The organism is Rhizobium chutanense (assembly GCF_002531935.1).
GTDB classification, from domain to species: Bacteria; Pseudomonadota; Alphaproteobacteria; order Rhizobiales; family Rhizobiaceae; genus Rhizobium; species Rhizobium chutanense.
In genome coordinates this window covers 1-56,668 of record NZ_NWSV01000017.1, presented here as the reverse complement: position 1 = coordinate 56,668, position 56,668 = coordinate 1, and the positions used below count along the sequence as shown (strand labels likewise).

Annotated in this window: 56 protein-coding genes and 3 pseudogenes (1 of these 59 cut by a window edge); 30 read left to right on the top strand and 29 right to left on the bottom strand. The window is 59.0% G+C overall.

Going from position 1 to position 56,668, the window contains the following annotated elements:
- Together CO666_RS22210 and CO666_RS22205 are read left to right on the top strand one after the other, a co-directional pair.
- Window positions 1–248, top strand: partial view of a methyl-accepting chemotaxis protein gene (locus CO666_RS22210; RefSeq protein WP_097614353.1) — the end only. 1,546 nt of this gene lie to the left of the window's left edge; the window shows 248 of its 1,794 coding nt (coding positions 1,547–1,794); its start codon lies beyond the left edge, outside the window; it ends in the stop codon at window positions 246–248.
- Complete coding sequence (locus tag CO666_RS22205) at window positions 248–727, top strand: chemotaxis protein CheW (RefSeq protein WP_097614352.1); 480 nt, start codon at window positions 248–250, stop codon at window positions 725–727. The genes CO666_RS22210 and CO666_RS22205 overlap by 1 nt, the downstream gene beginning before the upstream one ends.
- 270 nt (window positions 728–997) lie before the next feature.
- Here CO666_RS22205 and CO666_RS22200 read toward each other — a convergent pair whose 3' ends face one another.
- From CO666_RS22200 to CO666_RS22180, 6 genes are all read right to left on the bottom strand, one after another.
- The gene (locus CO666_RS22200; protein WP_097614351.1) at window positions 998–1,246 is read right to left on the bottom strand and encodes a hypothetical protein; all 249 of its coding nucleotides are present in this window, start codon (window positions 1,244–1,246) and stop codon (window positions 998–1,000) included.
- 100 nt (window positions 1,247–1,346) lie between these two features.
- A complete protein-coding gene (locus CO666_RS22195) occupies window positions 1,347–2,054 on the bottom strand; it encodes a TfuA-like protein (protein ID WP_097614350.1) in 708 nt (235 codons plus the stop codon).
- Complete coding sequence (locus CO666_RS22190; protein ID WP_097614349.1) at window positions 2,051–3,244, bottom strand: YcaO-like family protein; 1,194 nt, start codon at window positions 3,242–3,244, stop codon at window positions 2,051–2,053. The genes CO666_RS22195 and CO666_RS22190 overlap by 4 nt, the downstream gene beginning before the upstream one ends.
- A gap of 137 nt (window positions 3,245–3,381) precedes the next feature.
- Window positions 3,382–3,549 (bottom strand): hypothetical protein, encoded by a 168-nt coding sequence (locus CO666_RS34235; RefSeq protein WP_179869742.1) that lies wholly within the window; start codon window positions 3,547–3,549, stop codon window positions 3,382–3,384.
- A complete protein-coding gene (locus CO666_RS22185; protein WP_097614348.1) occupies window positions 3,546–3,971 on the bottom strand; it encodes a helix-turn-helix domain-containing protein in 426 nt (141 codons plus the stop codon). The genes CO666_RS34235 and CO666_RS22185 overlap by 4 nt, the downstream gene beginning before the upstream one ends.
- A 220-nt stretch (window positions 3,972–4,191) precedes the next feature.
- Window positions 4,192–4,824, bottom strand: a complete 633-nt coding sequence (locus CO666_RS22180) for a class I SAM-dependent methyltransferase (protein ID WP_097614347.1) — start codon at window positions 4,822–4,824, stop codon at window positions 4,192–4,194.
- A 331-nt stretch (window positions 4,825–5,155) separates the two neighbouring features.
- Here CO666_RS22180 and CO666_RS22175 point away from each other — a divergent pair, with 331 nt between their 5' ends.
- Entirely contained in the window at window positions 5,156–6,061 is a 906-nt protein-coding gene (locus CO666_RS22175; protein ID WP_097614346.1) for a DUF6030 family protein, read from the top strand.
- 117 nt (window positions 6,062–6,178) lie between these two features.
- Here the strand turns inward: CO666_RS22175 and CO666_RS22170 are convergent, their stop codons facing one another.
- Window positions 6,179–6,553 (bottom strand): hypothetical protein, encoded by a 375-nt coding sequence (locus CO666_RS22170; protein WP_245436836.1) that lies wholly within the window; start codon window positions 6,551–6,553, stop codon window positions 6,179–6,181.
- A 205-nt stretch (window positions 6,554–6,758) separates the two neighbouring features.
- Between CO666_RS22170 and CO666_RS22165 the strand changes: the two genes are divergently transcribed.
- From CO666_RS22165 to CO666_RS22110, 12 genes are all read left to right on the top strand, one after another.
- Window positions 6,759–7,832: an endo-1,4-beta-xylanase gene (locus CO666_RS22165; RefSeq protein WP_097614344.1), complete on the top strand. Its 1,074-nt coding sequence runs from the start codon at window positions 6,759–6,761 to the stop codon at window positions 7,830–7,832.
- A gap of 34 nt (window positions 7,833–7,866) precedes the next feature.
- Window positions 7,867–9,018, top strand: coding sequence for a glycosyltransferase (locus CO666_RS22160; protein WP_097614343.1), 1,152 nt, complete (start codon window positions 7,867–7,869; stop codon window positions 9,016–9,018).
- Window positions 9,018–9,524 (top strand): acyltransferase, encoded by a 507-nt coding sequence (locus tag CO666_RS22155; protein WP_097614342.1) that lies wholly within the window; start codon window positions 9,018–9,020, stop codon window positions 9,522–9,524. Before CO666_RS22160 ends, CO666_RS22155 begins: the two co-directional genes overlap by 1 nt.
- Entirely contained in the window at window positions 9,521–10,423 is a 903-nt protein-coding gene (gene pssM, locus CO666_RS22150) for an exopolysaccharide glucosyl ketal-pyruvate-transferase (protein WP_097614341.1), read from the top strand. Before CO666_RS22155 ends, pssM begins: the two co-directional genes overlap by 4 nt.
- A gap of 150 nt (window positions 10,424–10,573) precedes the next feature.
- Entirely contained in the window at window positions 10,574–12,076 is a 1,503-nt protein-coding gene (locus CO666_RS22145) for a lipopolysaccharide biosynthesis protein (protein WP_097614340.1), read from the top strand.
- A gap of 30 nt (window positions 12,077–12,106) precedes the next feature.
- On the top strand, window positions 12,107–13,126 hold the full coding sequence (locus CO666_RS22140; protein ID WP_097614339.1) for a polysaccharide pyruvyl transferase family protein: 1,020 nt from the start codon (window positions 12,107–12,109) through the stop codon (window positions 13,124–13,126).
- A gap of 12 nt (window positions 13,127–13,138) precedes the next feature.
- On the top strand, window positions 13,139–13,960 hold the full coding sequence (locus tag CO666_RS22135; RefSeq protein WP_097614338.1) for a galactosyl transferase: 822 nt from the start codon (window positions 13,139–13,141) through the stop codon (window positions 13,958–13,960).
- Between the two features lie 81 nt (window positions 13,961–14,041).
- Window positions 14,042–14,986 (top strand): glycosyltransferase family 2 protein, encoded by a 945-nt coding sequence (locus tag CO666_RS22130; protein ID WP_097614337.1) that lies wholly within the window; start codon window positions 14,042–14,044, stop codon window positions 14,984–14,986.
- Window positions 14,987–15,082: 96 nt separating this feature from the next.
- The gene (locus CO666_RS22125; RefSeq protein ID WP_097614336.1) at window positions 15,083–15,967 is read left to right on the top strand and encodes a glycosyltransferase family 2 protein; all 885 of its coding nucleotides are present in this window, start codon (window positions 15,083–15,085) and stop codon (window positions 15,965–15,967) included.
- On the top strand, window positions 15,964–16,944 hold the full coding sequence (locus CO666_RS22120; protein ID WP_097614335.1) for a glycosyltransferase family 2 protein: 981 nt from the start codon (window positions 15,964–15,966) through the stop codon (window positions 16,942–16,944). Before CO666_RS22125 ends, CO666_RS22120 begins: the two co-directional genes overlap by 4 nt.
- 205 nt (window positions 16,945–17,149) lie before the next feature.
- Window positions 17,150–17,608 (top strand): glycosyltransferase family protein, encoded by a 459-nt coding sequence (locus CO666_RS22115; RefSeq protein WP_085738073.1) that lies wholly within the window; start codon window positions 17,150–17,152, stop codon window positions 17,606–17,608.
- The gene (locus tag CO666_RS22110) at window positions 17,605–18,081 is read left to right on the top strand and encodes a glycosyltransferase (RefSeq protein WP_097614334.1); all 477 of its coding nucleotides are present in this window, start codon (window positions 17,605–17,607) and stop codon (window positions 18,079–18,081) included. Before CO666_RS22115 ends, CO666_RS22110 begins: the two co-directional genes overlap by 4 nt.
- A gap of 21 nt (window positions 18,082–18,102) precedes the next feature.
- On the opposite strand, the gene CO666_RS22105 is transcribed toward CO666_RS22110, so the two are convergent.
- A complete protein-coding gene (locus tag CO666_RS22105) occupies window positions 18,103–18,798 on the bottom strand; it encodes an SGNH/GDSL hydrolase family protein (protein ID WP_097614333.1) in 696 nt (231 codons plus the stop codon).
- A gap of 9 nt (window positions 18,799–18,807) precedes the next feature.
- On the opposite strand from CO666_RS22105, the gene CO666_RS33750 reads away from it, so the two are divergent.
- On the top strand, window positions 18,808–19,062 hold the full coding sequence (locus CO666_RS33750; protein ID WP_143540352.1) for a hypothetical protein: 255 nt from the start codon (window positions 18,808–18,810) through the stop codon (window positions 19,060–19,062).
- Here CO666_RS33750 and CO666_RS22100 read toward each other — a convergent pair.
- The 3 genes from CO666_RS22100 to CO666_RS22090 all read right to left on the bottom strand — a co-directional run bounded on the left by CO666_RS22100 (window position 19,032) and on the right by CO666_RS22090 (window position 24,274).
- The gene (locus CO666_RS22100; RefSeq protein WP_097614332.1) at window positions 19,032–20,339 is read right to left on the bottom strand and encodes an HlyD family type I secretion periplasmic adaptor subunit; all 1,308 of its coding nucleotides are present in this window, start codon (window positions 20,337–20,339) and stop codon (window positions 19,032–19,034) included. The genes CO666_RS33750 and CO666_RS22100 overlap by 31 nt on opposite strands.
- A gap of 15 nt (window positions 20,340–20,354) precedes the next feature.
- Complete coding sequence (locus tag CO666_RS22095; protein WP_097614394.1) at window positions 20,355–22,127, bottom strand: type I secretion system permease/ATPase; 1,773 nt, start codon at window positions 22,125–22,127, stop codon at window positions 20,355–20,357.
- 590 nt (window positions 22,128–22,717) lie between these two features.
- Entirely contained in the window at window positions 22,718–24,274 is a 1,557-nt protein-coding gene (locus CO666_RS22090; protein ID WP_097614331.1) for a right-handed parallel beta-helix repeat-containing protein, read from the bottom strand.
- 672 nt (window positions 24,275–24,946) lie between these two features.
- On the opposite strand from CO666_RS22090, the gene rapA2 reads away from it, so the two are divergent.
- Window positions 24,947–25,675 (top strand): calcium-binding lectin RapA2, encoded by a 729-nt coding sequence (gene rapA2 / locus CO666_RS22080; protein ID WP_280951820.1) that lies wholly within the window; start codon window positions 24,947–24,949, stop codon window positions 25,673–25,675.
- Between the two features lie 137 nt (window positions 25,676–25,812).
- Here the strand turns inward: rapA2 and CO666_RS22075 are convergent, their stop codons facing one another.
- The 5 genes from CO666_RS22075 to CO666_RS22055 form a co-directional block, all read right to left on the bottom strand.
- A complete protein-coding gene (locus CO666_RS22075; RefSeq protein ID WP_097614328.1) occupies window positions 25,813–26,517 on the bottom strand; it encodes a hypothetical protein in 705 nt (234 codons plus the stop codon).
- A complete protein-coding gene (locus CO666_RS22070) occupies window positions 26,517–28,793 on the bottom strand; it encodes a polysaccharide biosynthesis tyrosine autokinase (RefSeq protein ID WP_097614327.1) in 2,277 nt (758 codons plus the stop codon). The genes CO666_RS22075 and CO666_RS22070 overlap by 1 nt, the downstream gene beginning before the upstream one ends.
- Window positions 28,794–28,844: 51 nt before the next feature.
- Window positions 28,845–29,549, bottom strand: coding sequence for a sugar transporter (locus tag CO666_RS22065; RefSeq protein ID WP_097614326.1), 705 nt, complete (start codon window positions 29,547–29,549; stop codon window positions 28,845–28,847).
- Between the two features lie 75 nt (window positions 29,550–29,624).
- Window positions 29,625–30,836 (bottom strand): polysaccharide biosynthesis/export family protein, encoded by a 1,212-nt coding sequence (locus tag CO666_RS22060; protein WP_097614325.1) that lies wholly within the window; start codon window positions 30,834–30,836, stop codon window positions 29,625–29,627.
- A 286-nt stretch (window positions 30,837–31,122) separates the two neighbouring features.
- Window positions 31,123–32,547 (bottom strand): O-antigen ligase family protein, encoded by a 1,425-nt coding sequence (locus CO666_RS22055; protein WP_097614324.1) that lies wholly within the window; start codon window positions 32,545–32,547, stop codon window positions 31,123–31,125.
- Window positions 32,548–32,854: 307 nt separating this feature from the next.
- On the opposite strand from CO666_RS22055, the gene CO666_RS22050 reads away from it, so the two are divergent.
- Together CO666_RS22050 and CO666_RS22045 are read left to right on the top strand one after the other, a co-directional pair.
- Window positions 32,855–33,454 carry a transglutaminase-like cysteine peptidase gene (locus CO666_RS22050; protein WP_097614323.1) on the top strand — a complete coding sequence of 200 codons (600 nt, stop codon included), beginning with the start codon at window positions 32,855–32,857 and terminating at the stop codon, window positions 33,452–33,454.
- 258 nt (window positions 33,455–33,712) lie between these two features.
- Window positions 33,713–35,041 carry a UDP-glucose dehydrogenase family protein gene (locus CO666_RS22045; RefSeq protein ID WP_097614322.1) on the top strand — a complete coding sequence of 443 codons (1,329 nt, stop codon included), beginning with the start codon at window positions 33,713–33,715 and terminating at the stop codon, window positions 35,039–35,041.
- A 113-nt stretch (window positions 35,042–35,154) separates the two neighbouring features.
- On the opposite strand, the gene CO666_RS22040 is transcribed toward CO666_RS22045, so the two are convergent.
- On the bottom strand, window positions 35,155–35,946 hold the full coding sequence (locus CO666_RS22040) for a metallophosphoesterase (protein WP_097614321.1): 792 nt from the start codon (window positions 35,944–35,946) through the stop codon (window positions 35,155–35,157).
- Window positions 35,947–36,588: 642 nt separating this feature from the next.
- Here CO666_RS22040 and CO666_RS22035 point away from each other — a divergent pair.
- A complete protein-coding gene (locus CO666_RS22035) occupies window positions 36,589–36,840 on the top strand; it encodes a KTSC domain-containing protein (RefSeq protein ID WP_097614320.1) in 252 nt (83 codons plus the stop codon).
- A gap of 100 nt (window positions 36,841–36,940) precedes the next feature.
- Here CO666_RS22035 and CO666_RS22030 read toward each other — a convergent pair whose 3' ends face one another.
- The 3 genes from CO666_RS22030 to ung form a co-directional block, all read right to left on the bottom strand.
- Window positions 36,941–37,546 carry an alpha/beta hydrolase gene (locus tag CO666_RS22030; RefSeq protein ID WP_097614319.1) on the bottom strand — a complete coding sequence of 202 codons (606 nt, stop codon included), beginning with the start codon at window positions 37,544–37,546 and terminating at the stop codon, window positions 36,941–36,943.
- Window positions 37,547–37,557: 11 nt separating this feature from the next.
- A complete protein-coding gene (locus tag CO666_RS22025) occupies window positions 37,558–38,490 on the bottom strand; it encodes a VOC family protein (protein WP_097614318.1) in 933 nt (310 codons plus the stop codon).
- 135 nt (window positions 38,491–38,625) lie between these two features.
- The gene (gene ung / locus CO666_RS22020) at window positions 38,626–39,327 is read right to left on the bottom strand and encodes a uracil-DNA glycosylase (protein WP_097614317.1); all 702 of its coding nucleotides are present in this window, start codon (window positions 39,325–39,327) and stop codon (window positions 38,626–38,628) included.
- Window positions 39,328–39,558: 231 nt separating this feature from the next.
- Here ung and CO666_RS34230 point away from each other — a divergent pair.
- From CO666_RS34230 to CO666_RS22010, 3 genes and pseudogenes are all read left to right on the top strand, one after another.
- A pseudogene (locus tag CO666_RS34230) lies at window positions 39,559–40,980 on the top strand (phosphomannomutase); the annotation flags it as partial.
- 39 nt (window positions 40,981–41,019) lie between these two features.
- The gene (locus tag CO666_RS34225; protein ID WP_179869745.1) at window positions 41,020–42,447 is read left to right on the top strand and encodes a mannose-1-phosphate guanylyltransferase/mannose-6-phosphate isomerase; all 1,428 of its coding nucleotides are present in this window, start codon (window positions 41,020–41,022) and stop codon (window positions 42,445–42,447) included.
- A 135-nt stretch (window positions 42,448–42,582) separates the two neighbouring features.
- On the top strand, window positions 42,583–42,888 hold the full coding sequence (locus tag CO666_RS22010; RefSeq protein WP_097614393.1) for a hypothetical protein: 306 nt from the start codon (window positions 42,583–42,585) through the stop codon (window positions 42,886–42,888).
- Window positions 42,889–42,931: 43 nt separating this feature from the next.
- Here CO666_RS22010 and CO666_RS22005 read toward each other — a convergent pair whose 3' ends face one another.
- Window positions 42,932–43,888: an endonuclease/exonuclease/phosphatase family protein gene (locus CO666_RS22005; RefSeq protein WP_097614315.1), complete on the bottom strand. Its 957-nt coding sequence runs from the start codon at window positions 43,886–43,888 to the stop codon at window positions 42,932–42,934.
- Window positions 43,889–44,170: 282 nt separating this feature from the next.
- On the opposite strand from CO666_RS22005, the gene CO666_RS22000 reads away from it, so the two are divergent.
- A complete protein-coding gene (locus tag CO666_RS22000; protein WP_097614314.1) occupies window positions 44,171–45,187 on the top strand; it encodes an NAD-dependent epimerase/dehydratase family protein in 1,017 nt (338 codons plus the stop codon).
- A 37-nt stretch (window positions 45,188–45,224) separates the two neighbouring features.
- On the opposite strand, the gene CO666_RS21995 is transcribed toward CO666_RS22000, so the two are convergent.
- The 3 genes and pseudogenes from CO666_RS21995 to CO666_RS21985 form a co-directional block, all read right to left on the bottom strand.
- Window positions 45,225–45,626 (bottom strand): hypothetical protein, encoded by a 402-nt coding sequence (locus CO666_RS21995; protein WP_245436835.1) that lies wholly within the window; start codon window positions 45,624–45,626, stop codon window positions 45,225–45,227.
- 173 nt (window positions 45,627–45,799) lie between these two features.
- Window positions 45,800–46,057, bottom strand: a complete 258-nt coding sequence (locus CO666_RS21990) for a hypothetical protein (RefSeq protein ID WP_143540350.1) — start codon at window positions 46,055–46,057, stop codon at window positions 45,800–45,802.
- A 111-nt stretch (window positions 46,058–46,168) separates the two neighbouring features.
- A pseudogene (locus CO666_RS21985) lies at window positions 46,169–46,540 on the bottom strand (transposase family protein); the annotation flags it as partial.
- Between the two features lie 142 nt (window positions 46,541–46,682).
- Here CO666_RS21985 and CO666_RS21980 point away from each other — a divergent pair.
- From CO666_RS21980 to CO666_RS21955, 6 genes are all read left to right on the top strand, one after another.
- Window positions 46,683–47,387, top strand: coding sequence for a CerR family C-terminal domain-containing protein (locus CO666_RS21980; RefSeq protein WP_097614312.1), 705 nt, complete (start codon window positions 46,683–46,685; stop codon window positions 47,385–47,387).
- Window positions 47,384–48,397 (top strand): secretion protein HlyD, encoded by a 1,014-nt coding sequence (gene hlyD, locus CO666_RS21975; RefSeq protein WP_097614311.1) that lies wholly within the window; start codon window positions 47,384–47,386, stop codon window positions 48,395–48,397. The genes CO666_RS21980 and hlyD overlap by 4 nt, the downstream gene beginning before the upstream one ends.
- A complete protein-coding gene (locus tag CO666_RS21970; RefSeq protein ID WP_097614310.1) occupies window positions 48,394–50,139 on the top strand; it encodes an ATP-binding cassette domain-containing protein in 1,746 nt (581 codons plus the stop codon). Before hlyD ends, CO666_RS21970 begins: the two co-directional genes overlap by 4 nt.
- Entirely contained in the window at window positions 50,136–51,263 is a 1,128-nt protein-coding gene (locus CO666_RS21965; RefSeq protein ID WP_097614309.1) for an ABC transporter permease, read from the top strand. Before CO666_RS21970 ends, CO666_RS21965 begins: the two co-directional genes overlap by 4 nt.
- A 1-nt stretch (window position 51,264) precedes the next feature.
- The gene (locus CO666_RS21960; protein ID WP_097614308.1) at window positions 51,265–52,377 is read left to right on the top strand and encodes an ABC transporter permease; all 1,113 of its coding nucleotides are present in this window, start codon (window positions 51,265–51,267) and stop codon (window positions 52,375–52,377) included.
- A gap of 130 nt (window positions 52,378–52,507) precedes the next feature.
- A complete protein-coding gene (locus CO666_RS21955) occupies window positions 52,508–52,903 on the top strand; it encodes a DUF1236 domain-containing protein (RefSeq protein WP_097614307.1) in 396 nt (131 codons plus the stop codon).
- A gap of 32 nt (window positions 52,904–52,935) precedes the next feature.
- Here CO666_RS21955 and CO666_RS21950 read toward each other — a convergent pair whose 3' ends face one another.
- The 5 genes and pseudogenes from CO666_RS21950 to CO666_RS21930 all read right to left on the bottom strand — a co-directional run.
- Window positions 52,936–53,115, bottom strand: coding sequence for a hypothetical protein (locus CO666_RS21950; protein WP_245436834.1), 180 nt, complete (start codon window positions 53,113–53,115; stop codon window positions 52,936–52,938).
- Between the two features lie 99 nt (window positions 53,116–53,214).
- Complete coding sequence (locus CO666_RS21945) at window positions 53,215–54,750, bottom strand: winged helix-turn-helix domain-containing tetratricopeptide repeat protein (RefSeq protein ID WP_097614306.1); 1,536 nt, start codon at window positions 54,748–54,750, stop codon at window positions 53,215–53,217.
- A 130-nt stretch (window positions 54,751–54,880) separates the two neighbouring features.
- Window positions 54,881–55,318 carry an EamA family transporter gene (locus CO666_RS21940; RefSeq protein WP_097614305.1) on the bottom strand — a complete coding sequence of 146 codons (438 nt, stop codon included), beginning with the start codon at window positions 55,316–55,318 and terminating at the stop codon, window positions 54,881–54,883.
- Window positions 55,319–55,399: 81 nt separating this feature from the next.
- Window positions 55,400–56,443, bottom strand: coding sequence for a Gfo/Idh/MocA family protein (locus CO666_RS21935; RefSeq protein WP_097614304.1), 1,044 nt, complete (start codon window positions 56,441–56,443; stop codon window positions 55,400–55,402).
- Between the two features lie 9 nt (window positions 56,444–56,452).
- A pseudogene (locus CO666_RS21930) lies at window positions 56,453–56,668 on the bottom strand (ThuA domain-containing protein); the annotation flags it as partial.

The following is a 56,668-nucleotide window of genomic DNA, read 5'->3' as shown; positions in this document are numbered from 1 at the left end:
AGAACGCCGCCATGGTCGAGGAGTCCACGGCCGCTGCTCACAATCTTGCGAAAGAAGCTGAGGCGCTGTTTGAACTGCTCGGTCAGTTCAATATCGGAAGCAGCCTGGGGTTACGGCAAGCGCGGCTTGCTCCCGCAACTGTCACCTCGAAGCCGGTCGCGTCCCCGGCGCGGGCAATGGCAAACAAAGTGGCGGCTGCATTCCACGGCAATGCCGCAGTCGCAAGCGACGGCTGGGAGTCATTCTGATGGCCTTGCCAAGCTCAGCGATCAGCGTCGGAAGCGATACCCTCGAAATCATCGCCTTTGGCCTCCATGGACAGGAGTTCTGCGTCACGACCACCACCATCCGCGAAATTCGCGGATGGTCCCCGTCCACCCCGGTTCCTCATGCGCCCTCCGAGATTTTGGGAGTCATCAACCTGCGCGGATCGGTCATTCCAATCATTGACCTCGCCCTCAAACTCGGCATGGCGGCAACTGCGCCCAATGAACACAGCGCCATTGTGGTCGCCGACGTTCACGGAATGGTGCTCGGTCTGTTAGTCGATCAGGTGTCGGACATTCTCAGCGTTCGCGGCGACCAGATCCAGCCCATACCTGAAATCGCCACGTCCTTCGACCACGGTTTTTCCGATGGCGTTATCACCCATGAGAGCGGCATGATCTGCTTCCTCAATCTCTCACGGATGTTCCCGCCGAGCGAGATGCACAATTTTGCTGCATGAAGATCGGCGAGGTTCCGGGTTGCGCGCTAGAGATAGGTATCAGCCGTTTCCGGCTGATATTCGGATACGACTGCGATTTCGTCGCTCGTCAGCCCCTTGCCTGAAAGGTCAGGCAACGCGATTCACCTTCCGAGAGCGTGCGTAGCAGTTCCGAGAGAGTGAAATGCGTCGGATAAGGCCGCGCAAAGCTGTGCGTGGCCCTACAATGCGACTTGCGTAAAATACGGATTTAAAGCGCCGGCAGAGAGACCTGAAAGATTGCAACGCGCTTCAGTGTCTCCTGACGCTCACTTGCGGCACCGGAGAACTCAATTCGCCCAGCTCCCTGGTCAAACTCTCCCCCACCTGCTGGGTCACGGCCTCGAGCGCCAGATCGAGGCAATTCGTCGCGACCTCCAGTTTGACATCTTGAGCGACATGCCGCGCATAGGCGATCATGCGCGCCAGTGCGATGAGTTCGTCCCGACCGTCTTCCGCCCCGCAGTCTGAATCTATCTTGGCAATCAATGTCACGCCCATACCCATTTCTCCCTCAATGGAAGGAATGATACGCGCGTAGACGTGATCGAGCCCGTGAAAAAAGCGTGACACAACTCCCGGTGACATTGCCGTCATCGATTCAAAGCGTAGGTCGCGCCCGGAACGAGGTTTCATGCAGTTTCCAGGGCAGGTCGGCGCTCGAGCGGATGTCGCGGGCTTCCTGCACGGCTTTCAGCAATTCCAGCGCATCAAGGCGTTTTTGATCGACGGAATGCGAGACAAGTGCCGCCAGCAGCTGCGGACGAGCCGGCTCTTCTACCCCTGCGCATTGCTCGACGATCGCCCGCCATGTCCTCTTCTTGAAGAACATCGCGTTTGCCGCATCTTCAAGCGCCTGGCGCAACCCCTTTGCCAGCAGCCCGCGATCCTCCATCGCATCGAGCGTGGCGTTGACATTGACGAGTGGTATCGTCAACGGCTTGCTGCCGAGTGCCGTCGGCGCATGCATGAGTGCGACGGCAGCATCGTCGACCAGCCGGCCGGTGCGATAGTCCTCGAAAATGCGGCCGATTCCGACCATCCCGAACGGGTGGCATTCCGCAGCCCGCAGGGCGCCCATGCTGGCTGCCCCGAAAACAGCGACACCAAGCGAGAGAGCATGGAGAATTTCCTTATGCCAGACGGGCGCGGCATATTCGAAACCACCGTCGATCAAGCCGATGACATTGGCGCCCTGCTCCAGCTGAGCCAGGACATCGCCTTGCATGGCGGGCGGCAGGACACGGATCGCCCCGCCGGCAAGCAGCGCCGCATCGGGAAGGCTGGGACCTGCGAAGATGACCTTCAAAACCCCATCCCCTTGGCCAGCGCCCTTGCTCCAAATCGCCGGGCGCGCTCTCCTTCCGGATTTTCGAGCTCGGGGATGATGACTTTGACGACGCTGAAGGGAAGCGTGTCCTCGCTGAGGCGCACCGCGATGACCGAAGCGATCCCTTTGTCGCGCAGGGCGTCAAGCACATGTTGCAGCAGCTGCGCCAGATCCTGATGCCGATATGCTGCCGCGCCGCCCCGGCAAAGGTCGGCGGCAGGCGGTGCGGCAACCGCATCGAAGGCCCGGCGCATCAGCGGCGGCAGGGATCGTAAGAAAGTTGCGGGCGAAATATCGTCCCTGGCGCCGCTGATATAGGTTAGCCGGGATTGCACGGCTTCCGTCACCGCCCGAATGGCCGCACGCACGGGAACCGGATGCGCCCCGCTGCCGCCGGTCACCTCGACGAGGCGAATATCCTTCTCACCGTGAAGTTCCCTGGCGCTGGGAACAGCCTCCCCCGGCCCCAGCATGGCGGTGAAACAGGGAATACCGATGTCGCTGGTGATATCGAACAGCCTGAGCGCCAACCCCGATCTTTCGATCTTGTCGATCAACCCGGTGAGGGCGCTGTCCTCGAAGCCGCGGGGATCGACACAGCCGGTATAAAGATCGGCTTGCCGGCCCACCTGCCACAACACATGGGCATCACGCTCGATCCGCTCCAGAACGCCATGAAAAATCGCCTCCTCGACACTGTTTCCAGAAGCCAGGCCATCCGACGACATCCAGTATCGCGCGTCACGCGTCCGGTCGAGCAACACCGCTTCAAAGGGAATGTGGATCTCGTCACCGCTGAGGATATTGACGCCGGCAACCCATTCGGTTTCCTCATCCGGCCCGAGATCGAGTTTATGGACGGCGGTGAGACAGCTCAACCTGTCGACCGCGTAGCCCATCGTCTGCAGCCCGGACGAGGAATCGTGGACGCGTTTGACGGAGGGCTCGCCGGCAACCGCCCGTTCGAGGGCTTCCATGACAGTGGAGATCTTGGCGTCCAGATCGGTCAGGCCCTTTCCCTGGGCGATCACGATCGACCGCGAATTCGGAGCATAAGCACACCAGACAGGGATTCCGATGTCGTCCAGTCCGGTATGTCGCGCCACCCTGGTAATGCCGAACCGCGCCAGAAAGGGTTCGACGCGGGAAAGAGTTTCCCCCGGCGACATGATCCTGTCGGAATATGGAGCGTGGTGGGTCAGATGACGGCCCTCGCCAAGGAATGCCCCTATTGTTCAAGAGCCGGCCTTCAATAGGCCTTCCGTTTAAAGTCTTTATACAATATTCCGGCCGGGACCGGTGGCGATCACTGCCCGGCGTCAAACATCGGGCCGGCGTCAAACATCGGGCCGGCATCGAACATCGGGTTTGCCGCTTTCGGCATGTTGCCGACAGAGCGTTTCCGCCGCCCGCCCTTCGTCTCGATCAACCGCAGATCGTCGAATGTTTGCGGATGAAGAAAATCCGTCCTCATGCGCCGATAACCGGATCCTGCAACTCACCATCGATCTCCGACAATCCCGTGACCGCCAGACTTTTGGCCAAGGCTACCAGTTTTTGCCTGATATTCGGATCCTCGATGGCGATAAATGCCTTGTTGAGCGCCAGCCCCTCCTTCGAGGACAAAAACTTGTTCAATTCGCTGGTCTCGCCTTCGATCGGTCCGGAACCGCCGTTCTCGAAGAAAAAACCGATGGGCACGCGCAGAATCTCGGATATCTTCTGCAGACGGCTGGCGCCTATTCGGTTCGTTCCTTTTTCATATTTCTGGATCTGCTGGAAGGTAATGCCCAGAAGTTCGGCCAGACCGTGCTGGGTCATCCCGAGCGTCTTTCGCCGAACTCTCACACGGTTGCCGACATAGACGTCGATCGAATTCGGGGATTTAGCCTTCATGTGAACAAGTCTCCCACTTTATCAGCATGCTCAGCCGTATAATGGAGAGTTTAAGCAAGAATGCAACTAAAAGTAAATATTTCGTAAGGAATTTTTTCAGCGTTACGCGGAGTAAAAGACAACCTGTGGATTATTTCCTTGGATGCCCCCGAAGGGATGCGCACCACCTTCCCTCGCCCGGCGGAACTCTGCCGAAACCCGCGCCGCTCCTACGCAGTCTCTAAAGAGGCTTTCGAGCGACGGCGATCATCGACTTGGCCAAAACCGGGATCCGCCCGACATATTCAAAACGCAGATTGCCGAAGCCGGCTTCGAGCAACAGGGTGCTCAGTGTGCTCTTCGACCAGAACTTGATATGTCCATGATCCTTCAACGGCATGAAGTGATCATCCATTTTTCCCATCGCAGCCAGCACAAGGTTCTTCAGATAACCGTGATAGGGCGTCGACATCACGGCGACGCCGCCCGGCTTGACGAGATCGTACATCGTCGAGGTGAATGCCCTGGGATCGTAGACATGCTCGATCACTTCAAGGCTGATGACAACGTTGAATGTCCCGTACTCCCGGGAAAGATCGTCATAGGCCGAGCCGACGTTCAGCGGCAGTTCGGGATAACTGATATTGGCCTTGGCGATACCATCGCTGGAAGGATCGACACCGACGACGTAATAACCCCTGGCCGCAAGAGCGGCGGCTGCTCCGCCGGTGCCACATCCCAAATCAAAGACGTCGCGTTCCGCAAAACCGTCGAAATGACTCTCCAGCACATCGAGCACTGCAGGCAGGATGTAGGAATGCGCGGTTGTCGGTTTGGCGTGAACATAGGTCGTTGCATCAAGCTCGACGGACATTTCCCCTCTCCCTCGGCGATTGCGCGGCAAACCTATCAAAAAATACGTCGAAAATTTGGTTGGATGCACCGAATTGCAATGACGCTAGAAATATAAATCTTTGATTTTATTATAAATAAATAAAACCGACACACGAAAAACCATGCAGCGCGAGCAATTTCCGATGGAGGTGGCATGCAGCGCCTCCGGCGAAATCTATCGTCCCCGTCCGGATTGCAGGCACAAAGGTGCCCAATTGCCGACATGAAGCCAAAGATATTTAACGGATAGATGTATACTGCTGGATTCAGACAGCCCGATCGAAACCCTTCTCGCACCGGAGAAGACAAGCTTGCCCGAGAATTCATCGTCCGCAAATGCCAAACAGCCGGTGGGAAAACCGAAGATTCCCGTGGTCTTCTGGTTGCTGCTGACGATCTCCCTCTCGCTGATCATGGGGACGGTGCTTCTTTCCAACGATATGAAACACTTGAAGACGGTCGGCCATTATTTTGGCTTCGATCTCTTTCCCCCTGAAGTCAAGCCGCCGCCGCCCAAAGCCCCTCCCCGCCCGACGCCTCCGGCCGCCTTCACGCTTCCTGTGCACATTATCGAGCCACCGATGGCACAGACCGCGTCGACTTTTCTCAGGACATGGCGGATATCCGGGCCGGCAATGTGTGCGGCGCTGCGCGCTGCCGGCATTCAAACCAGCGATTGGGCGCCGGCGAGCTTTAACGCCGATACGTTCGAATGCTTTTTCGAGCATAGCGGCAAGCGGGAGAAGGATCAGCTTCCGAACTCCGTCTTCGTCATCGTTCGCGGCGACGCCGCCGGCACGATCAACAATATGCGGGTGAAAATCATCAACCCCGAGACGGATCAGAATGGCCAACTCGATCCAGCTATTCTGCGAATTTTCGAAACCATGCTGCGGCAACCGCAATGGCTCGATTTTCACGAGACGCTGAATGCGATTAAAAATCTCAGGGACGTCAAGGAAGACGGCTTCGGAGCCAGCATCAGCTTCACCCATGAGGTGCTCAACGCCGGCCGCTATAATTTCACGCTGTCGCTGGATGCGGCCTCGGGACCGCAGAAAAGAACGAGAAATTATTTCGCCAGCAGAATATGGCTACCATCGCCGGACCCGACGGCCGAGACCGGCATCCCGCAGCCGGAATCTATGCAGCCGAAATCAATATCGACGCCCGCCGATGCCGAGGCCCCAGCAGAACACCCGCAATCTCGGCATTGATGCCTGTCGCCGGTCGTGCGCAGCAGCTCCGGGACAACGGGGAGCTAAAGCGGGCTGCATGAAGCAAGTCGATGCGACGCGCTCTCGGTTTCCGGCCGCGCGACATGCGCCGGCTTATCACGCCATAGAACTTGCATCGTCGTGATGTCTCGCCAAAATCTTGTAAAGCTCTTGCAGGCTGTCCGCGCTCGGCCGTTCGGTGCTGTCTCCGCCCGCCAGGCGCCAGACACGTTCGACATTGAGATCCTGCGTGGCCTGCGCAAGATCGTCGTTCAGCGACCGGATGACGATCTCCGATCGGCGCAACCGCCAGGACGTTCTGACGAGCGCGGCAGTCAGGAGGACAATGATGGCGATGACGCCGAGAACGAGGGCTGCGAACTGCCAATCAGCGAGAAAAGCCAGGTCGTTTCGAACCGCCGCCATAAAAAAAACGGCATTTTGCAGTGCAATATGAAAACAGCTTATCAGGTAGCCAGTCCACTCTTCCATCCCGGGCGCCCTCCAAAAACGATTCATATCTTGGAGCAGGCCGGCAAGTCTAGCAGAGACTGACAATATCCCCCATGGCGAAACTATATTCGAGGTTGCATTACTCTGCCGAATTGAACGCGTACTCCGCGATCGACCGTTTGACGAGCCCGGTCCTTTAAAATTCCGCCGCAGACATGAAAAAAGCCAACAGTTGAGAGATAGAATGAAGAGAAGACGTTTCCTCGCCTCGGTTCCGCTCGCCCTGTTGTATGTCCGCGCAGGCCAGGCCCTGGCACAGATGCCTCCGGAAAAAGGGCTGCGCGCGCTTGCCGACAGCAAGGCGTTCCGATTCGGATCGGCAATCGATCTGCAGAACATCAACGATCCGATCGCTTCCGAAATCTACATCGGCAACGTCAATTCGATAACGCCGCGAAACGAGCTGAAATGGACTGCGACGGAAAAGAGGCCGGGTGTTTTCAGCTTCGCAAGCGCCGACCGGATGGTTGCATTTGCACGAAAAAACAACATGAAGGTTTATGGCCATACGTTGATCTGGTATCGCGTCCCGGAGTGGGTGTCTGATATCACCGACGCGAAGACCATTCAGGCGACGATGAACCGTCATATAAAACAGGTTGTCACTCGCTATAAGAACTCGATCGACGCTTGGGATGTGGTGAACGAGCCGTTGGAATATGATGCGCCGGATCTGCGGGATTGTGTTTTCCGCCGCCTTCTTGGCGACGATTATATCCGTATGAGTTTCGACATGGCACATCAGGCCAATCCCGGTGCGACGCTGGTGCTCAACGAAACGCATCTGGAGAAAAAATCCGACGTGTTCGAACAGAAGCGGGGGCGCATCCTGAAAATCGTCGGGGATCTCGTCGCCCGGAAAACGCCGATCAACGCGGTGGGGCTGCAGGCGCATTTCCGTCCCGGTCTCGACCGGATCGACCCGGAAGGAATGGGGCGGTTCTGCGCGGCCCTGAAGGATATGGGGGTCGGCATCTTCATCACCGAACTGGATGCGTCCTGCCACTTCCTGAACCGCGACAAAGGCTTTTCGCCGGCGTCATACGCCGATATTTTCGGTGATGTGATCGCTGTGGCCGCCGAGCGTGGCGACTTGAAAGGCGTGACGGTATGGGGCATGTCGGAAAGATACGGCGAGCCCGATGAGAAGGGCGCCGATCGGGATGCGGCGTGCACGAAGCGCGTTAATCTTTACGACGCAAACAATACGCCGAGAAGTGCGGTTGATGGCATCCGACGGGCAATAGAGGCGATGTGATGCGCAAGACGACAACGGAGATGTCCACAGATTCATGAGAAAAGCCGTTATTTACGTGGAAAAATTTTTGCCTGCCAGCCAGGCCTTTGTTCTGAACCAGGCGGTGGCATTTCGTTCGTTCGAAGCTGAAATTCTTGCCGGCTCACGAATTTCTTCTGCCCATACCAAAAAGTCCACCGTTCCGGTTCATGACATCCGTCGGTCTCCCGTTGCGCGGGCCGGCGAACTGCTTCTGAAAATCCCGCAGATCGGCCTGCCCTCCCTCTTTCCGGCGATCGGCAATGCCGATCTCGTTCACGCCCATTTCGGCAAAAACGGTTATGTCATCGGGCCCTTGGCACGCGCCGCCGGCAAACCGCTGGTCACGACCTTCCACGGTTTCGACGCTACCTATGGCGGCGACCCGAAAAAGCCCGGCGGCTTCAATCAGGTGCGCTTCTTCGCCAAAGGCCGCAGCGAGATGGCCGGCTGGAACAGCTGGAACATCGCCGTTTCCGACTTCATCCGCGACCGGCTGCTGGCGCTCGGCTTTCGCGCCGACCGGGTCTTTCGCCATCATATCGGCATCGATCTCGATCTCTTCAAAATGGAGCCCCGGCCCCGAAAAAAAGGATTGGTGGTTTCAATTGCCCGATTCGTCGACTACAAGGGCCATCGATTCATGATCGACGCGCTGTCCCGCGTGGCGGCTGCGGGCACTCCGGTCGAATTTGTCATGGTCGGCCAGGGTCCGTTGAAAGAGGAAATCGAGGCACTGGCGCGTCGTTCCTTGCCAAGCGTCACGATCCATGAAAATCTGTCGCAGACTGAGATAAGGGATCTGCTAGCCAGTGCTGAGCTTTATCTCCATGGAAGCGTGACCCTCGACAATGGTCACGCGGAAGCTTTCGGCCTCGCCAATCTGGAGGCGGAAGCCGTCGGGACTCCGGTCGTCGCATTTCGCTCGGGAGGCGTGGGCGAGGCGATCGAAGAGGGGAAAACTGGTTATCTCGTGGAGGAGCGGGATGTCGCAGGAATGGCGGAAGCGGTCGGAAGACTGCTCAACGACCAGGCTCTGTGGACAGCCTTCAGCGCGCGGGCACCGCTTCTGGTGGCCGAGCGCTTCGACTTACGTCGTCAGACGGGGATGCTCGAGGACTATTACAGTTCCGTGCTAGACGAATTTTCCAGCCGGGGTCGGACTTGATGGTGCAGACAGGAAAAAAGCCGAAGTGGGGACTGAACGTATTTCGGCCGCTGCGGAACGGAATTGTGACCGCCAAATGGCTCTATTATACGAAGTTCTGGGGAATGGACATCGATCCGACCGCCAGCTTTTCGCTGAGCGTGCGGTTCGACAAGACCAACCCGAGAGGCGTGCATATCGGTGCGGAAACCTATGTCGCCTTTGAGGCGGCGATCCTCACGCACGACCTCACGCGCGGGCTCTACCTTCATACGAGAATCGGCAAACGCTGCTTCATCGGCGCCCGCAGCATCATTCTGCCCGGTGTCGAGATCGGTGACGAATGCGTCATCGGCTCGGGCTCGGTGGTGACCAAGAGCGTTCCGCCGCGTTCGCTCGTGGCCGGCAATCCGGCAAAGATCATCCGCAGCGACATCAAGATCATTTCACGTTACGGACGCATGGCCCGCGAGGACGAAACGGTCACGCCGATCGTGACGCACTTGCCGACTGGAGAAGCACGATGAAGATGTTTGCCTATCGTGGGAAACACGAGAATTTTGGCGACGAACTGAACCATTGGCTCTGGGAGCGCCTGCTGCCCGGCTTCTTCGACGATGACGAAGGCCAGCTTTTCCTCGGCATCGGTTCGATTCTCTACGACAATTTCGACCCGAACATGCAGAAGATCGTCTTCGGCTCGGGTTATGGCGGCTACACCAACCCGCCGAAGGTCGACGGCAACTGGACCTTCTATTTCGTGCGCGGAAAGAAGACCGCCGAGGTCCTCGGCATCGATCCGAACTACGCCATCGGCGATTCCGGCATCCTGACGCGCAGTTGCTGGGATGCGTCGAAAATCGAGAAGCGCTACCCCGTCTCCTTCATGCCGCACTATGAAAGCGCCATGTACGGCAGCTGGGACAAGGTCTGCGAGCTCGCCGGCATCCACTATATTGATCCGCGCTGGTCGGTGGAAAAGGTTCTGACCGAAATCAGCACATCACATAAAGTCGTCTCCGAGGCGATGCATGGCTGCATCATATCGGACGCGTTGCGCGTGCCGTGGCGGGCGATCCGGCCGATCGCGCCGGGCAACCGCGCCAAGTGGTACGATTGGGCGAGTGCGCTCGATCTGGAAATCGATTTCGATCCGATCGGCCCGTCGAACCTGGTCGAGGTCGGAGCGTCGCTGGTGCGGAAAAACACCACCCTGTTGAAGAACATCACGTTCCGTCACCGCCGGATCCGCCAACTCACGGGCAACTATGTCTTGGGATCGACGGTCAAGACGTTGCAGCGGGTGGCAGAAAAGCCGGGCCAGCTCAGCACCGATGAGGCTATCGCAAGAGCGCACGAGAAAATGCTGGTCGAGCTCGATCGGCTGAAGCAAGATTTTTCCAAGAAAACGGCAAGCGCCCTTTAAGGTCGCAATCGGTTTCGTGACGAGGCAACAAAGCATGATGCTTTCCAACTCCATCAATCCCCTCTGCGCCCGCCCGGGGCAGAGGCATTTTGGATCGGTATGCGGCCCGCTTAAATGGTCGATGTCCCAGACCTCAGGAGCGGTTCGCCCATGAGCAGCGTCACCGACCGACTGATCCAGGGCAGCATGTGGCTGAGCCTGTCGCGCGCCATCGTCAACGGGCTTTCGGCACTCAGCACCTTTGTGCTCGCCTGGTATCTCGTACCGGCGGATTTCGGTCTCGTCGCCATTGCGACGACGATCCAGGTCATCTTGAGTTCAGTCACCGAACTCTCGCTCAATCAGGCGCTCATCCGCCACGAATCTCCCAGCGAAACCCACTTCAGCGCGGTCTGGACATTGAGCGTGACAAGAAGCGCCATTTTGGCGCTGCTATTTGCCGCCGCGTCTTATCCGATCGCCGAATTTTACAACGAGCCGCGGCTGACCAGCGTCATGCTCGCTCTGAGTTTCAGCCTGCTCCTGAGTGGTCTCGCCAATCCACGCCGCGTCATGCTCCAGCGCGATCTGATCTTCTGGCAGGAGTTCGTGCTCAACGTCTCGCAAAAGCTGGTCGGTTTTGTCGTGACGGTAGCAATTGCCGCCATCTATCAGAGTTATTGGGCGCTCGTGATCGGCACGCTCGCCTATCAGGTGACCAATATCATCGTATCCTACACCGTCTTGCCATTCTGGCCGCGCATAACCTTCCGCCATGCCCGGGAATTGTTTTCCTTCTCGGTGTGGCTGACGGCCGGACAGATCGTCAACACGCTGAACTGGCGGATCGAGTATCTGCTGATCGGCAAGATGCTGGGCGCCACGCAGCTTGGCCACTATACCGTCGGCAACACCCTGTCGACGCTGCCGACGCGCGAGGCGACGGCGCCATTGAACCAGACGATTTATCCGGGCTTTTCAAAAGTCCGCAACGATCCGGTCCGGCTTGTCGCAGCCTATCAGCGCGCGCAGGCGCTGCTGGCGGCGGTCGCACTTCCGGCCGGCATCGGCATGGCGGTGGTTGCCGATCCGATGATGCGGCTTGCCCTGGGAGAAAAGTGGGTTCCGGCTATCTTCATCGTCCAGGCGCTGGCATCGGTGTTTGCCTTGCAGACCCTCGGTTCGCTTGTCCAGCCGCTGGGCATGGCAAAGGGCCATACAAAGCTGCTGTTCATCCGCGATACGCAGATGCTGGTGGTTCGTGTTCCCATCATCATCGCCGGCCTGATGATGGCCGGGCTGCCGGGCGTCGTCTATGCCCGCGTATTGACGGGCCTGATTTCCACCGCGGTCAATATGCTTCTCGTCAAGCGTTTGATCAATCTGCCATTCTTCCAGCAACTCGCAGCCAATTTCCGCGCGCTTGCCAGCGTCGCCTTGATGGCCGCCGGCGTCTGGGGATTGTCGCATCTTATCAGCATGCCCACCGATAAGCTGCACTTGGCCGTTTATCTCGCCTTCCTCGTCATCACGGGCGGCATCATCTATCTCGGATCGAGCCTTGTCCTTTGGCTCGCGATGAAGAAGCCAGATGGCCCGGAAACCGAAGTTCAGCGTATCTTTGTCAAGTTCCTGTCAAAAGCCAAACGTATTGCCGTACCCAAGTCGGCCTGAAGCGAAACGAACATCAACAAGAGAGGCAGAATGACCAGCCAATCCAGATCTGAGCTGATCGCAAAACTCAACGGCATGATCCATGATTGCCTGAAAGACTATGTCTCGCGCGAGGAACCGCTCGCCATTCTGGACTTTCCGGACATCCGCAACTGCGGCGACTCGGCGATCTGGCTGGGTGAGATGGCCTATCTCAAGGATCGCTTCGGCAAGCGCCCGGACTATGTTTCCAGGCTGTACGACTTCTCCGCCGACGAACTGAAACGGCGGGTTCCCACCGGCCCGATCTTCATCCACGGCGGCGGCAATTTCGGCGATATCTGGGTAGCCCACCAGGATTTCCGCGAAATGATCATGGAGCGTTTCCCGGATCGGCAGATCATCCAGTTCCCGCAGTCGATCCACTACAGTTCGCCGGAGCGCATCGAGCAGTCCAAACGGGCAATCGGGCGTCACAAGAATTTCGTTCTGCTCGTGCGCGACGAAGAATCGAAGGAATTTTCCGAGAAGCACTTCGACTGCACCGTGCGGCTATGCCCCGATATGGCTTTCGCTATCGGCCCGCTTGCGGAAAGGGCGACGCAGATTCCCGTCCTCGCCATGTTGCGTGAAGATGCGGAACGGGTTGGCGGCACCGATCGCAATATTCCTTCCGACATCCCGGTGGAGGACTGGATCACCGAGTCGAAACGGAAGGTGAATATCGCCAAGAAGCTGGGCGTCGCTTCGGCCTATCTTGCCTTTAAGCCGAGCGAAATTGCCTTGCGCAGGCTGGATGCCGCAGCCCACAACCGCTTCGAACGCGGCATCAGCCAGATTTCGCGGGCCCGCGCCATCGTCACCGATCGCCTGCACGTCCATATCTGCTCGCTGCTGCTCGGCCGTCCGCATGCCGTGCTTGATAATAGCTATGGAAAGATCCGCCGTTTCATGAATGCTTTCTCCGGCGGAACGGATCTTTCGTACAAGGCAACCTCGCTCGAAGACGGGATCGAGTGGGCGCGTCACCAGGCGCTCAATGGTAAAGAAGCCGTGGGCTTGCGGGCTTAAGGGGGTTATTCGATGCCACTCGTTACCTTCATCATCCCGGTCCGACATCAGGACAATGCCCGCGATTGGAGCAGGCTGAAGGCAAATCTCACCCAGACCGTGGCCTCCATTTCCAACCAGACCAATGGCGACTGGCGCGGAATCATCGTGGCCAACGAAGGGGCCGATCTGCCTGATCTGCCGGAAAAGTTTTCCGCCGTGCGCGTGACTTTTCCGCCGAACGACCTGCATGAACTCGGCAAGGGCAGCAAGGAAGACTTCCTTGACGCCTTCCGCGCCGACAAGGGCCGGCGTGTTCTGAGCGGCATGTTGACCGCCGCCGACAGCCGCTTTTTCATGATTGTCGACGACGATGACTTCGTCAGTTCCCGGATCGTGCAACACGCATCCGAAAATCGAGACGCCAACGGCTGGACGATCGACCACGGCTACATCTGGGACGATGGCGGCAATTTCCTCTTCGGCCATGATGACTTCAGCCATCTCTGCGGCACATCCTTGATCATCCGTGCCGATCTCTACGATCTGCCGAACCGATTTGAGGATGCCTCGCTCGACTGGATCAAGTCGATGCTGGGCAGCCATGTCCGTATCGCGAAGATTCTGGCACAACGCGGGGCGCCGCTTGCAAAACTCCCCTTTCGCGGGGCAGTCTATCGGGTCGCCCATGGCGGATCGCACAGTCAGGCACCGAGCCTGCTGCGGCAGTATTTCCTGAACCGCGGCGTGCTCACCAAACCGCGGCGCTGGTTAGGCAACCTTCGTAAGCTGAGAGTGCTCGGCGAAACGCATCGGCGCGAATTCTTCGGCAAGACGCGGTCGAATCCAGCGTAAAAACCGTTTGCTCGAACATCGCACAGGCAGTCAAAATATGAGGCTTTTCTCTTTCGACTTCACCAAGAGGGTTGGTCACTGATGTCGGATCTATTCGTCAGCGTGCTCTTTGCATCTTATAATGGCGCCAGCCGACGGATGCGCCATATGTTGGATTCCTTGGTGCGCCAGGAACTTCCCCATGATCGATGGGAACTGATTGCTGTCGACAACAACAGCAATGACGGCACGTTCGATCTTTTGAAGTCCTACAGCGACAAGCTTCCGATCACCATCCTGCAGCAGCGCACGCCGGGAAAGTCCGGTGCGTTGAACATCGGCTTGGATCGGGTAAAGGGAGATCTCGTTGTCCTGACCGACGACGACATTCGCGCCGAACCGAATTGGCTGACGGCAATCGTCGACTGCGCCGCTGCCCATCCCAGCTATGGCGTCTTCGGCGGCAGAATCGTCCCCGATTGGGAAAAGGAGCCGAAGGATCGCTTTATCGACTGGATTCCTATGGGGTCGACATTTGCGATCGTTGACGAGACACAAAGCGGACCGTGCGACCCGACAAAGGTTTGGGGGCCGAACACGATCGTTCGGCGTGAGTTGCTGGGGGCGAGCGTCCGCTATCGGGAAGACATCGGCCCTCTTCCGGGACCGATGTTCGCAATGGGCGAGGATGCTGAAATCATCATCCGCCTGGCAGCCAGCGGCGCCAAATCCTATCGATGCGCCGAGGCCGTGGTTCACCACTGGATCCCGGCATCAAGCGTCACCGAGCACTGGGTCCAGAAGCGCGGCGAACGGCTTGGTTATGGCATGCCGGCACTGTTCCCCGACGAAGTGCCTGGAGGGGTAAGGCTAAGCGGAGTTCCGCTTCCGACCTGGATCGAAAGCGCGCAATGGGCATTGCGGGCGGCCGGCCTTTACCTCCTGCCGCAATCGAAGAAGCGTTTCTGGGCAATCTGGAAATATTACTACATGCGTGGCTATCGCGCCGGAATTCGCCGATACGCGCCCCAGACGCTGGGGCGATGATCGATTGGCCTACTGCAGCACTTATGCAGCCATTCAAAATGTTACAGCGTCCTGTGCGCGTCTGAAAAGCCGCGCGGCGCTGTAGGAGGCGGGAATTTGAAACTTTCGGTGCTCATCAACAATTTCAATTATGGGCAATATTTGCGCCCATGCATCGACAGTGTTCTGTCGCAGGCCTATCCCGACTTTGAAGTGATCGTGGTCGACGACGGCTCGACGGATGATTCCAGGCAGATTCTCGCCTCCTATGGCGAGAAGATCCTGCCGGTGTTGAAGGAAAACGGCGGCCAGGCCTCGAGCTTCAATGCGGGTTTTGCGGCCGCGAGCGGTGATATCCTCTTTCTCCTCGATGCCGATGATGCGTTTCTCCCCGGTAAACTCGCTGGGATCGCCGAGATCTACGATCGCAACGAGATCGACTGGTGTTTCGATCGGGTGACGACCGATGAAGGCGACCAGCCTCCGGCGCAACTGCAGGTGACGCTCTTCGACAAGCGAGATACGCTTCGCAACGGCGGCTTTCCCTCGCTTCCGGTTCCGACATCGGGCCTGAGTTTCCGCCGCAGCCTGCTGTCGCAGATCCTGCCGATGTCGGTGGCGACAGACGTCGTCCTTAGCGACAACTATATCAAGTTCGCCGCAGCCTATCTCGGCCGCGGCGCCATCGTCGAAACTCCGCTGACCTTCCAGCGCATTCATGCGTCGAACCGCTATACCGGCACGAGCAGGGCAAAGACATTGCGCCCACGCATCATGATTGCGACGGGACTGGAGCTGGCGCGCCGTTATGATGGGCTGCAGGCGCTCGGCAAAAGCCTGGTGGCCGGCGGCATTGCCGAAACGACCTCGCTGCTGAAGCTGCGGAGCGAAGCGCGCAATACGGTCGCCGGCGGTCCGTTCGGCGATGCTGCCGCAACCGAAGTGGCCCTCATGGCCGCGCGCAAGCGTTTGGGAAATATGCTGCGGAGAGGACAGGCATGAACCAGCAAGAAACTCTTCCGCATTCATCCGCCGATACTGCAGCGGCCACCGCGCCGTTGAAGATCGCCGTCGGCGTGCTGACCTATCGGCGTCTGGACGGCATCGCCAAGCTGCTCGACGTCATGACCCGCCAGATCAGGCACCCCGCCCGCCCCTACCATCTCACCATGGTGATCGTCGACAATGATGCGGCCGGCAGCGCCAAGGCAACGGTGGAGGGTTTTGGCCAGACGGGCGCCTACGATCTGATCTACGTCGTCGAACAGAACCAGGGCATACCTTTTGCGCGCAACCGCGCGCTGGATTCGGCACCTCCCGGCACCGATCTCTTCTGCTTTCTCGACGACGACGAATGGCCGGTCGACGGCTGGCTGGATGCAATGCTTGAGACCCGCGCGAAAAACCGCGCCGATTGTGTCTACGGCCCCGTTCAGCCGGTCTATCCCGAAAACCCGCCGGAATATTTCATCAAGGCCAGGGTATTCGAGCGCAAGAAGAACATGGATGGCCAGCGTATCGGTTATGCGGCTTCGAACAATGTCATGTTCGACTATCCCCTGATCCGCTCATGGAACCTTCGTTTCGAGGAAAAGATGCGCTTCACCGGCGGCACGGACTATCTTTTCTTCAATCAGGCCGTCCGCCGCGGCATGCAGATTTTCTGGGCTGACAAGGCGCTTGTCTATGACATCGTTCCTGCGAACCGGATGACCTGGAAATGGGTGTTGCAAAGACAGTACCGACTCGGCAATACCTTCGCGGTCAGCGAGGTTCTGCATGGCAATCTCAAGCGCCGGATTTATCGCGCCGCTTATGGCGCCACGCGAGTCCTGCTTGGACTGGCCATGCTGCCGGCGATCTTGATTTCACCCTACTGGGGCATGCGTGCCCTCACCCATGTTCTGCGCGGCGCCGGCATGGTCAATGGCATTCTCGGACATGCATACCAGGAATACAGACCGAATGCCGCTCTTTGAGACTGTTTGGAGCCTATTCAGATGAGCTTTGGCGCCTATCTTCCCACCGAACACATCCTGCGTGATTGGCCGTCCATGAACTTCAAGGCTTCAACCAATCCGGCCAAAAATGGTACAGTTCCACGGAACTATCTTGACACGACCGCTGTTCGAACGGAACCGTTCTACGCCCCTGTCATCGGTCAAATATAGGAGATGCCTGTCTATGGCTGAGAAGAAATTAAAGGTTCTCGCTGCCTCGTCAGGAGGCGGCCATTGGGAGCAGCTGATGGCCATGCGCGGCGCATTCGAGGGCTGCGATATCGTCTTTGCAACGACCATTCCGGGTCTGCTTGCCAAATATGACATTCGCGACGGTCTGGTGCTTCCCGATTGCAGCCGCGACTCCATTACCATGTCGATCCGCTGCTTTTTCAGCGCCTTCTCCATCGTCATCAGACACAGGCCTGATGTCATCATCTCCACCGGCGCGGCGCCCGGACTTTTTTGCCTGCTTGCCGGCAAATTGACGGGCAAGCGGACGATCTGGATCGACAGTGTCGCCAATGTCGAGAAGCTGTCCCTGTCGGGAAAATTGGCTGGCCGTATCGCGACGCTCTGGCTGACGCAATGGCAACATTTGTCACGGCCGGATGGTCCCCACTACGCAGGAGCTGTGCTTTGATCCTTGTCACCGTCGGAACGCAGCTGCCGTTCGATCGCCTCGTCAAGGCTGTCGACACTTTTGCAAAGGATCTGTCCAAGCCGGTTCTGGCGCAGATCGGCAAGGGCACCTACACGCCCCAGAACATGAAATGGATCAAGAATATCGAGCCCGCTGACTTCGATAGGGTCTTTTTCGATGCAAGCGTTATCGTTTCTCATGCGGGAATAGGCACCGTGCTGACCGCGAAACGTTTTGGAAAACCGATCATTCTCGTTCCCCGGCAGGCGTCTCTTGGAGAACATCGAAACGATCATCAGCTTGCCACGGTAGGCCAGCTCGCCGGCCGGCCCGGCATCTATGTCGCCCATACCGACGAGGATCTCAAAAACTATCTTCTGGACGATCTGGACAGTCCCTCTCACGAGGACCCGTCTGAGGTTGGGCGGACTTCGCTGGTCAAATACCTCAAAGGCTACCTCGCGGCGGTCTGAACCCGAGCCCTGCGCGATCCGTCATTCTTTGCAATTGCCGCCGGCAATCTGTTTGACAAGTTCCGGTACGATGATTTTGGAAGCAATTTCAGGCAGCGGATGAGCGCCATCGGGAATTGCCGAGGCCAGATCCCCCGGCGTCAGACGCTGCCAATTGGGCTGGTGGTCGACAAACTCCAGGCCCCGTTCCTCAGCCTCCGCCTGATGGGCCGCGATGTAACTTCCGACAAAGGGACGGATCAGGCCACGCATTCCCGAAAACGGGTTCATCGCCATGACGATGATCCGCGCTCGTGGCAGGCGCTGCCGAAGCCGGTCGAGAATGTCGCCGATGTTCTTTCGGCTTTGCGCAAGTGACACGAACCGCTGCAAGGCTGCATCGTTGGCGTAAAGCTCGATCAGAACGATATCCGGCTGCCCGGCAACGACGCGATCAAGCTGGGTGAGAGCCCACAGCGTCGTCTCGCCGCTCTTTGCAACGCTCTCGACTTTGACAGGCCGTTGCAGGCAGGCTGCAAGCTCCGTCTCGAGCGACGGCTGCCACCCTCCGCGGGCCGTCAAGGATGTGCCGAAAGCCACTATTTTCAATGGCGGAAGGCCCTCGGCATTGCTATTCCCAGTCACCGAAAACATCGCGAACCAGGCAAAAAGCAAAAGCAGCCCATAAGCCGGTCGTCTCACCATTGGCATCGCTCGCCAAAGCTGTAAACCGATCATGAGGAGACCTTGCAGCAGGCCTGGGACATCTCGCGAAATGGCGGCGCATCGCTGTTCGATCGTGACAAATCGTTCACCACAGAACCGCGCTTCCTTTCAGGAGCCCAAAGGATGCTGGAACGCTTTGAATCACTACATATTTCTCAATCGGTTCCGATTTCAGAAATTATGCAGAAGAGCGAGATCGATGACAACGGCTTCGCTGAAGCGTTGGCGGCGTGGTACACCGCCAATCACTCCTCACGAAATACGTGCTGCATCTGATCGGTCAGCGGCTTGGTAAGATAAGAGATAACGTTCCTGTCGCCGATCTTGATAAAGACCTCCGCCGGCATGCCCGGATAGAGCTTTATTGACTTCAGCTTGGCGATGCTTGCAGCCTCCGGCTTGACGCGAAGGGGGTAATAGCTGATGCCCGTCCGCTCATCCTTGACGATGTCGGGCGCAATCGAGGTGATCTCGCCGCGCACATCAGGCGTCGTACGCTGATCGAAGGCACTGAAACGCACATCGACGGACTGGCCGACATGGACCTGGTCGATGTCGCGGGTGGCGACCTTTGCCTCAACCGTCAGGTCTTCGTTCTCGGGAACGACGAGCATCAGCGTCTCGCCTGGATTGATGACGCCATTGACCGTGTGAATAGAGAGCTCGTGAACGCGCCCACTGAGCGGCGCGGTAATGTCGAGGCGGCGAAGCTGATCGATCGCGGTTCCGCGGCGTTCTTCATTTTCGGCAATCTTCGCCTCGACGTCGGTCAGTTCCTTCGCGATCTCCGAACGACGGTCCTCGTCCAGCTGGATTGTCTGGCGATCGAGCTCGATTGACTTGCCCTCAGCCTCTGCCTTTGCCGCGATTTCCTGGCCGCTATTACCCTGGAGTTCGGCGCGGGCGCGCTTCAGCGAATTCAAACGCTGGAGCGTCACCAGCCCCTTCTTGTAAAGCGTATCGACGCCCTCGAGTTCCTGTTCGATCAGGCCGAGCGAGTCATTGGTCGCATTGATCTGAACGACCAACCCCTTGATCTGCTCGGCCAGCTGATCCTTGCGCGACGCCAACTGGCTCTTCATGCCGATAAGTGCCGATCTGCGGCTGTCGAACAATTTCGTCTCGCCGTCCAGCAGATCCCGCGCCGCGCTGCTGGATGTCAGATCGCTGATGTTTTCCTCGACATTGAATGACTCGGCGTCGATCCGTTCGGCCTTCAGCCGGGCGCGGCGCGCATAGAGCTGGGCGAGCGTGCTCTCGACGATCGAGAGCTGGGCTTTTGTTGTTGTGCCATCGAGCTGTATCAAGACCTGTCCAGCCGTCACATGGTCATTTTCCGAGACCAGCAGTTTTGACACGATGCCGCCGGTCAGGTGCTGGATCTTCTTCACATCGCCATTGACGACAACCACACCTTCGCCGATGACGGCGCTCGAAAGCTCCGTTGTTGCCGCCCAACCGCCAATGCCGCACACGAGAGCGATCGACAACGCGCCGACAATTGCGACATGACGATTGAGGGAGCGTTTCGATTCGCTGATGACTTTACTCACAATCTTCTCCTCGGCCTATTCGGCCGCATTCATGCCGTCGACGACGACTTTGAGCTGAGCGACGCGATCAGCAATCGGCGTCCGTGCCGCCGCCGCTTCCGGCCGGCTGACCCGCGCCAGAACTTCTTCCTTGGGACCGAATGCGATCATCCGGCCGTCCTGCATCATCAGCACGAAGTCGCACGCGGCCAGAACCCCGGATCGATGGGCGATGACGACGACGATGCCGCCGCGTGCGCGAACGCTCATGATCGCAGCACTGAGCGCCCGCTCGCCTTCTTCATCGAGATTGGAGTTCGGTTCGTCGAGCACCACGAGGAAGGGCTCGCCATAAAGCGCTCTTGCAAGCGCGATGCGTTGTCTCTGGCCGGCCGAAAGCGCGGCCCCGCCTTCGCCGATTTCGGTTTCGTAACCGTTCGGCAGACGAAGAATGAGATCGTGAACACGCGCTGCTCTCGCCGCGGCAACCACCGCCTCAGGCGACATTTCCTTGGCGAAACGGCAGATATTCTGCGCGACGGTTCCCGAGAAAAGCTCCACGTCCTGCGGGAGATAACCGATATGCCGGCCCAGTGCGTCGCCATCCCACTGGTCGAGTGCTGCGCCGTCAAGGCGAATGGATCCTCTGACGGTCGGCCAGATACCCATCATCGCGCGCGCCAGCGACGACTTGCCCGAGGCACTGTAACCGATGACCCCGAGGGCGCTTCCTGCCCTCAAGCCGAAGCTGACATCGGAAATGACCAGACGCTGGCCCGCCGGCGGTCCGCTTGCCAGCCCCTCGACCGTCACCTGTTTGGAGGGCGGCGCAAGCGCGAGCGGAGCCGGAATTTCCGGAATGGTTTTCAACAGATTTGCCAGCCGCGCCCAGCTTTGCTGAGCGGAAACGAAACCGCGCCAATTTCCGATCGCCGCTTCCACAGGCGCCAGGGCGCGGGACGTCAGAATCGAGCCGGCGATGATAATGCCCGAGGAGGCCTGGCCTTGAATGACCAGGATCGCACCGGTCGCCAGCGTTCCGGACTGCAGGGCGATCCGGAAAATCTTCGACAGCGTCGCATATCCGTTCCCGACATCCGATGCTTGCCGGGTGATGTTCCGGTATTCGCCGTTCTTGCGGTCCCAGATTTCAGCCATGGTGCCCGCCATGCCCATGGCGTGAATGACTTCGGAGTTGCGGATCGAGGTCTGCGCAAAGGCATTGCGCATATTGCCGGCTTCGGATTGCCGTTTTGACAGCGTACGTGTTCCCTGGTTGGTCAGGAACGTCAGAATGGCGAGAACCAGCGATCCACCGATCGCGATATATCCGATCGCCGGATGAAACAGGAAACAGATCACGACATAGAAGGGAAGCCAGGGCAGATCGAACATCGCCGTCGGGCCCATGCCGGACAGGAAGGTTCTGATCTGGTCGAAGTCGCGCAGCGGCTGCAGCCCGTCCCCTCCGATCTTGACCTTCAACGGCGCCTTGATGAGCGCCCGGAACACGCGTCCGTTCACCATCTCGTCCAGCGAACCAGCAACGCGCACGAGCATTCGGCTCCTGAGAACTTCGAACGCGCCCTGAAACGCGTAAAGGGCTAACGCAAGTATTGCGAGAGCAGCCAGCGTCGGTATGCTTTTGGCGGGAATGACGCGGTCATACACCTCAAGCATAAAAAACGAACTTGTGAGATAGAGGATATTGATGAGTGCGCTGGCTATGCCAATAAAGACAAGGCCTCCCTTGCATTTTCGCAAGGCTTTGGATGGCTCGCTGACATCAGCTGCTGAACTCTGAAACACCAAGTAATCCCTCTTCTACCGCATCGCACGCAGGTAAACGCCAACGCGCTCTGCAGTTACGGGCCTATCAAGCCCGACCAATGACATAGTCGCATTTGGATCATCGGCACCGGCGCCGAGTCTCCGCTTGCAAGCTCACGACTTATTATATGAATCGCACCGAAAGATGGCCGAAAAATTCCAATTCTAGCGCGCCAGTTTAGGGGTTCTAGCTTAACGCTACGATAAATATATCGGTTGAAGCAAGTGAAAATCCCAAACCGCCCAATAACGGCTCAACGTGCTGGCCGCCGCCCGCGCATAGACACGATGTTTACTGGGGCATTAACTATACGTTCAATATACAGCTTTCTTGTTTTTGCGCGACGGAACATTTTTATCGTCGGCCGTCCTTCGTTCTTTTGATTTCGACGGCAATTTCGCCGGGTTTGAAGCAAGTCGCGGAAAACTGTGTGGCGATTTTGCGGCAACGACATCCGGAAACAGGACCTAACGCGCGGGCAGCGATCTCGATCGCGGCGCGCTTTACACGTCGGGACGGAGCGGTCGGCGGTAACGGCCGGCTGACGCCGTCCCGGCGGCAGGCTGCTTCAGAGCAATATGTGGCTGTGATGGTATGCATCCACATCGATGCCGACGCTCAAGCTGTCCGTGTCGATATGCGAAGCGCCATCGGAGATCTTGTACTGGAAGGACTCGCTGACCTTGCCGCTGAGGCCGGCGATTTTCGCCGCATCAACCGTGTAGGTGTAATCGCCGTCGCTGTCGACATGGATGACACCGTATTTTCCGGTCAGCGTCAAACCGTGTTTATCCACGGCACTATCGCCGAAGCGGCGAAGCAGCACGATCCCGTTGGCCGCATGATCGTTTTCAAGAAGATTGCCGTGATAGGCGCTTCCGGTGTCGGCCGAAATCTTCAGACTGTCATGTACTGCGACAATTTTTGCAGCGACGGTCGGAGATGAGGGCGCCGTGTGCGTTTCGACGACCGGCTCGATAACCGGTGTGGCGGGGGTCTGTCCGCTGCCTGATGTACCGCCGGCAGCACTGTCGAGCTCGGCCTGGGCTTGTTCGAGCGTCTTAGTGTCGCTGACCGAGAACGTGTTTGCGACAGCAATGACGGCAGCTATCGTCGAGGTCGACACCAGGCTGTCGACTATATTGTCATGGAAAGAGCCTGATGCAGCTCTGTCGACCTTCAGCGCCGACGAGGTCAGATCGTCAAAGACATTGTTATGGATATCGATATTCGAGAGAACATAATTTGGATAACCCGCCGCGCTGACCGATACGCCCCACACGCCGTCGTGAATATAATTTCCGCTGATGTCGTAGTTCTTCGCATCACCCTGATCACCAAGGCCGATGCCGTAGGACCATTTGTAGCCACCAAATCCGGAAATATCGTTGTCGTGGATCGAGATATTCGTGCCTGCGTTGGCACCTATCCCAAAACCGCCACCGACCATTGTGTTGTCCTCGACCAGAGCATTCACAGGCCGAACAAGCGCCACAATACCCTTTGAGCTATTGGTGTCCGTCTGTTCCAGGTGATTGCCTTTGATCAGGATATTGCTGCTATCGTTCAACTGGACGGCGTCTGCCTTGGCACCCTGACTGTTGGTAATCACGTTGTTAAGAATGTTGACGCCGTTAACTTTTTCCATCCAGATGCCATCGCCATTCACGCCTGTTATCTTGCTGTTCTCGATGGTGATGTTCTGGCTGCTCTGGAAATTGACCGAACCGGGCTTGCCGGCAAGTCCCGTATTTTCCACCTCAACGTTGCGGACCGTCCAATTCCAGACATTTCCTGCGTATATCGCCGCCCCACCCGTATCTGCGATCTTGATATTCTCGACGACGATGTTCGAAGCCTTCGAACCATGGATACCGTCATTGCTGCTGTGAATGACCGGTGCATCGCCGATACCATAGCTGCCAATGATAATGGGGGCGCTGACGGTACCCGAATATTTCAGGTCGAACTGTTCGTTGAACACGCTTCCGGCCGCGAGCAGCACGCTGTCGCCGGGATTGAGCTTCACGGCTTCGACGGCGGACAAAGTCGCAAAAGCTGAATTCTCGCCGGTCCCGCTATTGTGGTCGGACCCTGTTGCTGAATTCACGTAGTAGACGGTCATGCTCTGATCTCCCCGCGCCAATGGAAATCTTTTAAGCGTGGACCTCTCTCCGCCAGCTAAAATGAAACACTAAAATGCCGGACATCCTGCAATAATTCTTGGTTTCTGAAGAAACGGCGGTCTTCCGCGGTAAACATTTCGCGTTGCAGCAAATTTGTACCGTATAATTCACGTATAATGCTCAGCAATACGTGCGACATGAGAAGCTCTCTCAACCCAGGATATTCCGGTAGAGTGGATTTCAGGCGGAAACCTAAATTCCCTTGGTAAATGGGCAGGACGACGAAAGTCGCAGCACCCAAAGCCAGGTACATTCAGTTGCAATAATGCTACAATCAATAAAAAACTTAAAATTTAACAATAGCTCAATCTGATTATCCGGAATATGACAAGCAGAAGAAGATTCATCGCGTATTATTATAAGCCGATCGCCAATAAAATTTCTTGTCGCTCGAAGAAAAAATGCAGTGAATCTCGCAGCTTGGGTTTTCACTTATTGTTAACGCAATATTACCTAGGCCTTTCATTATCTTATGCACATTTAAGGTGTATCGATATTGAGCATTGCGCCCAGAGATGCTAACGATTTGTTAATTATGTTCTTGACTCTCCGAATTAAGAAATCCTTAATCGGGCCGCTCGCCAAAGGTCAGGGACGGCCGGCGAAGAATAATTCAAGGAGAGAATTCAATGGCGATTCATGCAACCGACGATACTGCAACATTCCTGGAAACCGACGTCATCTCGGGAAATCTGCTTTCTAACGATTCATCCGACAACGGCCACCTGTTCCTGCGCGCCTTCGATCAGCAGAGCGTTGGCGCCAAGCAAGGCAACAATCAGGTCACCGAAATCCAGGGCGACTACGGCACCTTCTTCGTCAAGCCGGACGGCAGCTACACCTATGTTCTAAGCGACGCTGCCAAGGTCAACTTCACCAATGGTGAGCTGCTTCAGGAGAAGGTCTCCTATAAGATCTCCGACGGCAGCGGTCATACCGATGTCGGCCTGTTCACTCTGAATATTCAGGGTGTAACCCAGGTCAAGCCGATCGCTGTCGACGACCACTACAGCTTCATCGAAGGCAACCCCATCGGCGGTAACGCCCTCGACAACGACATTCCCGGCGACAATGGTCATCTCTTCCTCCGTCAGTTCGGCACCACGAGCGTCAACGGCGATCCGAGCGCAACGACCGACGTCGCCGGCACCTATGGCACGTTCCACGTCAAGTCGGACGGCTCATTCACCTATGATCTGGCAGCAGATATCGCCCCGGGCGATCACGTCACGGAGACCATCCAGTACTACAAGATTTCGGACGGCCAAGGTCACACCGATGTCGGCGTCCTGACGCTCAATATCACCGGCACGGACTTCGTTTCGGGCGCCAGCGTCTGATCGTTCCATAGCCGATCATAGACAATGCCCGCCGTGCAAACCGCGGGCATTCTCTTATTTCAGTCCGGACTCGTGGAACAGCGGCTTGGCTGCAACCAGCTAGCCGCTTTGCGCCAGCCTTCAAACCGCCCGACAAACTACCTGCTGCAACGCTGTCGAAACCGTGCTGTCGCACCGTCTCCGACGTTCGCCCAGCTTCGATCAAAGATGGGGCGAAGCTGTGGGCTGATCTCTTTTATCGCAGCGTTGACCCTGCAGCGATCGCCGCGTTTCAGCATCGTCGTCAGATCGCTATCGAGCGCGCGCTTGGCCGCGGCAAGCGTCGCATCGGTGAAATCGTTCCAGAAATAAAACCGCGTCAGAACCATCATGTCGTCGTGGGGCGCCAGCACAACCGAGCGCTTCATCATTCCCGCGATCGAAACCGGCTCTTCTGCAATAGTCGACTGCACGGCCGCGAGACGAAGCCAAAAATTGCTGTTCGTCGGCATGCACGACAGCGCATACCGAAGATATTGGCGCGCACCCGATGCTGCAGCGGCCCAGGCATCATAGTTGACATTGACGTTTTGCCGATCGAGTTGCGCCAGAACGAGGGTTACGCCAGCCGCCACAATGTCGGACCGGCAATAATGCCCGTCAATGACCTCGACACTGCGCGAAGCATATTTAGCCACGACGTCATCGGCGACAGTCCCGCCACGCTCGATCCTTTCGGCGACGATCGAGATGCTTGCCGTTCTGATCGACGCGTACAACTCCCGACCGGCCAGCACCGCCAAGGCGACGGTGACGACAACAAAAACGACCCTGGGAACCGAAACGGACCGACTGCCGAACATCAGCTTTCGGTATAGTATCGCGAATATCGCTTATAATAATATTCGCTCGAACCGAATGTCCGGTAAAGTTTCATCTGCGACGGGTCGACCTTGGTCAATACGGCACCGACGCATTTTGCATAAAGTTCCGGCTCGGACAGCAGGGTCGACTGCACGACCTTGCGCGATGTCTTCCCCCACTCGATAACGAACACCACCGCATCGAGCTTCGAATTGATGGCGCGCGCATCGACAACCGGCGCCAAGGGCGGCAGGTCGACGATTATATAATCGAAGCTTTGACGCGCCGTTTCAAGAAGCTGATCCATGCCGCGTGACGCGAGCAACTCCGACGAATGCGGAACGCGATACCGCGCCACCGTCGGCAGGAACGCAAGCTTTGTCTTCGGATCGAGAAGGATCAGATCCTTGAGCGGACGCCCGTCGACGATCGCCTCGAGCAAGCCCGCCTCGGCATGGCGGCCGATCGCCCGGGTTGAGCCGGGATTGCGCATGTCGCCGTCGATCAGCAGGCAGCGTGCACCCTGCATAGCCAGAAGCTTGGCAAAGTTGATGGATGTTGTCGACTTGCCCTCGCCAGGCAGGCTCGATACGACGCCGATAACCTTGCAGCGCTGATCGGCGGCACTGATGTCGATGGCAATTTTCGCGCTTCGAAGCGTCTCCGCAAATGCCGACAGCGGATGTTCCTCGACATAGGTCGTCGTCTTCCCGCCTCTGGCGATGCTTCGCGGATTGTTGGGATCAACAAGCGCCGGATCGTCGACATTATTTTCGATCAGCGGCATAACGCCGAGAGACTCGACATCAAGCACTTCCCGGACATCATCGCCGGTGCGGAAGAACCGATCCCGGAATTCGCGGAAGGCTCCTATACCGCTTCCGACTGCGCATCCGAGGAACATCGCAAAAGCGACGACGAGGGCTCTCTTCGGAGCACTCGGCTTCGTCGGCGTCTCCGCCATCGTGATGATACGCGCAGCGGTGATCGGAAAGCTCTGCTGCTGAATGGCTTCCTGGTAGCGCGTCAAGAAGCTCTGATAGAGATTCTTGTAGGTATCGCGCGTGCGCTCGAGTTCGCGAAGCTGCACCTGGGTTTCGCCGGCGCTGGCAGCAACGCCCGTCGCCTGCGTGACACTGTCGCGCAAGGAGTTTTCCCGCGATCTCGCCACCTGCAGCTCGCTCTGGTAGCTCTCGGCGATGCGGTTCAGCTCATCGAACATGAGCCTCTTATATTCTTCCATTTCCGCACGAAGCCGAACCGCCTGGACGTGATCGGGGCCGAGCCGTGCCTCGATCTCGGTCTCGAGCTTGGAAGCCTCCAGATATTTCTTGCGCAGGTCGTTCGAAATGGAGCTGTCGAGCACATCGGTGACGATCGCATCAGTCTGCTTGGAGTCGATGATCGACTTGACGCGCGCATATTTCGCCTCGGCCTTCGCCGTCTCGGCCTGCGCGTTGATCAATTGCGAGTTTATCTCGGAGAGCTGCTGCTCGCTGAGCAGCGTCCCGGACCCGGCCTCGACGAGCCCGTGCTCGCTGCGGAATTTCTGAACCGCAAGGTCGGTGTCCAGCGCCTGCTGCCGCAACTCCTCGATACGCTCCTGCAGCCATTGGCCGGCCCGGCGCGTCGCCTCGTATTTGGAATTGAGCTTGTCGACCATATAGACGTCGGCGATCGCGGCTGCGATCTGGCGGGCCATGTCGGGCGACTGCGAGGTATAACTGACATCGAGAACGTAGGATTTGCCGACGCGTTCGACATCGATATTGCCTGCGACGGTTTCGGCAGCATATCGCCGCTTCATATCCGGATCGGGCGCCACGGCCGCGTCATCGGCAAACCACGATTTGAAATTCACCAGAGATTTCAGCGTCGCGACTGAAAACAGCGAATTCTGCTGTGCGTTAAACACCGGATCATCGACAAGTTTCAACTTGTCGACGACAGCATAGGCGATCGTGTCGGACTTCAACAGTTCGACTTGGCTGAGGACCGTACCTTCGTCATCGTCCAATTGGCCGAAAGCCGCCAGCTGGTTGATCACCTGATTGTCGCTGCGATCGATCAGCACGCTCGTGTCGGCGGTATAAACCGGTACCGATGTCACGACATAGACAATGCCGAGAATGGCGAAGGCAAAAGCGCTCGCCGCGACCATCCGCCACTGACGGCGGGCAATCGCGATAAGCTTGTCGAAATCGATGAAATCAGCTTCGTTTCCCGTATCGCGGGAGGGGTCGATACGTGGCGTAAGTTTATCTGGCGATAGCAAATTCGATCTCCAACAAAGGCGTCAAGCGCTAAGATCTAAGGGCAATTCCAGCTATTGTATGACGGGCGTGCTCGGACTGGTCGATCCGCTCGTGTCCGAAGACGACTGCCCTGCCCCATTCACACTGAGGATCGTCGTCGTCGAGGACGAGCTGTCGTCGCTGGCGCCACCATTGGAAACCTTTAGTGTACCCGCAGTCGTCGCGGCTCCGTCGAAGGGCGTACCATCGTCAGAGCCCGGTCCCGTTTGGCCAATTGACCCGTCGTTGCCGATGCCGGCTGCCGCGGCGGCACTGGCCCCCGGTCCGAGCGCCGCAGTCCCGCCTTCGGCAAGAACTTTCGCAAAGGCGGCAAGCAGCGGCGCCAGATTGGGATCGGCGCTCGCCGCCTCGGCAACGGCCTTTTCGATTGCCAGCTTGAACTGCGGATCCGAGACCTGGCAGCTGTTCGCCGCCCGCCCAAGGCCGGAACCGATCGCCGCCATCTGCGCGGCATTGGCCTTTTTGGCCTGCTCGATCACCGGCGCAAGCGTGTCATTGCTGCTGCCGACCAGTGACCGAACACGTGACGACAAAACCAATGGATCCGACATATCGAGCAAAGCGGCGGGATTGGTCGTAAATCCGCTGACGTCGACCGAAGTCAGATTTGCCGGTCCAAGGCAGGCGGCCGCAAAAGCACTCGAAGTCATGCCGGCAAACATCGCGACGACAATTCCGCTATACGCAAGCTTACGATAAACAGCTGACCTTGCCATAACCTAGTCCTTCATCAAATCCGCTATATAGGCCGCCGGCGTCGATCAGCGATCGATGCCAGCGCCTACTTCAAATCAATTTCCGAGATCCTGTACCGCGTTGCGGGTATCCCGCGCATCGTCGGTCACGCCGGAAACAGTGGACGATACCGAGTTGACGATGTCAAGGAACTTGACCAGTTCGACAGAGTCCGAATTGGAAATATAGATAATATCCTTGTCTTCCATCTTGAATTGCTGGGTGGCAAACAAGGTTGCGGGATCGCGCAGGTTGGCGCGGATGATCACCGGAACCGCATCCCCTGCAAATCTCGTCGTGTCGACGCGCATCGCTTGAAGCGTTTTCTTGGGAACCTGGCGATAGAGCAGAACCTGAGCCGGATCGGCGCGGTCGTCGCGCAGGCCGCCTGCCTTTGCAATCGCCTCGCCAAGGGTCAAGTCAGACTCTTCGAAATCGAAACGACCGCTGACGCCCGCAGCGCCGAGCGCAAGATAGGTGCGGCGCTCGTGATCGACCGAGATCGTATCATCCGGCGCGACATAGATATTTTCCGCCGGGTTTTTCAGCAGCGTGTTGTAGGCAACGGTTGCCGTCTTGCCGCGGCGCTGCAGCGTCACATTCGTTTCGATATTGTTGGTCGTCAAACCGCCAGCGGCGGAAATGACGTCGAGAACACGCTCGCCGGCCGGGCTGATCTCGACACGCTGCGGATTGTTGACGTCGCCGAGAACCGCAACCTGGCTGGAGCGGTTTGTCGTCGTCGTGATAACAACCTGCGGCTCGATCGCACGGCTGGCCAGGCGGTCTTCGACATCCTGTTCCACGGTCTCCTTGAGGCGACCGGCAGCCGGAACGCGGCCCGCATAAGGAATTGTAATCGTGCCGTTTCTATCGATGGTCTGCGTCGGCAGGGAAATGTAATTGCCGGGGCGGCTGCCAGCATCGGAGGGAATGAAGAGACCGCCGGACTGAGCTTCGAAGATAGCGACCTGAACGACATCGCCGTAACCAAGCGGAATTTCGGGGGCGCCGCCTCGACCACCGCCAAAGCCCTTGAAAGAGGTTGGCTGGGCAGAGGTAAAATAGGGAAGAACGTTCTTGCTGAGATCGACGAGGGCGTAGTCGATGCCGACGCGACGCTCCTTCGTGGTCACTTTTACCGCCGCATCCCGATCAACATCTTTGTGATCGGGGCCGGATCTTGGCAACGACGTGCAGCTTGCCAATATAGTGGTTAGCGCTACAACAATGGCGACGCGTGTACTAACGATACGAGAACAACCCATAGAATAACCTGTGTTGACGCCCCTGAAGCTACTGCCCCGCAATCTGACAAAATACAAGACAATCCCCGATCAATAACACTGAAAGCCGATTAACATTCCCCTAACTGTGGCAGGCCGGCAACGCAGGCCCTTTAGGAAGCGAAAACGACACCGGCCCGACTTTTTTGGGGCCGCAACAATCCGAAGGCTACACCCGCTATAAAATTTCTTGCGTTTGAGAGTCAACAGTTCGCAACTGCACAATCGCATTTTCGAAAAACCTTCATGAAACTCATCCACTTATTTTCTAGCTGGTTAGCGACCGCTCATATACCCTGTCCGCCTCCCCGTTGCTGCGCCCAAGACTGATCGCGACAACCGCACTGAGGAAGGCTGAATAAAACACGGCGAAACCCGGTATCTGCAACGAGAAATCCACCGCCGCATGCAGGGCGACCAAAACCGTTCCGGCCAGGCCGAGAAGAACATAGTGCCTCAGGCGCCGTCTTTGCGCGAGCCCGCGCCGGAACACGCCGGCAAGCACCGAGAAGACAAGGACTGCCGCAATCGGAAACAATATTCCGAGGCCCAAGAATCCTTCGAGATAGAAATTGTGCGCCCTGTCGAAGATCCCGAAAATTCCGCAGGCAGGATCGCGGTAGGCAGAAAACACGGTACGGAAAGTGCCAAGGCCGGTCCCGGTCAGCCAATGATCCGAAATGGCACGCCAGATGCCCGGCAGGATGCAGAACCGATCATCATCCTCGAGATGCCGCTCTTGCGCACGCAAGATCGCCTGGCCTGCGAACATCGCCAACAACAAGATGACGAAACCAATCGCCGCGACGACCTTCACCAGGGAACGCCATTTCGGTGCCGGTTTCGGCTTTCTGCCGGAGCCGTTCCAATTGAGAACGAGCCATGGAAAATAGATGAGAGCGGCAACGAAGGTCGAAAATATTCCGGCGCGCGAACGGCTCAGCATCAGCGCCGTGAAGCAGGCGCACAAGAGCAGAATATAGATCCAGGACCTCAAGAGAAGGGCGTTTCGGCCCGGCTCGCCGGACGGATATTTTGACAAGGAACGGGCGATGTCCCTGACCAGGGTCAGCATCAGCAGCGTCCCAAGCCCGAGGAAGGTCGCGGCAGTATTGCGGTTGACGAAGACCGCGGTCAGGCTGTCGAGGTAGGCGCGTTTCTCGACGACGACCAAGATGCTGGGAAACAGCGAAAACTGCAGCAGGCCGAAAACCGCGACGGTGCCCGCAGAGAGCCCGAGGCCGGTGAGCACTTTCCTCGCCCGCTGATCGGTATCGCAGAGCAGAAGCCCGGTCAGGAACGTGACGAAAGGCAGCGCGACCCAGAGGATCGACGCAAGGGTATCGGCCGGCTCGACAGAGATTGCCGCGTACTGAACACCTGCCAGGTCACGCGCAGCACCCCAGGCGGGATTTGCCAGCCAGTTGGAAGGCAGCTCGATCGTCTGGACGTATATCCAGCCCGTCACGACGATAAGGAGGAACAAGGTGATGCTGAAAACCCACCTGCTTTGTCCTGGCTCTCCGAAGAGCAGCGCCGAAATGACCGCGAGGGCAAACATTCCGATCGCGGCGAAGGCGAAAGGAAAGGGCGTGACGCTTCCGAACGGAATGAGCGTCAGTATAACCAGGCCAATAAACGCAAAGAGAAGAACCTCTCGCAAGACTGGTCTGTTGATGAGGTTGGAGAACATTTGAATTCGTTACCAGAGCAGGCGGCGACAAAGCCATTGCAACCGAAGAGATTAATTTACTCGTACTAACATAAGTTGAACATCAAGCACTTGCGTGCTAAAGTGTAACAGAATTCCACATCGTTTAAAATTGTCGCGAAAGGTTTAAGCCAATCGAGACAAGGCCCGGCTATGCTCCCTCCAAGCAGCAGAAACGGGACAGATATTCTGCGTCCAATACTTGGCAGATCGTCAGATCGCCATGCCATTGACCGAGAAAAAAGGCAAGCCTGATCTCAATCGGTTGCCCTGAACGGGGATTAAACAGATGAAGAAAACGTTCGTTACACTTCTGGCGCTGGCCTTGACGGCAGGCAATGCCTGCTCGGCATTTGCCGCTGGTCCCGCAGGTTTTGCCCGCGGCCTGAACGGTAGTTCGGCGGTCAGCTATATCTCTGAAAAAGGCAAGATCATCCCACCCTTCGCCCAGGTGTTGTTCTGCGCCCAGAACCCGGCCGAATGCCGTGACAACAATGGCCTCTCGGTCGTTGCGCTCACCGATGAGCAGATGCAGCAGCTGAAGACTGTGAACAACACCGTCAATCGCACGATGATCGGCCGTAACGACTCCAGCAGCGAATTGAACGGCGATGTCTGGAAGGTGAATGTTCGCAGCGGCGACTGCGAAGATTTCGCCTTAACCAAGCGCAGCCGGCTGATCGCGATGGGCTGGTCGTCGCGCGCTTTGCGAATCGCAACGGCATATACCCCTTCCGGTGAAGGACATGCGGTTCTCGTGGTCAGAACCGACAAGGGTGACCTCGTGCTCGACAACAGGAAAAGCAGCATCAAGAACTGGCGGGACACCGATCTGCGCTGGGACAAGATTCAATCGGGGACAGACCCCTATGTCTGGTACCGGCTGTAGACGTTCGAACTGAGGAAGAACCGTCTGGAAATGAAAGTCGAGCCGCCTCTCACGAGCGGCTCGACTTGTCACATTGCCCACACAAACCTATGTTTCTTGCTGTCGAAAGGGTGCCGGCAATGAATTGTCGTGCCCCTCGTTCGATTTTCGATGTGGGTATCAAGCGATCTTCGATATTGTCTTTTCGCCCAGATTCAGTATGACCAACGCCATGCTGCGACGCAGCATGACGTTCTACTCCAATGATTTGAGGGAAATATGCGCATCACGATGATTGGATCAGGCTATGTCGGCCTCGTTTCAGGCGTTTGCTTCGCGGATTTCGGCCACGACGTCATCTGCGTCGACAAGGATCTGAGTAAGATCGAAGCCCTTCGCGAAGGCCGTATTCCGATCTACGAACCGGGCCTGGAGCAACTGGTCGCAGAAAATACCAGCACCGGCCGGCTGTCGTTTTCGACCGATGTCGGCGAAAGCGTCCGTAGCGCCGACGTCGTCTTCATCGCGGTCGGTACGCCGTCCCGGCGCGGCGACGGCCATGCAGACCTCTCCTATGTCTATGCGGCAGCACGCGAGATTGCCACCTATGTGGAAGGCTTCACCGTGATCGTCACCAAGTCGACGGTACCGGTCGGCACCGGCGACGAAGTCGAGCGCATCATGCGCGAAACCAATCCTGCGGCGGATGTCGCAGTCGTTTCCAATCCGGAATTCCTGCGCGAAGGTGCCGCGATCGAAGACTTCAAGCGTCCCGACCGTATCGTCGTCGGCCTGAATGACGACCGGGCGCGCGAAACCATGACCGAGGTCTACCGTCCGCTTTATCTCAACCAGGCACCGCTGGTCTTCACCACCCGCCGCACCTCGGAACTGATCAAATATGCGGCCAATGCCTTTCTCGCGATGAAGATCACCTTCATCAACGAGATCGCCGATCTTTGCGAGCGGGTTGATGCAAACGTCCAGGACGTTTCGCGCGGCATCGGTCTCGATGGCCGTATCGGTGCCAAGTTCCTGCATGCCGGTCCGGGTTACGGCGGCTCGTGCTTCCCCAAGGATACGCTTGCCCTTGCCAAGACCGCGCAGGATTACGATGCGCCGGTCCGTCTGATCGAGACGACGATCTCGATCAACGACAACCGCAAGCGGGCGATGGGGCGCAAAGTGATCGCCGCCGTCGGCGGAGACATTCGCGGCAAGAAGATCGCGATTCTTGGCCTGACCTTCAAGCCGAACACCGACGACATGCGCGACAGCCCCGCGATTGCCGTTATCCAGACCCTGCAGGACGCCGGCGCCAAGGTGGTCGGTTACGATCCCGAAGGCATGGAGAACGCCCGCAAGGTGATCGAGAACATCGAATATGCGAGCGGCCCCTATGAAGCGGCCGCCGGTGCGGATGCACTTGTCATCGTCACCGAATGGAACCAGTTCCGCGCGCTCGATTTCAATCGCCTGAAGCAGTCGATGCACAGCCCGGTCCTGGTCGACCTGCGCAATATCTACCGCAGCGACGAGGTCCGCAAACACGGCTTTACCTATACCGGCATCGGCACCAACCTCTATCAGGAATCGACAAACACCTGACAGGTCCCGGTACACCGGTCATCATCCCGACGCCGCGGAGCATAAAGCCCGCGGCGTTTGGTTTTGGAGCATAGCGCCGAAGAACAGAAACGCTTTCAGCGACATGCACCCATTCAAAGGATCCCGACCCGCGTTCCTTTTATCGTCAGCACCGTCAACCGGCCCGTCGCCGAAACCGCCGTGTCGATACCGATGCGTTGCGGACCGAATGTCGGAGTTCGTGCCGGGGTATGCCCATGGATCACCAGGACGGGAAGCTGCGGTCCTTCATCCAGGAAGGGTTGGCGGATCCACATCAGGTCGCTGTCTTTCTGCTTCTTGAGGTCGATGCCCGGTTTGATGCCGGCATGGACAAAGACCACTCGTCCCATCCGCAGCATGATCGGCAGCGATTCCAGGAACTGGATATGCCGCTCGGGGATCATGTTGCGAATAACGCGGGCGATCATTTCGCTTCCTGCCGCCGACTGCAGCAGATGCTCGATATCGATACCGTATGAGTGCAGCGTCTCCGTCCCGGCAAAGCCGAGCCATTCAAGAATGTGCGCCGGTTTGCGATAGAGCTTCACCAGCTCCGCGTCGTGGTTGCCGCACAGCGCGAAACGCTGAAATCCCGGCGGCGGGGTTTTGCTCAGGAACTCCAGCACAGAGCTCGAATCAGGCCCGCGGTCGACGTAGTCGCCGAGCATGACGATAAGTTTCGGCCCCGGAATGCGCGCGGCATCCTCCTCGATGCGGCGATGTGCTTCGATAAGCTCCTTGTAACATCCGTGGACATCGCTCATCGCGTAGACCGCAGCGAATTCGCCTTCGGCAAAGGTCAGCCGAGCGCGTCCTTTACGGCTGCCGGCCAATATCGATATCTGTTGTCGCCACGGCCCGAGAGTGTTGAACATGTAACCCATTTATGAGATCCGACAGCACGCGAGCTTGTCGGACAAACTCCATTTCCGACTCATCCCTGCACGGGCATGAGGCTCAGTGTTCAAAAAAAGTTGGCCTGATCACGGCCTGATCGAATTCTAATCGCGACCGCTTGCCACATTCAGAACGATATAATCCTATTCCTTATTCGCTGCACCAGTTGTGAAGCGACGGCCGCCGAAACGGTCTCCCCACGCGGCACCGCTCCCTCGCATCGAATCACCCAATTCTCAGATCGTTACCTTCGGGAAATTTGCGCACGCAGATCAACCTTCGGAGGTACATCGTCGCGCCACTCACGCAACAGCGAAATGACTATTGCGAGAAACGGCAATTTGTATTCGGTCATCTTGAACGGGCATCACGGCTAATATTGCTCTTTATTTTGGTATGTGATGGTTAATTCAGCGTTAAACCGTAATGTTCGTTCCAGCGGCGGCTGTGTCCGTCACCAATTCTGCGAACTGGAGAATTTCCGGCTATGGGATTTCCACAGGCGAGACTTTCTAAAAAGCTGCAAAAAGCAACTATAGCGATATGCTTCGGAAAAAAATGAACGTTTAAGCTTATCATGCTTGACGCTACTGCGGCGCCGCATGATGATAGGCGGATTGCGAGCGTGAATGACATTCGTCACCAGAAAACTCAGATCCAAAACTGCGGGGTGCAAAGTGGAAACTGCGGTTGATTCGAAACTTATCGAGGCGATCACCTACGACGAAGACAGCCGGCATCTGCGGGTCTACCTGACAAACGGTCAGAGGCGAGAATATGAAGGCGTTCCCAAAGGAGTGGTCGTCGGTTTGACGATGGCCGAATCCCCGGGGAATTTTTACATGAAGGCAATCAGGGGCAAATATCCTCCCCGCCCCTGATCTCCTGTGCATCAACGATGACAGGACATCGATTCGACAAGCTGCGGGACCGGCATATGCCCGTCCCGCAACTCAGTGTCCGACCGGCTGCGGCGCATCCTCAATCGCCGCCGAAGAAATCGCGGACCGCATCGATCTCGAGCGGAGCAATCTCGTGGCCGCCGGGATGCCAGACCATCCTCACCTCCGCCCCGCGGTTCTTCAGATGCTCCGATAGCGCCTCGGTCATCGGAACAGGAGCGATCGGATCCCGCTGGCCGGCCGTCAACAGCACCTTCCTCCCCGCAAGCGTTGCCTGGGTTTCCGGCCGAAACGGAATGAGCGGGTGCATCAAAACCGCGGCATCGAAGATGCCCTTCTCGATCAGCACATTGGCAAGAATGTTTGCGCCGTTCGAAAAGCCCAGGCCGAGAATCCCGGAAGCCTGGTGCTCGTCAGCCAATGCCTTGACATAGGCGGCCATCTTTTCCGTCGCCCGTGAAAGGTCGGCCATGTCGTAGACCCCCTCTCCGGTGCGCCGGAAGAACCGCGCCGCGCCATATTCGGAAACGTCGCCGCGCGGCGAGAGAACCGTTGCTTCGGGCAGCAGGCGCCGGCCGAAATCGAAGAACTGATTCTCGTCGCCGCCGGTGCCGTGCAGCACCAGCAGGATCGGTTTACCAGGTGCACCGGCATGCAGCCGGTGCACATATCCAGCTTCAGTCATATCACCCCTCCTTACGCTTCGAGCGGCTGCAGGTGCTGCTCGAGCAGCGAGCGAAGATGGGCGTGCTGCTGCGGCAGCTTCAGGGCTTCGCCGAGATGGGCCGTATCCTCGTCCCGGTCAAAACCTGGCTCATTGGTCGCGACCTCGAACAACACGCCGCCCGGCGTGCGGAAATAGATCGCCCAGAAATAATCGCGGTCGATCACCGGCGTGACCTGATAGCCGGTGTCCATCAGCGCCTTGCGCACTTCGAGCTGCTTTGCGCGGTTCTCGACGGCGAAGGCGACGTGGTGGACGGAGCCGGCGCCGGGAAGCGCACGGGCAATATTCGGCATGGTCTCGAGATCGATGAGATGCGCGCCATTGCCGTCAGGCTTGATCAGCCGCTTGACGCCGTCCCTTTCCTCTGCGACCTCATAGCCCATGAACTTCAGGAGTTCGGCGGTGGCGCCCTCGTCCCGCAGCCGCATGGCGACGGAGTGGAAGCCGCGAATGGCGTGGTCCTCGCTGATGCCGCCATGCGTCCAGGGCTGGCGGACATCGTCCTTGACCTCGACCAGCGCGAAGCCGTCGCCATCGGGGCCGGAGAAGTTCAGGCGCTTTTCGCCGAAGCTCTCCTCGGCCTTCAGACCGCTTATATCGAGCGCGGCAAAGCGATCGCTCCAGAAGCCGAGCGAGCCTTGCGGAACGGAAAACACCGTTGTGCCGACCTCGCCGGTACCCGGACGGCCCTGCGCCATCTTCGGGAACGGGAAATAGGTCATTACAGTGCCGGGCGCACCGGTCTCATCACCGTAATAAAGGTGATAGACGTCGGGCGCGTCGAAATTCACCGTCTTCTTGACGCGGCGCAGGCCGAGCGCATGGGTGAAAAACTGGTTGTTGGTTCGGGCGTCCTCCGCCATCGACGTGACGTGGTGCAAACCCTTGATCTGATCGAGCATGTGAGCCCCCTTTCTTGCCCGCGGTTGCGGGCTTTCGATGAGGCTAAGATGCGCGCTGAAGCTCTCCGGGAACAGACCCCTGAACCAAAACGCATTGTCTTCCTTTAGTGAACGAACATCAAAGGACGTTCACACCTAGGCATACTGGGGGTCGACCGGCAATTGCCAGTCGATCGGCGCACGCCCGCGTGACTGCAGGAAGGCATTCGCCTTGGAGAAATGTCCGCAGCCGAAGAAGCCGTTATGGGCCGAAAGCGGCGAGGGATGCGGCGCCTTCAGCACCAGATGCCGCGTCGTATCGACGAAGGCAGCCTTGCGCTGGGCATAAGAGCCCCAGAGCATGAAGACGACGGATTCGCATTCGTCGTTGACCTTGCGGATGACCGCGTCGGTGAACTTTTCCCATCCCTTGCCCTGATGGGCCGCCGCCTGCCCTTCCTCGACGGTCAGCACGCTGTTCAGCAGCAGCACGCCTTGCTTTGCCCAATGTTCGAGAAAGCCGTGACGCGCCGGCGTGATGCCAAGATCCGTCTCCATCTCCTTATAGATATTGACCAGCGAAGGCGGTATGCGCACGCCCGGCCGCACGCTGAAGCACAGGCCGTGGGCTTGCCCCAGTCCATGATAGGGGTCTTGGCCGAGAATGACGACCTTGACGCTGGAGATCGGGGTCAGGTCGAGGGCGCGGAAATATTCGCTGCCCCGGGGGAAAATCCGCTTACCGACCTGCTTCTGAGCGACAAGAAAGGATTTAAGTTGCTGCATATAGGGACTGGAGAATTCCGCGGCCAAGGCGGCCTTCCAGCTCTCTTCGAGACTGACTGATGTATCGCTCATCCAGCAAACCCTTCGCATATGACGAAATAACGGACACACGGTTCTAACAAAATCGATCTAGGCTGCAATGCCCGTCGGCAATGGGTCTACGCCTTAAGAATCGGCGGCAGAAGACTGCGAGAGGCTGTCCGAGGCATCGTTGTTCGTGTTTAACTATATGACGGCTTCGGTATTTACGCCGGCGGGCGGCCTGAGTAGAACCTTGATCGTAAACCGGAGGCATCTCTTCAAATGAAATTCGGCACGAGCGGCCTTCGCGGACTTTCAGTGGATCTCAAGGGACGCGCCTCTGCGCTTTATGCAACGGCGTTCGGCAAATATCTGCTGCAGACCGGCAAGGCCGAGGTCGGAGATACCGTTCTGATCGGCCGCGATTTTCGCGATTCGAGCCCGGATATCTCCGGAAATTGTGCCGGCGCGCTCGCCGCTCTCGGCTTCCGGGTCATCGACTGCGGCAATGTGCCGACACCGGCGCTTGCCCTTTACGGCCTCGAAATCAACGCCGCGTGCCTGATGGTTACGGGCTCGCATATTCCTGCGGACCGCAACGGCATCAAATTCTATCGCCCGGATGGCGAAATCGACAAATCGGACGAGGCGGCAATCACGGCATGGGCGGCCGAGATCGACCGAACAGGCGAGGCCGTTGCAGAGGCGCCGGCCGAGACCGAAAATCATGAGGCGATCTGCCGCCAACTCTTTTTCGAACGCAATACCGCCCTGCTTCCGCAAGGCGCGCTCTCCGGCCTGAAAATCGGCGTCTACCAGCACAGCACCGTCGCCCGCGACCTGCTGGTCGACGTTCTCGCCCATTACGGCGCCGAGATCACCGCTCTCGGACGTTCGGAGAGTTTCATTCCCGTCGATACCGAGGCCGTTTCCGAGGAGACGATCGCGCTGATGAAGCGCTGGACGTCCGATCACAAGTTCGATGCGATCGTTTCGACCGACGGCGACGGCGACCGCCCGCTGGTCGCGGACGAAACCGGCACGCCGCTGCGCGGGGACCTTCTCGGCCTTGTCTCAGCCAATTTTCTCGGCGCCGGCACGGTGGTGACCCCGGTGACCTCCAATTCCGGCATCGACGCTGCGGGCTCATTCGCCGTCAAGCGCACTCGCGTCGGCTCGCCCTTCGTCATTGCGGGCATGGAAGAGGCCGTGGCCGCCGGCGCGGATCATGTCATGGGCTTTGAGGCCAATGGCGGGATGCTGACAGCAACCCCTTTCAATATCAACGGTAGAGCCGTGCGCGCCTTGCCGACGCGCGATTGTTTTATTCCGATACTCGCGATCCTGTCGCTCGCCGCCAGTCGCAGGCAGCCGCTTTCTGCCGTTGCCGCCTCCTATCGCCTGCCCTTTGCTGCCGCCGATCGACTGGAGAATTTTCCGGTGGAGACGAGCGCGGCGCTGATGGAATATCTTCGCGCCTCCGATGAAAATCTTGTCGCCTTCCTGCAGCCGGTCGGGGAGCCGGCGACGAAATCCGACATCGATGGACTGCGCGTGACGCTGAAGGACGACAGGATCATTCATTTCAGGCCCTCCGGCAATGCGCCTGAGATGCGCTGCTACGTGGAAGCCGGAAGCGAAACCGCAGCCCTGGATCTGCTGAAGACCGGACTCAGGGAAATAACGGACTGGGCAGACGCCCGCCAACATGTCACGAACAAGCTTTTTTCAAGGAACCCGCCTATGACACAGAAAATCGTTCCCGTGATCATGGCCGGCGGCAAAGGTACGCGGCTCTGGCCGCTTTCCCGTGCCACCGCACCGAAACAGTTCATCCAGTTCGTCGGCGACAAGACGCTGTTTCAGGCGACCCTCGAACGCGTTTCCAATCCGGAGATCTACGAAGCCCCGATCGTCGTCACCAATGAGGAATTCCGCTTCCTGGTCGCCGAGCAGGCCCGCGCGCTGGCCGTTCCACTCGCCGCCGTGCTGCTTGAACCGGTCGCCCGCAACACCGCCGCAGCGGTAGCTGCCGCCGCAACACTTGCCGTCGATCTTTTCGGCAAGAACACCATCATTCAGATGCTCGCCTCGGATCACGAAATCCTCGCCGACGAGAGCTATTTCGATTGCATCCGCATTGCCCGCGACGCCGCAGCCGACGGCAAGCTCGTCACCTTCGGCATCAGCCCGACCGAGCCGGCGACCGGTTACGGCTATATCGAGATCGGCGATGCGCTCAAAAACGGCGCCCACAAGGTCGTTCGCTTCGTGGAGAAGCCGGCATTGGAAAAGGCCGAGCGGATGCTCGCCGATGGCGGCTTCTACTGGAACTCTGGCATCTTCATGTTCCCGGTGACGGAACTCATCGCCGAATTGCAGGAACATGCGCCCGATGTGTTGAAAGCGGCAAGCAAGGCCGTGTCCAAGGCCAGCCGCGACCTCGACTTTACCCGCCTCGACGCCGACCATTTCGCCAAGAGCCCCGATATTTCGATCGACTATGCGATCATGGAAAAGACCTCGAAGGCCGCCGTCGTCCCATCGCCGTTCAAATGGTCCGACATGGGAAGCTGGGATGCCGTTTGGAAATCAGGCGCCCGCGACGGCAACGGCAATGTCGCCGCCGCAAACACCACTGTCGTCAATACGCGCAACTCGCTCGTCATGACCCATGGCGTGCATCTTGCGGTCCAGGGCATGGAGGACGTCGCCGTCATCGCCAGCGAGGACGCCGTCTATGTCGGGCCGCTCAAGGACAGCCAGAATGTCGGGCAATTGGTCAAGATGCTGGCCTCGTCCTCCGGCACGGCGAAATTCACCGAAACCCACCCGACATCCTACCGCCCCTGGGGCGGTTACACCTCGATCTTCAACGGCGATCGTTTTCAGGTGAAGCGCATCTTCGTCACGCCGGGCAAGAAGCTGTCGCTGCAGAAGCATCATCATCGCTCCGAACACTGGGTCGTCGTCAAGGGAACGGCCGAGGTGACGGTCGGCGACAGCGTGCGGATGCTGCGCGAGAACGAAAGCGTCTATATTCCGCTCGGCGAAGTCCATCGTCTCGCCAATCCCGGCAAGATTCTCCTCGAGTTGATCGAGGTGCAGACGGGCTCCTATCTCGGCGAAGACGACATCATCCGCATCGTCGATGAGTTCGGAAGAACCTGACGCCGCGGCCGGAGCGCGGCTCTTGTCCAAACAATAGACCGCCCTTTTCGGCGCAATCACCATCGCTGTTGAAGTCGCCATGGGAATTCTCGTAGAATGGACGCACCGAACGACATGACCGGAGATATTCCCCTGATGCGCATCTTGCCTGCCCTCGCCGGACTTCTCGCAATCATGGGGCCGGGAATGGCGTTTGCCGAAAACGCAAAGATGCGAACAGCAAGCGAGGCTGAAATTCGCGAGCACCTGCCGGGCACCTCGGAACTGAAAGAAAGCAGCAACGGTTACGAATATCGCAAGGGCAACGCCAACGGCTATAAAATAACCAATGGCCAGGTGTGCGTCCGGTTCCCCAACAAGTCGACCGACTGCGTCAGCGTGAAGACCGACGGCGAGAAATTTCAGATGATCGACAAAAAAGGCGGCAGAACGCAATTCTGACTTTGCTCCAGGCAAGTCCCAGGCAAACTATCTTTGCCTGGGCTCATCTCGCCGGTAAAGTTTGACCGTTCCTGTCGAGAACGAATTCGGCGATCAGGCCTGCATGGTTCGAGCCGAAATTGTCGTCGAGACGTTTCAGCGATGTCAGACGAAGCGGGGCGCGCGCAAATATGTGATCGATGGCGATCCCGAGCACGCCCGCGCCGGCCGGCCATGTTGCCGGTTCCGGCACGATCGTTTTCAGCTTCTGTTCGCGCAGGAAACTCTGGATGCTCGGGGCGATCACCGACGAGTTGAAATCACCCGCCAGCACCAGAGGGCCGTTGATCGAACCAAGCGTTTTGGCGAGGTCTTCCAATTCAGCCATCTGGAAATCATCGAAATAGGGTTTGGTCAGGTGCGCCGAGACCAGATTGATGGTTTCGCCGCCGAACTCGACGCTCGATATGACCATCCTGTCTTTTCGCAGGCTGCCCATGCTTGCGACCTGCCGGCTGACGAACGGGCGTTTGGACAGCAGCAGCGTATCGCAGCTATCCTTCCCGTTGTCGCAGCCGATATGGTAGGGATAGGCCTTGAACAGCTGCTGCAGATGGAACGTCAGCGGCTTGGCTTCGAGCAGATTGACGACATCGGCATTCGAAGCGACCACCATGTCGGTGATTGCAGTCGAGTTTTTCCAGTTGTCGATCGCGATGTTGAAAGACATGAGACGGAAAAGCGGCGACCTGTCCGCGCTTTTGCCGTCCTCTGAAAACTCGCGCAGCATGATGACGCCGTGAGCGACGAGAAGAACCGAGACAAACAGGAGGACGAAGCCGTAAATCTGTCTCCCGACAGCCAGAATGATCAGGCTGGCGGCAACAAAGAGGACGCCGAAATGAACCTGGAAGCTGTAGAGGAAGGACAGCAGCCAAAAGTTCGTGACATAACGCAAAGATACGATCGCGATGGCAACGGTCAGAAACGCACAGAGAATCCAATAAATTATCTCTCTCATCGATCCTGACCTGCTTGCAGACGATCTGCCGGCCATAACATGCAGGCAGCCATGCCGCAATGCAGCATAACAGCCGATGGCCGCGGCTGGGCTTCAGGCGGTACCGACAGCCTCTCCGTCACCCGCAGGCCAGCGGGCGGATAGGCCGAAGACCACTGCAACGACGGACGCCACCTCTCTTTCAAAGACCTATCGACTCGGCCTCTTCTTATCTTGTAAGTGGGGGCCAATTAATACGGAGTCGGCTCTTTGCCGTCGGCAAGGAGTCGAGAAAAGGTGGGAATGCGCTACTTCATTACAGGCACTGCCGGCTTTATCGGCTTTCATCTGGCCAGGCGCCTGCTGCAGGAAGGGCATGACGTCACAGGTTTCGACGGCCTTACTCCCTATTACAACGTCAAGCTCAAGGAGATGCGCCATGCAGCACTCTCCCAGTTTCCAGCCTTCACACCTGTCATATCGATGCTTGAGGACCGGCCGGCGCTGGAAGCGGCTGTTCTGGCGGCCAAGCCCGACATCCTGATCCATCTCGCCGCTCAGGCCGGGGTGCGCTACAGCCTGGAAAATCCCGAGGCCTATCTTCGTTCGAACGTCGAAGGCTCATGGAACATCATGGAAATCGCCCGGCGCGCCGAAATCCGCCACCTGATGCTGGCCTCGACATCGTCGATCTACGGCGCCAATGCGACCGTTCCTTTTCATGAGACTGATCGCGCCGACGAACCGCTGACCATTTATGCGGCGACGAAGAAATCGATGGAACTGATGGCGCATAGCTACGCCCATCTTCACAAGATTCCGACCACGGCCTTTCGTTTCTTCACGGTCTATGGTCCATGGGGCCGGCCCGACATGGCGCTGTTCAAATTCACCAAGAACATGCTTGAAGACCAGCCGATCGAGATCTACGGCGAAGGCAATATGAGCCGTGACTTCACCTATATCGACGATCTGATCGAAGCGATCGTCAGGCTATCGGCAATTGTCCCCAGCGAGGACAACCGTCTCGAAAACGCGGCGGTTGAAACGCTGTCGCGCCAGGCGCCCTTTCGCGTCGTCAACATTGGCGGCGGCCAGCCGGTCAGCCTGATGGATTTCGTCGAAACGGTGGAGAAGGCGCTGGGCCGTCCTGCCATCCGCAAGATGCTGGCGATGCAGAAGGGTGACGTGCCGCGCACATTCGCCGCCCCCGACCTGCTCGTGGCACTGACGGGATACAAGCCGGATACGACTTTGGATGTCGGCGTCAAGGCTTTCGTCGAATGGTATCTCGACGTGCGCGGCGAGCTCGGCGCCTGAAACGTCGAGCCGGATTATTGCCCGTTGATCCGGAGCGTCAGCGGAGAAACGTCACCGCATGCACCGCATTGACCGCCTGCGAGAACACGTAGTCGACGATGGCCCGGCCTGAGAGATAGGTCTTAATCCGATAGCCCTGCCCCTCGGTTTCCGCAGGGCTGCGCAGAACGAAAGGCATGGCTGGGCGCACGAAACCGGCACGTGTCGTCAACGGCACCTCGGGCGAATGACCGATGGCGGAAGTGTACATCAGGTCGCGGGCAAGGCTGGCGGGGCCGATGGCGAATGCCGGCCCGGCGGCGCCGGCGATGGTCAGAGTCAAGGCGATGGCGGCAAGCGTCTTGTGCATGTCGAAGTCCCCGTTTTGCGGATCGGCGGGCTTTTGCTTGGCCCGGCTCCAAACGATCGATGCGTCTGTCCACGCTTCGGTCGCTTTCATGAGACCACTCTACACCTCAGTATTTTCAGGGCTTTTAAGCGGATCGGTCAAATTTTACGAAATTTGATTTTCTCGCAAAAGGCTCGGATCCACAGGGAAAATCGGTTGGCCCAAGCGGGCCACGAATGCAGCGCCGGCGAAACGTGCCGATAATCTGAGTGCTGCACTGCAGTCTACAGAATGCGATCCAGCTTCTTGTTGATGTGCAAATTCGGCATCAATCCCGCACTTTGCGCAGCATGATAGGATTCCCGCGCCGCATCGAACGAGATCGACCACATGATGGCGCTGAGCAGGAGCGCGATGATATAAATCTGGATACGCATCGCATCGGCGATACGGAAAGAGCAAGGCCGTTTTGTGTCGAAAAATGACCGCGGAAATAGAAAAAACATCGGGCCTTTTTGCGCCGCAATATGGTCGCCGGACACATTAGTGTCGCGAAAATTAGCGATGGTGCATCGCTACTGTTAGCAGCCAACCCCGAGGCTTGGTTTCTCTTCCCATCCTGAGAGCCCTGAGAGGCCCGTTCGTCGCGGGCCTCTTTGCCTTTTGTCGCCTTCCACTTCCGGCAGGCGTGAAATGCCGTGGCGCCGCAGACACCTGTGCAGGGATGAACGCGTCAGATGCGGGATCGTCGGTTGAAGGGCATAGAGGCAGTCATCAAGAGGCAGCAACGTGTGCCTGCGGAAGGCGACGACAACAGCTTCCTCCTCCATTGAAAGTATCGTCGAGTGCGGTTCTTTCGGTCCTGTCGGCAGGTCGGCCAACGATGTCCGCTTCCTCCATTTGGCCACCGTCTTTTGATTGATCCCATAGCGCTTCGAAAGCGCCCTCAGGCTCTCTTCACTATTTTGTATTGCTCGACGGATTGCCTCTGTCGTCGTGGCGCTCCCGTGTAGAACCTGGCCCATAGTGCCTCCCTCCATTCTAAGGAAAATAATGCACCATCAAATGCCGGGACTAAACACCTAGACCCTTTCCAGGTTCGAACGGATCCCTCCAAAAATATATCAATCGATTGACTTATTTTATGACGCGCGGTATAAAACCATCATGAACCAGAAACATGATGCCGAACCTCCACCAGCTTCCGCCCGCGCCGAGCTCGCGCGCCAGAAGATGCTGACCGCTGCTCTCGACGTCTTCGGGCGCTATGGCTTTGACGGCGCCTCGACGCGCCAGCTGACCGAAGCCGCCGGCGTCAACCTGCAGGCCATCCCCTATTATTTCGGCAGCAAGGAAGGCCTCTACATCGCCACTGCCGAATTTCTGATGGCCCGCATCGACACGCATGTCGGCGACATGAGGGCGCGCATCGGCGCGCATCTGCTGACCCTTGACGCCGCCGGCGAACGGCTCGCCGAAGCTGAGGCCCGTCGCTTCCTCACAGAAATTCTCCAGACGATGGTGACGCTTTTCGTCGGCAAGGAATCCGAATCCTGGGCGCGCTTCCTGATCCGCGAGCAGATGGAGCCGACCGAGGCCTTCACACGGGTCTATCAGGGCATCATGCGGCCGATGATCGAGATGGGTCGGCGACTGATCGGCGCCATCCTGCGTGAGGACCCCGCCTCGGAACATGTGCGCCTGCGCACCTTCAACCTTCTCGGCAGCATCCTGGTCTTTCGCGTCACCCATGCGGCCGTCCTTGCCCAGATGGAATGGGACGCCATTGGCCCGGAACAGGTGGAAACCTTGCGCGGCCTTGCCGCCGAACTGGTCGATCTCCTCGGCTCGCCGAAAGGAGGCGCAGCATGAAACGCATGCTTCCCATCGCCATCCTGCTCCTCCTTGCGGCGGGTGCGGCCGGCTGGTGGTACGGACTGCCCGAAAGGCTCGGCTGGCTGCCTCAGGCCGGCCGCGAATTCGTCCTTTACGGCAATGTCGATATCCGTCAGGTCTCGCTCGGCTTCCGCGTCAGTGGCCGCCTTTCCGAACTGCGCGTCGATGAGGGCGACGTCATCAAGAGCGGCACGGTTCTGGCGAAGCTCGACGCCGCGCCCTACGAATTCGCTGTCCGCTCGGGCGAGGCCAATGTTGCGGCGCTTCGGGCAACGCTGGACAAGCTGAAGGCCGGGCCACGGCCGACCGAGATCGCCCAGGCGCGCGCCGCTTATGACGAAAGCCTCGCCGATCTCGAAAACGCCAACCTCGCCTATGAGCGCGCCCGCCAGCTTCGCCCGCAGGGCACGATCTCAGAAGCGAACCTCGATCAGGCAACCGCCGCAAAAGCGATGGCCGCCGCCCGCTCCGCTTCCGCCAACGAGGCGCTGAAACTGCTGCAGGAGGGCTCGCGGGCCGAGGATATCGCCGCCGCCGACGCGCAGGTGAAGGCCGCGGAGGCAACGCTCGCCTCGGCCCGCACGTCGCTTGAAGATACCGAGCTGCGTGCGGCCAATGACGGCGTCATCCTCTCTCGTGTGCGTGAAACCGGCGCGATCGTCTCGCCGGCCGATACCGTCTTCGTCTTGTCCCTGACCGAGCCCGTCTGGGTGCGCAGCTATGTCGCGGAACCCGATCTCGGCCGCATCCATCCCGGCATGAAGGTATCAGTCACTTCCGATACGGCACCCGACAAACCCTACGAAGGCACGATCGGCTTCATCTCGCCGGTCGCCGAATTCACCCCGAAATCGGTGGAGACGCCGGAGCTCAGGACCGATCTCGTCTATCGCCTCAGGATCGTCATCGACAGGCCCGGCCCGGATCTGCGCCAGGGCATGCCGGTCACCGTGCGGCTTTCCCAGCCGACGGCAGACGGACAATGACCGCCGCCGGGATCGGCCGGGACAACAAGCCGCTCGTCCGGATCGACGGCGTGACCAAGCGTTTCGGTGACGCACCCGCCGCCGTCGACGCCGTCTCCGGCGTCATCGGCGGCGGTGCGATCACCGGCCTCGTCGGCCCCGATGGCGCCGGCAAGACGACGCTGATCCGGCTGATGACCGGTCTGATGCTGCCGGATACGGGAACCATGGAGGTTCTGGGCTTCGACACGAGGAGGAATGCCGCCGGCATCCAGGCGGCGATCGGTTACATGCCGCAGCGCTTCGGCCTCTATGAGGACCTCTCGGTGCAGGAAAACCTCGATCTCTATGCCGACCTGCGCGGCCTGCCGAAGGGCGAACGCGCGGCCGCTTTCGACGAGCTGCTGACCTTCACCGACCTCAAGCGTTTCACCGGCCGGCTCGCCGGCAAACTCTCCGGCGGCATGAAGCAGAAGCTCGGCCTTGCCTGCGCGCTGCTGAAAAAGCCGCGTCTGCTGCTGCTCGACGAGCCGGGCGTCGGCGTCGATCCGATCTCGCGCCGCGACCTCTGGAAGATGGTCGAGAATCTGACGAAGGAAGGCATCGGCGTGCTCTGGTCGACCGCTTATCTGGACGAAGCGGAAGCCTGCGACCACGTGCTGCTCTTGAACCAGGGAAAGCTGCTTTTTTCCGGAAAACCAGAGGAGATGACAGCGCGCGTCAACGACCGGGTCTTCAGGGTCTCTGGCGTCACCGGCCGCCGCCGTCAGGTTCTCGCCGAACTGCTGCAGGCCGAGGGCGTCATCGACGGCGTGATCCAGGGCGAAGCGATCCGTCTGGTCGCGGCCAAGGACAAGAAGCCGGACGTGAGCAAAGCCGGCGACGGCGCGGCCCTTGCCCCTGCCCCGCCCCGCTTCGAGGATGCCTTCGTCGACATGCTGGGCGGCGGCCCCGGCGGCCGCTCCAGGCTTGCCGAAGCGCAAGAGCCGCTGCAGGCCGAGGGCGATCGGCCGGTGATCGAGGCCAGGGGGTTGACCAAGCGCTTCGGCGATTTCACTGCCGCCGACGATATCAGCTTCGATATCCGCCGCGGCGAGATCTTCGGCCTGCTCGGCCCGAATGGCGCCGGCAAATCCACCACCTTCAAGATGCTCTGCGGCCTGTTGAAACCAACAGGCGGCGAAGGCCGCGTCGCCGGCTTCGATCTCCGCCGCGATGCCGCCGAAGCCCGCAACCAGCTTGGCTACATGGCGCAGAAATTCTCGCTCTATGGCGACCTCACCGTCATGCAGAACCTCGAATTCTTCGCCGGCGTCTATGGCCTTCGCGGGCAGCGCAAGCGCGAGCGCATCGAGCTGATGGCCGGCATTTTCGATTTCGGCCGCCACGCCCGCGAACCCGCCAAGGATCTGCCGCTCGGCCTCAAACAGCGCCTGGCGCTTGCCTGCGCCGTCATGCACGAGCCGCGCGCCCTCTTCCTGGACGAGCCGACCTCAGGCGTCGATCCGATCACCCGGCGCGAATTCTGGACGCACATCAACGGCCTGGTGGAAAAAGGCGTCACGGTTCTTGTCACCACCCATTTCATGGACGAGGCGGAATATTGCGACCGCATCTCGCTGATCTATCGCGGCCGCTCGATCGCGCTCGGCTCTCCCGATGAGCTGAAGGCCCGGGTCGCGACCAAGGAGCAGCCGGACCCGACGATGGAGGATGCCTTCATCGCGCTCGTCCAGCAATCGGAAGCGGAGGATGCCGCATGAGCCCCTCTTCCGGCCGGCTTCGGCGTTTATTTGCCCTCGTTCGCAAGGAGAGCTTCCAGGCGATCCGCGATCCGAGCAGCATCCTCATCGCCTTCGTACTGCCGCTGATCCTGCTGTTTCTCTTCGGCTACGGCGTCTCGCTCGATACCACCCGCACCCGCATTGGCCTGGTGACCGAGGAGCTGACGCCGCTGACCCAGGATCTGTCGGCGAGTTTCCAGGCCTCGCGCTATTTCGATGTGGCGATCGGCCGTGACCGGCGCCTGTTCGAGGAAGATCTCGTGATCGGCAAGGTGCGCGGCATCGTTATCATTCCGGCCGATTTCACCACGCGCTACACCGCCGGCGATCGTCCCTCGATCCAGGTGATCGTCGACGGCTCCGACCCGAACACCGCGAATTTCGTGCAGAACTACGCGCAAGGCGCCGTTGCCAACTGGGAGCAGCAGCGGCAGGCTGATGTCGCCTCCCACAGCCCGGCCATCGCGGTCGAGCAGCGCTTCTGGTTCAATCCGGAGCTGACCAGCCGCAATTTCCTCGTGCCGGGCTCGATCGCCATCGTCATGACGCTTGTCGGCACGCTGCTCACCTCGCTCGTCGTCGCCCGCGAATGGGAGCGCGGCACGATGGAAGCGATGATGGCGACGCCCGTGACGGCAGTCGAGTTGCTCGCCGGCAAGATCCTGCCCTATTTCCTGCTAGGCCTCACCTCGATGACACTCTGCGTGCTGCTCGCGGTCTTTCTCTTCGGCGTGCCGTTCCGCGGCTCGGTGGCGGCACTCTACGCATTGTCGGCCGCTTTCCTGATCCCGGCGCTCGGCCAGGGCCTGCTGATCTCGACGGCGACGAAGAACCAGTTCCTCGCCTCGCAGCTGGCGCTGATCTCTGCCTTCCTGCCGGCTTTTCTGCTGTCGGGCTTCCTGTTCGAGATCAACTCCATGCCCACCGTCATCCAGTGGATCACCTTCATCGTGCCGGCGCGTTACCTGATCCCCAGCCTGCAGACGGTGTTTCTCGCCGGCGACATCTGGCCGATGTTCGGCCGGGCGATCTCCGTGATGCTGACGATCGGCGGCGTCATGTTCGTGCTGGCCGCACGCAGCACCAGAAAGAGGATCGGCTGAGATGGGATGGACAAGGCTTTACGCCCTGATCATCAAGGAATTGCTCGCGGTGCTGCGCGATCCCAAGGGCCGCGCCATCCTGATCGGCCCGCCGATCGTCCAGCTCCTCGTCTTTTCCTATGCCGCCACGCTCGAAGTGCGCAATGTCGACGTCATGATCCTCAACCGCGACAGCGGCCATTGGGGCCAGGAACTGATCGAGCGCATCGACGGCTCGCCGACCTTCCGCAGCATCGAGATCGCCGCGAGCCAGGCGCAGGTCCAGGTGGCGATCGACAATCAGACCGTCATCGCCGCCGTCGAGATCGGCCCGGATTTTTCGCGCAATATCGAGGCAGGAACACCGGCCGACCTGCAGGTGGTACTCGACGGCCGCCGCTCCAACGCCTCGCAGATCGTCGCCGGCTACCTCTCGCAGATCAGCGCGGCCCTTGCCGCCGAGACGCCGGCCGGCAAACGCGCCGGCAGCGAGTTGGTCTCGACCGTGCCGCGCAACTGGTTCAACCCGAACCTCACCTATCAATGGTTCATGGTGCCGAACCTGATCGCCAGCATCGCGCTCCTGATCGGCCTCATCGTCACGGCCTTGTCGATCGCCCGCGAGCGCGAGCTCGGCACCTTCGATCAACTGATGGTCTCGCCGCTGCGCATGCACGAGATCCTGATCGGCAAGCTGATCCCGCCGATGATGATCGGCCTCTTCCATATCACCGTCTATATCCTCGCCGCCGTCTTCCTGTTCGAGGTGCCGCTGCGCGGCTCGCTCTTCCTGCTTTACGGCAGCGCCATCTTCTACCTCGGCTCGGTCGCCGGCCTCGGCCTTTTCATCTCGGCGCTGTCGATGACCCAGCAGCAGGCAATCCTCGGCGCCTTCCTGTTCATGGTCCCGGCCATGCTGCTCTCAGGCTTTGCGACGCCGATCGAGAACATGCCCAGCTGGCTGCAGCCGATAACCCTGATCAATCCGCTGCGCTATTTCCTGGTGATCGTCAAAGGCGTATTCCTCAAGGATATCCCTTTGAGCGAAGTGGTGAACCAGACGATCCCGCTGGCGCTGATCGCCGCCGTCACCCTCAGCGCTGCCGCCTGGCTCTTCCGCCGGCGCCTGGAATAATCCACCCCACGCATGCTTTCTGCCGCCTCACAGAATGTGAACCGGGCTTCCAAAGCGTGACTCTTTGCTGGGGGAACATCGATTTGGCGTGGTCGTTACCCAAACGCAACCCCAGCAAAGGAGAAGCAAAATGTACAAGATCCTACTTGTCTCCAGCGCCCTTGCGCTGTCGTCGCTTGCCACCAATGCTCTGGCTGATGGAGCCGTCACCGGTGCCGCCGGCGGCGCCATCACCGGCGCGATCGTCGGTGGTCCCGTGGGTGCAGCCATTGGCGGTGTGGCCGGCGGTGTCGCCGGCGCCGTCGTCGATCCGCCCCCGCGCGAGGTCGTCACCTATGTCCAGCAGCAGCCCGCCCCGACGACCGGCGTCGTGGTCGAGCAGCCGATCGTCGTCGGCAAGCCGCTTCCGGCTGATGTCGTCGTCACCCCGGTGCCCGACAATCCGAAATACGCCTATACCGTCATCAACAATCGCCATGTGATCGTCGAGCCCCGCACCCATCGCGTGGTGCAAGTCATAGAATAATCGAACCGTCGAGACCGCCCGCGGCGGCTCGGCTACCTCCGGCCCCGCTTCGGCGGGGCTTTTTTCGGGCGCTCGCACCAGCTGCCGATCAGCGAGAACAGAACGATAAGGCGCTGTGGCAATTTGAACCCCTGCGGCAGCGCCTCTATCGGAATTCGGTCGCCGTAGAGTTTGCCCTGTTTGAGCGATAGAATATGCATGCTGGAAAGCATCAGCCGATCCTCCATCCCGATTGATGGGATCAGCGTGGCTGAAGCGACGGGGCTGGGTCCTTAAAGCTCCGGTTAAAAGCTGCAAAAACTTGCAAAAGCCTATGGCCGCGGCCGCATCCCGGCGCGCGCCAGCCCCTCCAAAACCGGCGCAAAACGCTGGGGATTCTTGGCCGGCTGACCCGCCAGAATGCCTTCCAGCGTCACATCAGGTGCGATCGCCTCGAGCGCTCGCAGGAACTGCCGCGCCTGCTCCATATTGCCGAGATGCGCGTGTGCGGCGATCAACATCCAGTAGGTCGGGTCGAAATGGGCATTGAGCGCCAGCGAGCGTGACGCAAACGAAATTGCCGCCTCGTAATTGCCACGGAAGATCTCCGCCATGGCGATGCCCGTCAGCGAAAAGCGCGCGTCCGGATCGCGCGGCCCCATCCTCACGGCGCGGTGCAGACGCTCGAGTGCGTCATCGATATCGCCGCAATGCAAGGCCCCGATGCCGGAGCATGCCGCGACGCGAAGATCATTGGGATTGGCGGCGGCGGCCGCCTCCAGCACAGCCATGCCGCCTTCGTAATCCTTGCCCGTCTGCAGCAGCGCCATGCCGCAATGAACCATCACCCGAGGATCGCCGCCCGAATGCTGCAGGCCTCGGCGTGCAAGCTGGAGACATTCCGCCTTGTCGTCCTCTCCGAGCGGTGGCCAGCCCATGGTCGTGCGATGTTCGAGCGCCCAAGCGGCAAGCGACAGGATCAGGGCATTTTCCGGCTCCATGGCAAGGGCCTCACGAAGCAGCGCATAGGCGACGGCGTTGCTTTCGATCGACTCGTCGGTGATCGCAGCAAGCGCCCGCAGATAGAGATCGTAAACCGCCGGGCTATTCGGCCGGTCGCGCCGCGATCTCCGGATTTCAGCAATTTCGATGGCCGGTTCGATGATCGAGGCAACGCGCTCGGTAATGTGGTCCTGGAAGGCAAAGATATGGCTGATGCCGTCTTCGAAATGATCGGCCCAGAGATTGGTTGCCGAAACGCCGTCGACGAGTTGCACGTTGATGCGCACCTGCGCGCCCTCCCGCCGGATGCTGCCTTCGAGCACGTAGAGCACCCCGAGTTCCCTGGCCACCTCCCGCACATCGATGCTGCGTCCCTTGTAGACGAAGGCGGAGTTGCGTGAGACGACCGAAAAGGAGCGGAAGCGCGAAAGCGCCGTGATGATCTCCGTCACTACGCCATCGGCAAAATAATCCTGGTCGGTGTCGCCACCGAGATTGACGAAGGGAAGAACCACAACAGAGGGCGGCTGCGGCGCCGCAGCCGCCATCCCGGCATCGTCCTGGCGCGGCAAGCGGTAGCCGACCCTGGGAACGGTGACGATCCATTCCGTGCCATCGGGCCTTGTACCAAGGAGCCTCCTCAGGGTGGCGATCTGAACCGTGAGGTTGCCTTCCTCCACGGCAAGCCCCGGCCATGCCCGGTCCATGAGATCCGCCTTGGTGACGACGCGCCCCTCGGCCTGAAGTAGCAAACCAAGCAAGGCTGCCGGCCGCGGTCCTGTTGCAACGGAGCTGCCCTCCCGCCACAGGCTTGCTGTCACGGGGTCGTAAAGGAACGGACCGAAGGAAAGCGCCGAGCTGCCCATGCGGAAGCATAACGCGAAAATATCGCAGACTGAAAGTGATCCGACATGCTGCAGAGAAAAACCGCCGTAAGAACCAGCCCCTAACAAAATTGCCGTCGGGTTCAAAAAGCATTCATATGCTTGTCGCCGGTTAAGCCCTGTAGGCGACGAGCACGGCGCCTCCCGCAATCATAATGACGCCAAGCCAGTTCGGAAGCGTCAAGCGCTCGCCGAGGAACAGCACCGCAAAGACGGACACAAAGACGACAGATAGCTTGTCGATCGGCGCGACGCGGGCGGCATCACCAAGTTTCAGAGCCCGGAAATAGCAAATCCAGGATGCGCCGGTGGCAAGGCCGGAGAGCACCAGGAACAGCCAGCTCCGGCTCGACACCGAGGACGGCTCCTGCCAGCTGCCCGAAATAGAGACCATCACCGCCGCCGCCAGCAGGATGACGATGGTGCGAATGAAGGTGGCGAAGTCGGAATTCACGTTCTCGACGCCGACTTTGGCAAAAATCGCCGTGAGCGCAGCAAAACCGGCGGAAAGAAGCGCCCAAAGCGGCCAGCTCGTCAGGAGGCTTTTCATGCAGCTTGCCCTTTTATGCCTATCGGCGTGGCGAAGGAAACCGCCCACGACGTTCGTATCGTGAGCGGCTCGAGATCTCAATCAGACCTTCAGCTCGCGCCGCTCGCGCTCGGTCACCATGGCGAGATCGAGCACCTTCTGCAGGTTGGCGGCGTGGCGGAAGTTCGGGTCCGGCTGAATGCCGCTTGCCACCGCCTCGGCAAAACGCTCGTAATTGGTCGCCACCGGTTCAACCTCGATCTGCGTCCAGGTGGCGGTTTCGATATCCTCACCGAGGCAGCCATGCAGCTCGGAACCATTGGGACGGTGGATCACCTCGAGGCTGCCCCGTTCGCCATAAATGCGCAGCTTCAACTCGTTCAGGTGCCCCGTCGCCCAGCGGCTGGCGTGAATGACGCCGAGCGCGCCATTGGCGAAATCGACAGACATGGTGAAGCTGTCATTGGCATCGAGCAGATATTCGCCGATCTGGCCGCCCGGCGCCTTATTGAAGGTCTTCAACCGCGCAAAGACGTGGTCGATGTCGGTCGCCGCACCGTAGGCGGCGAAATCGAGGATATGGATACCGACATCGCCGAGCACGCCGTTCGAGCCGTGGCCGGTGGAAAGCCGCCACAGCCAGGTCGATTCCGTGCGCCAATCGCCCCAGGCACGCGACACGAGCCAGCTCTGGAGATAGGAAGCTTCCACGTGCCTGATCGTGCCGAGTTCGCCTGATAACACCATCTCGCGGGCGCGCTGCAACGGCGCGACATTGCGATAGGTCAGGTTGACCATATTGATGACGCCGGCCTTTTCGGCCGCCTCCGTCATCTCAAGCGCCCTCGCATAATTCTCCGCCAGCGGCTTTTCGCAGAACACATGCTTGCCCGCGGCAATCAACGCCATCGTCGTCGGGTGATGGATGCGGTCGGGCGTGACATTCGTCGCCGCATCGAATTCGCCCCAGGCGATCGCCTCTTCCAGCGAAAGAAACCGCTTTTCGATGTTGAACTTGTCGGCGAAGGCCGAAAGCCGCTCGGGATCGGTGTCGACGGCACCGACCACTGTCAAGCCGTCGATGAGGGAGAAGCGGGCGAGCTGGTTTTTCGCCATCACTCCCGTGCCAAGAACGAGTAGTCGCATGGATGCTCCTCAGCGGTAACCGGCTTCGCCGGCCTGGTGCAGTTTCGGGCCGCGCTCGACAATCGGCTCCAGTGCTTTTTCTACCGGCACATTTGGAGCGTCGGTGATGCCAGTCAACGCGCCTTGAGGGTTATAGGCCCACTTGACGCCGTTGATCAGCACCTTTTGCACGGTGGCGTCATGATAGGTCGGATAGGTCTCGTGGCCGGGGCGGAAATAGAAGAT

Excerpts from the sequence above, each read along its gene's own strand:
- CO666_RS22190 (WP_097614349.1), bottom strand. The coding sequence starts at position 3,244 with ATGTCGCCGGGGGAAACTCTTTCCCGCGTCGAACCCTTTCTGGCGCGG.
- CO666_RS22115 (WP_085738073.1), top strand. The coding sequence starts at position 17,150 with ATGGCTGAGAAGAAATTAAAGGTTCTCGCTGCCTCGTCAGGAGGCGGC.
- CO666_RS21940 (WP_097614305.1), bottom strand. The coding sequence starts at position 55,318 with ATGAAAAGCCTCCTGACGAGCTGGCCGCTTTGGGCGCTTCTTTCCGCC.
- CO666_RS21980 (WP_097614312.1), top strand. The coding sequence starts at position 46,683 with ATGAACCAGAAACATGATGCCGAACCTCCACCAGCTTCCGCCCGCGCC.
- CO666_RS22060 (WP_097614325.1), bottom strand. The coding sequence starts at position 30,836 with ATGGGTTGTTCTCGTATCGTTAGTACACGCGTCGCCATTGTTGTAGCG.
- CO666_RS21945 (WP_097614306.1), bottom strand. The coding sequence starts at position 54,750 with ATGGGCAGCTCGGCGCTTTCCTTCGGTCCGTTCCTTTACGACCCCGTG.
- CO666_RS22205 (WP_097614352.1), top strand. The coding sequence starts at position 248 with ATGGCCTTGCCAAGCTCAGCGATCAGCGTCGGAAGCGATACCCTCGAA.
- CO666_RS34235 (WP_179869742.1), bottom strand. The coding sequence starts at position 3,549 with ATGAGGACGGATTTTCTTCATCCGCAAACATTCGACGATCTGCGGTTG.
- CO666_RS21955 (WP_097614307.1), top strand. The coding sequence starts at position 52,508 with ATGTACAAGATCCTACTTGTCTCCAGCGCCCTTGCGCTGTCGTCGCTT.
- CO666_RS22145 (WP_097614340.1), top strand. The coding sequence starts at position 10,574 with ATGAGCAGCGTCACCGACCGACTGATCCAGGGCAGCATGTGGCTGAGC.
- CO666_RS22155 (WP_097614342.1), top strand. The coding sequence starts at position 9,018 with ATGGTGCAGACAGGAAAAAAGCCGAAGTGGGGACTGAACGTATTTCGG.
- CO666_RS22050 (WP_097614323.1), top strand. The coding sequence starts at position 32,855 with ATGAAGAAAACGTTCGTTACACTTCTGGCGCTGGCCTTGACGGCAGGC.
- CO666_RS22045 (WP_097614322.1), top strand. The coding sequence starts at position 33,713 with ATGCGCATCACGATGATTGGATCAGGCTATGTCGGCCTCGTTTCAGGC.
- CO666_RS22035 (WP_097614320.1), top strand. The coding sequence starts at position 36,589 with ATGACATTCGTCACCAGAAAACTCAGATCCAAAACTGCGGGGTGCAAA.
- CO666_RS22040 (WP_097614321.1), bottom strand. The coding sequence starts at position 35,946 with ATGGGTTACATGTTCAACACTCTCGGGCCGTGGCGACAACAGATATCG.
- CO666_RS22130 (WP_097614337.1), top strand. The coding sequence starts at position 14,042 with ATGTCGGATCTATTCGTCAGCGTGCTCTTTGCATCTTATAATGGCGCC.
- ung (WP_097614317.1), bottom strand. The coding sequence starts at position 39,327 with ATGAGCGATACATCAGTCAGTCTCGAAGAGAGCTGGAAGGCCGCCTTG.
- CO666_RS22200 (WP_097614351.1), bottom strand. The coding sequence starts at position 1,246 with ATGGGCGTGACATTGATTGCCAAGATAGATTCAGACTGCGGGGCGGAA.
- CO666_RS22025 (WP_097614318.1), bottom strand. The coding sequence starts at position 38,490 with ATGCTCGATCAGATCAAGGGTTTGCACCACGTCACGTCGATGGCGGAG.
- CO666_RS22140 (WP_097614339.1), top strand. The coding sequence starts at position 12,107 with ATGACCAGCCAATCCAGATCTGAGCTGATCGCAAAACTCAACGGCATG.
- CO666_RS21950 (WP_245436834.1), bottom strand. The coding sequence starts at position 53,115 with ATGCTTTCCAGCATGCATATTCTATCGCTCAAACAGGGCAAACTCTAC.
- CO666_RS22105 (WP_097614333.1), bottom strand. The coding sequence starts at position 18,798 with ATGATCGGTTTACAGCTTTGGCGAGCGATGCCAATGGTGAGACGACCG.
- CO666_RS22055 (WP_097614324.1), bottom strand. The coding sequence starts at position 32,547 with ATGTTCTCCAACCTCATCAACAGACCAGTCTTGCGAGAGGTTCTTCTC.
- CO666_RS22005 (WP_097614315.1), bottom strand. The coding sequence starts at position 43,888 with ATGAGAGAGATAATTTATTGGATTCTCTGTGCGTTTCTGACCGTTGCC.
- CO666_RS21995 (WP_245436835.1), bottom strand. The coding sequence starts at position 45,626 with ATGAAAGCGACCGAAGCGTGGACAGACGCATCGATCGTTTGGAGCCGG.
- CO666_RS22135 (WP_097614338.1), top strand. The coding sequence starts at position 13,139 with ATGCCACTCGTTACCTTCATCATCCCGGTCCGACATCAGGACAATGCC.
- CO666_RS22065 (WP_097614326.1), bottom strand. The coding sequence starts at position 29,549 with ATGGCAAGGTCAGCTGTTTATCGTAAGCTTGCGTATAGCGGAATTGTC.
- CO666_RS34225 (WP_179869745.1), top strand. The coding sequence starts at position 41,020 with ATGACACAGAAAATCGTTCCCGTGATCATGGCCGGCGGCAAAGGTACG.
- pssM (WP_097614341.1), top strand. The coding sequence starts at position 9,521 with ATGAAGATGTTTGCCTATCGTGGGAAACACGAGAATTTTGGCGACGAA.
- CO666_RS22120 (WP_097614335.1), top strand. The coding sequence starts at position 15,964 with ATGAACCAGCAAGAAACTCTTCCGCATTCATCCGCCGATACTGCAGCG.
- CO666_RS21970 (WP_097614310.1), top strand. The coding sequence starts at position 48,394 with ATGACCGCCGCCGGGATCGGCCGGGACAACAAGCCGCTCGTCCGGATC.
- CO666_RS22165 (WP_097614344.1), top strand. The coding sequence starts at position 6,759 with ATGAAGAGAAGACGTTTCCTCGCCTCGGTTCCGCTCGCCCTGTTGTAT.
- CO666_RS21960 (WP_097614308.1), top strand. The coding sequence starts at position 51,265 with ATGGGATGGACAAGGCTTTACGCCCTGATCATCAAGGAATTGCTCGCG.
- hlyD (WP_097614311.1), top strand. The coding sequence starts at position 47,384 with ATGAAACGCATGCTTCCCATCGCCATCCTGCTCCTCCTTGCGGCGGGT.
- CO666_RS22030 (WP_097614319.1), bottom strand. The coding sequence starts at position 37,546 with ATGACTGAAGCTGGATATGTGCACCGGCTGCATGCCGGTGCACCTGGT.
- CO666_RS22075 (WP_097614328.1), bottom strand. The coding sequence starts at position 26,517 with ATGTTCGGCAGTCGGTCCGTTTCGGTTCCCAGGGTCGTTTTTGTTGTC.
- CO666_RS22170 (WP_245436836.1), bottom strand. The coding sequence starts at position 6,553 with ATGGAAGAGTGGACTGGCTACCTGATAAGCTGTTTTCATATTGCACTG.
- CO666_RS22160 (WP_097614343.1), top strand. The coding sequence starts at position 7,867 with ATGAGAAAAGCCGTTATTTACGTGGAAAAATTTTTGCCTGCCAGCCAG.
- CO666_RS22090 (WP_097614331.1), bottom strand. The coding sequence starts at position 24,274 with ATGACCGTCTACTACGTGAATTCAGCAACAGGGTCCGACCACAATAGC.
- CO666_RS22010 (WP_097614393.1), top strand. The coding sequence starts at position 42,583 with ATGCGCATCTTGCCTGCCCTCGCCGGACTTCTCGCAATCATGGGGCCG.
- CO666_RS21935 (WP_097614304.1), bottom strand. The coding sequence starts at position 56,443 with ATGCGACTACTCGTTCTTGGCACGGGAGTGATGGCGAAAAACCAGCTC.
- CO666_RS22185 (WP_097614348.1), bottom strand. The coding sequence starts at position 3,971 with ATGAAGGCTAAATCCCCGAATTCGATCGACGTCTATGTCGGCAACCGT.
- CO666_RS22180 (WP_097614347.1), bottom strand. The coding sequence starts at position 4,824 with ATGTCCGTCGAGCTTGATGCAACGACCTATGTTCACGCCAAACCGACA.
- CO666_RS21965 (WP_097614309.1), top strand. The coding sequence starts at position 50,136 with ATGAGCCCCTCTTCCGGCCGGCTTCGGCGTTTATTTGCCCTCGTTCGC.
- CO666_RS22000 (WP_097614314.1), top strand. The coding sequence starts at position 44,171 with ATGCGCTACTTCATTACAGGCACTGCCGGCTTTATCGGCTTTCATCTG.